Origin of the sequence: Streptomyces sp. NPDC127097 (genome assembly GCF_042724075.1) — a bacterium.
Classification (GTDB): Bacteria; Actinomycetota; Actinomycetes; order Streptomycetales; family Streptomycetaceae; genus Streptomyces.
Genome location: NZ_JBHXFI010000030.1, coordinates 1 through 55,507 on the forward strand (window position 1 = coordinate 1; position 55,507 = coordinate 55,507).

54 protein-coding genes and 1 tRNA gene (1 of these 55 cut by a window edge) are annotated in these 55,507 nt (G+C 70.5%); 18 read left to right on the forward strand and 37 right to left on the reverse strand.

Annotation, left to right across the window (positions count from 1 at the left end):
* The first annotated feature begins 206 nt into the window (after positions 1–206).
* Both ACFWJW_RS22365 and ACFWJW_RS22370 read left to right on the forward strand, forming a co-directional pair.
* Positions 207–1,448: an ABC transporter ATP-binding protein gene (locus ACFWJW_RS22365; protein WP_387244067.1), complete on the forward strand. Its 1,242-nt coding sequence runs from the start codon at positions 207–209 to the stop codon at positions 1,446–1,448.
* Between the two features lie 506 nt (positions 1,449–1,954).
* Positions 1,955–2,854 carry an ABC transporter permease gene (locus ACFWJW_RS22370; protein WP_387244278.1) on the forward strand — a complete coding sequence of 300 codons (900 nt, stop codon included), beginning with the start codon at positions 1,955–1,957 and terminating at the stop codon, positions 2,852–2,854.
* 12 nt (positions 2,855–2,866) lie between these two features.
* On the opposite strand, the gene ACFWJW_RS22375 is transcribed toward ACFWJW_RS22370, so the two are convergent.
* Positions 2,867–3,184, reverse strand: a complete 318-nt coding sequence (locus ACFWJW_RS22375; RefSeq protein WP_042148807.1) for a hypothetical protein — start codon at positions 3,182–3,184, stop codon at positions 2,867–2,869.
* Between the two features lie 186 nt (positions 3,185–3,370).
* Between ACFWJW_RS22375 and ACFWJW_RS22380 the strand changes: the two genes are divergently transcribed.
* On the forward strand, positions 3,371–4,414 hold the full coding sequence (locus ACFWJW_RS22380) for an LLM class flavin-dependent oxidoreductase (RefSeq protein ID WP_387244070.1): 1,044 nt from the start codon (positions 3,371–3,373) through the stop codon (positions 4,412–4,414).
* A 153-nt stretch (positions 4,415–4,567) separates the two neighbouring features.
* Here the strand turns inward: ACFWJW_RS22380 and ACFWJW_RS22385 are convergent, their stop codons facing one another.
* Positions 4,568–4,960, reverse strand: a complete 393-nt coding sequence (locus ACFWJW_RS22385) for an SCO5389 family protein (protein ID WP_085922944.1) — start codon at positions 4,958–4,960, stop codon at positions 4,568–4,570.
* Positions 4,961–5,209: 249 nt separating this feature from the next.
* Here ACFWJW_RS22385 and nucS point away from each other — a divergent pair, with 249 nt between their 5' ends.
* Entirely contained in the window at positions 5,210–5,872 is a 663-nt protein-coding gene (gene nucS / locus ACFWJW_RS22390) for an endonuclease NucS (protein ID WP_042148800.1), read from the forward strand.
* Positions 5,873–5,967: 95 nt separating this feature from the next.
* Here the strand turns inward: nucS and ACFWJW_RS22395 are convergent, their stop codons facing one another.
* The 4 genes from ACFWJW_RS22395 to ACFWJW_RS22410 form a co-directional block, all read right to left on the reverse strand.
* Positions 5,968–8,538, reverse strand: a complete 2,571-nt coding sequence (locus tag ACFWJW_RS22395) for an ATP-binding protein (protein WP_387244074.1) — start codon at positions 8,536–8,538, stop codon at positions 5,968–5,970.
* A 380-nt stretch (positions 8,539–8,918) separates the two neighbouring features.
* On the reverse strand, positions 8,919–9,242 hold the full coding sequence (locus ACFWJW_RS22400; protein ID WP_387244077.1) for an STAS domain-containing protein: 324 nt from the start codon (positions 9,240–9,242) through the stop codon (positions 8,919–8,921).
* A 147-nt stretch (positions 9,243–9,389) separates the two neighbouring features.
* Positions 9,390–10,238 (reverse strand): 3-hydroxyacyl-CoA dehydrogenase family protein, encoded by an 849-nt coding sequence (locus ACFWJW_RS22405; RefSeq protein ID WP_387244081.1) that lies wholly within the window; start codon positions 10,236–10,238, stop codon positions 9,390–9,392.
* A gap of 155 nt (positions 10,239–10,393) precedes the next feature.
* Positions 10,394–11,035, reverse strand: coding sequence for a TetR/AcrR family transcriptional regulator (locus tag ACFWJW_RS22410; protein WP_387244084.1), 642 nt, complete (start codon positions 11,033–11,035; stop codon positions 10,394–10,396).
* Between the two features lie 80 nt (positions 11,036–11,115).
* Between ACFWJW_RS22410 and ACFWJW_RS22415 the strand changes: the two genes are divergently transcribed.
* The 3 genes from ACFWJW_RS22415 to ACFWJW_RS22425 are packed head-to-tail and all read left to right on the forward strand — an operon-like array spanning position 11,116 to position 13,246.
* On the forward strand, positions 11,116–11,898 hold the full coding sequence (locus ACFWJW_RS22415; protein WP_387244087.1) for an ABC transporter ATP-binding protein: 783 nt from the start codon (positions 11,116–11,118) through the stop codon (positions 11,896–11,898).
* 9 nt (positions 11,899–11,907) lie between these two features.
* On the forward strand, positions 11,908–12,663 hold the full coding sequence (locus ACFWJW_RS22420) for an ABC transporter permease (protein WP_387244090.1): 756 nt from the start codon (positions 11,908–11,910) through the stop codon (positions 12,661–12,663).
* Between the two features lie 10 nt (positions 12,664–12,673).
* Positions 12,674–13,246 carry a cob(I)yrinic acid a,c-diamide adenosyltransferase gene (locus ACFWJW_RS22425; RefSeq protein WP_387244093.1) on the forward strand — a complete coding sequence of 191 codons (573 nt, stop codon included), beginning with the start codon at positions 12,674–12,676 and terminating at the stop codon, positions 13,244–13,246.
* Between the two features lie 89 nt (positions 13,247–13,335).
* On the opposite strand, the gene ACFWJW_RS22430 is transcribed toward ACFWJW_RS22425, so the two are convergent.
* The gene (locus tag ACFWJW_RS22430; RefSeq protein ID WP_387244096.1) at positions 13,336–13,926 is read right to left on the reverse strand and encodes a hypothetical protein; all 591 of its coding nucleotides are present in this window, start codon (positions 13,924–13,926) and stop codon (positions 13,336–13,338) included.
* A 282-nt stretch (positions 13,927–14,208) separates the two neighbouring features.
* Between ACFWJW_RS22430 and ACFWJW_RS22435 the strand changes: the two genes are divergently transcribed.
* Positions 14,209–14,901, forward strand: a complete 693-nt coding sequence (locus tag ACFWJW_RS22435; protein WP_387244099.1) for a response regulator — start codon at positions 14,209–14,211, stop codon at positions 14,899–14,901.
* 216 nt (positions 14,902–15,117) lie between these two features.
* On the opposite strand, the gene ACFWJW_RS22440 is transcribed toward ACFWJW_RS22435, so the two are convergent.
* The 25 genes from ACFWJW_RS22440 to ACFWJW_RS22560 form a co-directional block, all read right to left on the reverse strand.
* On the reverse strand, positions 15,118–15,561 hold the full coding sequence (locus tag ACFWJW_RS22440; protein ID WP_387244102.1) for a DUF2550 domain-containing protein: 444 nt from the start codon (positions 15,559–15,561) through the stop codon (positions 15,118–15,120).
* A 148-nt stretch (positions 15,562–15,709) separates the two neighbouring features.
* Positions 15,710–16,093, reverse strand: a complete 384-nt coding sequence (locus ACFWJW_RS22445) for a F0F1 ATP synthase subunit epsilon (RefSeq protein ID WP_018087383.1) — start codon at positions 16,091–16,093, stop codon at positions 15,710–15,712.
* A 108-nt stretch (positions 16,094–16,201) separates the two neighbouring features.
* Positions 16,202–17,644, reverse strand: a complete 1,443-nt coding sequence (gene atpD / locus ACFWJW_RS22450; RefSeq protein WP_387244105.1) for a F0F1 ATP synthase subunit beta — start codon at positions 17,642–17,644, stop codon at positions 16,202–16,204.
* Positions 17,645–17,649: 5 nt separating this feature from the next.
* Entirely contained in the window at positions 17,650–18,570 is a 921-nt protein-coding gene (locus ACFWJW_RS22455; RefSeq protein WP_387244108.1) for a F0F1 ATP synthase subunit gamma, read from the reverse strand.
* A gap of 20 nt (positions 18,571–18,590) precedes the next feature.
* Entirely contained in the window at positions 18,591–20,183 is a 1,593-nt protein-coding gene (gene atpA, locus ACFWJW_RS22460) for a F0F1 ATP synthase subunit alpha (protein WP_387244111.1), read from the reverse strand.
* Positions 20,184–20,397: 214 nt separating this feature from the next.
* Entirely contained in the window at positions 20,398–21,213 is an 816-nt protein-coding gene (locus ACFWJW_RS22465) for a F0F1 ATP synthase subunit delta (protein WP_387244113.1), read from the reverse strand.
* Positions 21,210–21,776 carry a F0F1 ATP synthase subunit B gene (locus ACFWJW_RS22470; RefSeq protein WP_387244116.1) on the reverse strand — a complete coding sequence of 189 codons (567 nt, stop codon included), beginning with the start codon at positions 21,774–21,776 and terminating at the stop codon, positions 21,210–21,212. Before ACFWJW_RS22470 ends, ACFWJW_RS22465 begins: the two co-directional genes overlap by 4 nt.
* A 38-nt stretch (positions 21,777–21,814) precedes the next feature.
* Positions 21,815–22,063 (reverse strand): ATP synthase F0 subunit C, encoded by a 249-nt coding sequence (gene atpE, locus ACFWJW_RS22475; RefSeq protein ID WP_018087389.1) that lies wholly within the window; start codon positions 22,061–22,063, stop codon positions 21,815–21,817.
* Between the two features lie 76 nt (positions 22,064–22,139).
* Positions 22,140–22,934, reverse strand: a complete 795-nt coding sequence (gene atpB / locus ACFWJW_RS22480; protein ID WP_042148749.1) for a F0F1 ATP synthase subunit A — start codon at positions 22,932–22,934, stop codon at positions 22,140–22,142.
* 279 nt (positions 22,935–23,213) lie between these two features.
* Positions 23,214–23,651, reverse strand: coding sequence for a hypothetical protein (locus ACFWJW_RS22485; protein WP_387244120.1), 438 nt, complete (start codon positions 23,649–23,651; stop codon positions 23,214–23,216).
* A 289-nt stretch (positions 23,652–23,940) separates the two neighbouring features.
* Positions 23,941–25,296: an MraY family glycosyltransferase gene (locus tag ACFWJW_RS22490; RefSeq protein ID WP_387244123.1), complete on the reverse strand. Its 1,356-nt coding sequence runs from the start codon at positions 25,294–25,296 to the stop codon at positions 23,941–23,943.
* A gap of 99 nt (positions 25,297–25,395) precedes the next feature.
* The gene (glyA, locus tag ACFWJW_RS22495) at positions 25,396–26,784 is read right to left on the reverse strand and encodes a serine hydroxymethyltransferase (protein WP_387244126.1); all 1,389 of its coding nucleotides are present in this window, start codon (positions 26,782–26,784) and stop codon (positions 25,396–25,398) included.
* A gap of 172 nt (positions 26,785–26,956) precedes the next feature.
* The gene (locus tag ACFWJW_RS22500; RefSeq protein WP_387244129.1) at positions 26,957–27,631 is read right to left on the reverse strand and encodes a protein-tyrosine-phosphatase; all 675 of its coding nucleotides are present in this window, start codon (positions 27,629–27,631) and stop codon (positions 26,957–26,959) included.
* Positions 27,628–28,275 carry an L-threonylcarbamoyladenylate synthase gene (locus tag ACFWJW_RS22505; protein ID WP_387244132.1) on the reverse strand — a complete coding sequence of 216 codons (648 nt, stop codon included), beginning with the start codon at positions 28,273–28,275 and terminating at the stop codon, positions 27,628–27,630. The genes ACFWJW_RS22500 and ACFWJW_RS22505 overlap by 4 nt, the downstream gene beginning before the upstream one ends.
* A gap of 70 nt (positions 28,276–28,345) precedes the next feature.
* Entirely contained in the window at positions 28,346–29,191 is an 846-nt protein-coding gene (gene prmC, locus ACFWJW_RS22510) for a peptide chain release factor N(5)-glutamine methyltransferase (protein ID WP_042148741.1), read from the reverse strand.
* A gap of 86 nt (positions 29,192–29,277) precedes the next feature.
* The gene (gene prfA / locus ACFWJW_RS22515) at positions 29,278–30,357 is read right to left on the reverse strand and encodes a peptide chain release factor 1 (protein WP_387244135.1); all 1,080 of its coding nucleotides are present in this window, start codon (positions 30,355–30,357) and stop codon (positions 29,278–29,280) included.
* Between the two features lie 175 nt (positions 30,358–30,532).
* Positions 30,533–30,754 carry a 50S ribosomal protein L31 gene (gene rpmE, locus ACFWJW_RS22520; protein ID WP_042148733.1) on the reverse strand — a complete coding sequence of 74 codons (222 nt, stop codon included), beginning with the start codon at positions 30,752–30,754 and terminating at the stop codon, positions 30,533–30,535.
* Between the two features lie 175 nt (positions 30,755–30,929).
* Positions 30,930–32,054, reverse strand: coding sequence for an LCP family protein (locus ACFWJW_RS22525; protein ID WP_387244139.1), 1,125 nt, complete (start codon positions 32,052–32,054; stop codon positions 30,930–30,932).
* A 405-nt stretch (positions 32,055–32,459) separates the two neighbouring features.
* The gene (rho, locus tag ACFWJW_RS22530; protein ID WP_387244142.1) at positions 32,460–34,502 is read right to left on the reverse strand and encodes a transcription termination factor Rho; all 2,043 of its coding nucleotides are present in this window, start codon (positions 34,500–34,502) and stop codon (positions 32,460–32,462) included.
* A 373-nt stretch (positions 34,503–34,875) separates the two neighbouring features.
* On the reverse strand, positions 34,876–35,793 hold the full coding sequence (thrB, locus tag ACFWJW_RS22535) for a homoserine kinase (protein WP_387244144.1): 918 nt from the start codon (positions 35,791–35,793) through the stop codon (positions 34,876–34,878).
* A gap of 341 nt (positions 35,794–36,134) precedes the next feature.
* Positions 36,135–37,211 (reverse strand): threonine synthase, encoded by a 1,077-nt coding sequence (thrC, locus tag ACFWJW_RS22540; RefSeq protein ID WP_042148722.1) that lies wholly within the window; start codon positions 37,209–37,211, stop codon positions 36,135–36,137.
* Positions 37,212–37,219: 8 nt separating this feature from the next.
* Positions 37,220–38,512, reverse strand: coding sequence for a homoserine dehydrogenase (locus ACFWJW_RS22545; protein WP_387244147.1), 1,293 nt, complete (start codon positions 38,510–38,512; stop codon positions 37,220–37,222).
* Positions 38,513–38,649: 137 nt separating this feature from the next.
* Complete coding sequence (lysA, locus tag ACFWJW_RS22550; RefSeq protein WP_387244150.1) at positions 38,650–40,041, reverse strand: diaminopimelate decarboxylase; 1,392 nt, start codon at positions 40,039–40,041, stop codon at positions 38,650–38,652.
* A gap of 26 nt (positions 40,042–40,067) precedes the next feature.
* Positions 40,068–41,114: an ArgS-related anticodon-binding protein NrtL gene (nrtL, locus tag ACFWJW_RS22555; RefSeq protein ID WP_387244153.1), complete on the reverse strand. Its 1,047-nt coding sequence runs from the start codon at positions 41,112–41,114 to the stop codon at positions 40,068–40,070.
* A gap of 99 nt (positions 41,115–41,213) precedes the next feature.
* Complete coding sequence (locus ACFWJW_RS22560; protein WP_387244281.1) at positions 41,214–41,726, reverse strand: PleD family two-component system response regulator; 513 nt, start codon at positions 41,724–41,726, stop codon at positions 41,214–41,216.
* A 234-nt stretch (positions 41,727–41,960) separates the two neighbouring features.
* Between ACFWJW_RS22560 and ACFWJW_RS22565 the strand changes: the two genes are divergently transcribed.
* Positions 41,961–42,032, forward strand: a tRNA-Arg gene (locus ACFWJW_RS22565).
* 423 nt (positions 42,033–42,455) lie between these two features.
* Here ACFWJW_RS22565 and ACFWJW_RS22570 read toward each other — a convergent pair.
* The gene (locus tag ACFWJW_RS22570; protein ID WP_387244156.1) at positions 42,456–43,742 is read right to left on the reverse strand and encodes a cytochrome P450; all 1,287 of its coding nucleotides are present in this window, start codon (positions 43,740–43,742) and stop codon (positions 42,456–42,458) included.
* Between the two features lie 408 nt (positions 43,743–44,150).
* Here ACFWJW_RS22570 and ACFWJW_RS22575 point away from each other — a divergent pair, with 408 nt between their 5' ends.
* The 5 genes from ACFWJW_RS22575 to ACFWJW_RS22595 all read left to right on the forward strand — a co-directional run bounded on the left by ACFWJW_RS22575 (position 44,151) and on the right by ACFWJW_RS22595 (position 48,755).
* Positions 44,151–44,348 (forward strand): hypothetical protein, encoded by a 198-nt coding sequence (locus ACFWJW_RS22575; RefSeq protein WP_387244159.1) that lies wholly within the window; start codon positions 44,151–44,153, stop codon positions 44,346–44,348.
* A 239-nt stretch (positions 44,349–44,587) separates the two neighbouring features.
* The gene (locus ACFWJW_RS22580) at positions 44,588–44,950 is read left to right on the forward strand and encodes a hypothetical protein (RefSeq protein ID WP_387244162.1); all 363 of its coding nucleotides are present in this window, start codon (positions 44,588–44,590) and stop codon (positions 44,948–44,950) included.
* 115 nt (positions 44,951–45,065) lie between these two features.
* Positions 45,066–46,760, forward strand: coding sequence for an FtsW/RodA/SpoVE family cell cycle protein (locus ACFWJW_RS22585; RefSeq protein ID WP_387244284.1), 1,695 nt, complete (start codon positions 45,066–45,068; stop codon positions 46,758–46,760).
* Complete coding sequence (locus tag ACFWJW_RS22590; RefSeq protein ID WP_387244165.1) at positions 46,757–48,211, forward strand: penicillin-binding transpeptidase domain-containing protein; 1,455 nt, start codon at positions 46,757–46,759, stop codon at positions 48,209–48,211. Before ACFWJW_RS22585 ends, ACFWJW_RS22590 begins: the two co-directional genes overlap by 4 nt.
* A gap of 58 nt (positions 48,212–48,269) precedes the next feature.
* Positions 48,270–48,755 (forward strand): HD domain-containing protein, encoded by a 486-nt coding sequence (locus ACFWJW_RS22595; protein ID WP_387244167.1) that lies wholly within the window; start codon positions 48,270–48,272, stop codon positions 48,753–48,755.
* A 144-nt stretch (positions 48,756–48,899) separates the two neighbouring features.
* On the opposite strand, the gene ACFWJW_RS22600 is transcribed toward ACFWJW_RS22595, so the two are convergent.
* Positions 48,900–49,367 carry a MarR family transcriptional regulator gene (locus tag ACFWJW_RS22600; protein WP_387244170.1) on the reverse strand — a complete coding sequence of 156 codons (468 nt, stop codon included), beginning with the start codon at positions 49,365–49,367 and terminating at the stop codon, positions 48,900–48,902.
* A 117-nt stretch (positions 49,368–49,484) separates the two neighbouring features.
* Between ACFWJW_RS22600 and ACFWJW_RS22605 the strand changes: the two genes are divergently transcribed.
* Positions 49,485–50,360, forward strand: coding sequence for an alpha/beta fold hydrolase (locus ACFWJW_RS22605; RefSeq protein ID WP_387244173.1), 876 nt, complete (start codon positions 49,485–49,487; stop codon positions 50,358–50,360).
* A 31-nt stretch (positions 50,361–50,391) separates the two neighbouring features.
* Here the strand turns inward: ACFWJW_RS22605 and ACFWJW_RS22610 are convergent, their stop codons facing one another.
* Positions 50,392–51,498 carry a ferritin-like domain-containing protein gene (locus tag ACFWJW_RS22610; RefSeq protein WP_387244176.1) on the reverse strand — a complete coding sequence of 369 codons (1,107 nt, stop codon included), beginning with the start codon at positions 51,496–51,498 and terminating at the stop codon, positions 50,392–50,394.
* Between the two features lie 180 nt (positions 51,499–51,678).
* Here ACFWJW_RS22610 and ACFWJW_RS22615 point away from each other — a divergent pair, with 180 nt between their 5' ends.
* The 3 genes from ACFWJW_RS22615 to ACFWJW_RS22625 all read left to right on the forward strand — a co-directional run bounded on the left by ACFWJW_RS22615 (position 51,679) and on the right by ACFWJW_RS22625 (position 53,740).
* Positions 51,679–52,626 (forward strand): diiron oxygenase, encoded by a 948-nt coding sequence (locus ACFWJW_RS22615; RefSeq protein WP_387244179.1) that lies wholly within the window; start codon positions 51,679–51,681, stop codon positions 52,624–52,626.
* A 73-nt stretch (positions 52,627–52,699) separates the two neighbouring features.
* Positions 52,700–53,440 carry a helix-turn-helix domain-containing protein gene (locus tag ACFWJW_RS22620; protein WP_327159067.1) on the forward strand — a complete coding sequence of 247 codons (741 nt, stop codon included), beginning with the start codon at positions 52,700–52,702 and terminating at the stop codon, positions 53,438–53,440.
* 36 nt (positions 53,441–53,476) lie between these two features.
* Entirely contained in the window at positions 53,477–53,740 is a 264-nt protein-coding gene (locus tag ACFWJW_RS22625; RefSeq protein WP_042148688.1) for a hypothetical protein, read from the forward strand.
* 91 nt (positions 53,741–53,831) lie between these two features.
* On the opposite strand, the gene ACFWJW_RS22630 is transcribed toward ACFWJW_RS22625, so the two are convergent.
* Both ACFWJW_RS22630 and ACFWJW_RS22635 read right to left on the reverse strand, forming a co-directional pair.
* The gene (locus ACFWJW_RS22630; RefSeq protein WP_387244183.1) at positions 53,832–55,085 is read right to left on the reverse strand and encodes a styrene monooxygenase/indole monooxygenase family protein; all 1,254 of its coding nucleotides are present in this window, start codon (positions 55,083–55,085) and stop codon (positions 53,832–53,834) included.
* Positions 55,086–55,155: 70 nt separating this feature from the next.
* On the reverse strand, positions 55,156–55,507 hold the 3' portion of the coding sequence (locus tag ACFWJW_RS22635; RefSeq protein ID WP_387244186.1) for an ATP/GTP-binding protein. It continues 263 nt past the right edge of the window; 352 of the gene's 615 nt are visible here — the last part of the coding sequence; its start codon lies off the right edge, out of view; it ends in the stop codon at positions 55,156–55,158.

A 55,507-nucleotide genomic window follows, 5' to 3' on the forward strand; every position in this document is an offset into this window, starting at 1 on the left:
GGGCAGGGGTGTGGGACTGCTTCGCTTTACGTCCCACACCCCTGCCCCTCCGGCCCGTCCCCTCCCGTTGTGGGTGGGGAAAAGAAGGGGGGTGGGGGTGCTTGTATGTCCTCGATTGACGGGAACCGTCAATGGCCGGATAGCCTCCTAATGCTCACGGGGGTACGAGAGCGCCTCTGCCCCGACCATCTCGCGAGGGGCGGAGAATGATCGAGGCAGTCGGCCTGACGAAGCGCTATGGCGCCAAGACGGCCGTGTACAACCTGTCGTTCCAGGTGCGGCCGGGTACGGTGACCGGCTTCCTGGGGCCCAACGGCTCCGGCAAGTCCACGACGATGCGCATGATTCTGGGCCTGGACGCACCGACCTCGGGGCGGGCCACCATCGCCGGCCGTCCCTTCCGCAGCCTCCCCAACGCGCCGCGCCAGGTGGGCGCGCTGCTCGATGCCAAGGCCGTGCACGGCGGGCGCAGTGCGCGGCAGCATCTGCTGTCGCTCGCCCAGGTGTCCGGCATCCCGGCCCGCCGGGTCGACGAGGTGCTCGGTGTGGTCGGTCTCCAGGAGGTCGCCGGGCGGCGTTCCAAGGGCTTCTCCCTCGGTATGGGCCAGCGGCTCGGTATCGCCGCGGCGCTGCTCGGTGACCCCCAGGTGCTGCTCTTCGACGAGCCGGTCAACGGGCTCGACCCCGAAGGCATCCTGTGGGTGCGCAATCTGATGAAGCAGCTGGCGAGCGAGGGCCGTACGGTCTTCGTCTCCTCGCATCTGATGAGCGAAATGGCGCTGACCGCCGAGCACTTGATCGTGATCGGCCGGGGGCAGCTGCTGGCGGATATGTCCGTGAAGGACTTCATCTCGGCCAACTCCGCCGATTTCGCCCGGGTCCGTACCCCGGACACCGAGCCGGAGCAGCGCGAGAAGCTGACCGCCGCGATCGGTGAGGCGGGCGGGCAGAGCGTGCCCGAGCCGGACGGTGCGCTGCGGGTGACCGGGCTGCCGCTCCCCCGCATCAGCGAGCTCGCGCATCAGGCCGACGTCCGGCTGTGGGAGCTGTCGCCGCACCAGGCGTCCCTGGAAGAGGCGTATATGCAGATGACGCAGGGCGTCGTGGACTACCGCTCGACGGCGGACGCGCGGGCCGGTCTTCAGGAGGCCCCCGCCGGGTACGCCCCGCAGGGATACGCGGGCGGTCCGGGGTTCCCGCCGGGTCAGCCGGTTCCCGGTCAGGTTCCGGCCGGTGTTCCCGGTCAGGGGCAGCCGAATCCGTACGCCCAGCAGGCACCGGCTCCCGGGCCGGGCTGTCCGCCGCCCGCTCAAGGTCACCCGTACGGGGGTCCCGAGCAATACGGTGCGCCTCACCCGTACGGGCAACAGCCCGCCGCGCCGATGCCGCCCGCGGCTCCCGCCGCCCCCGCCGACCTGCCCACGCCCCACCACGAGGACGCCCGATGACCAGCCCTCAGCAGCCGCAGCCCCAGCCGCAGCCTGAGCGCGGACCCCACGACACCGGCGCACACGAGCAGCCGGTGCCGGCCGCGCCGCCGATGCCGCCCGCGGCGCCGCCGGCCGCACCGCACCAGCCGCAGGGCGGGCCGCCGCAGACGCCGCCCGGCCAGCAGCAGCCGCCTGCCCAACAGCCGGCGGAGCAGCCCGCGCCCGCCAAAGAGGCCGGCACGATGATGCTCCAGGCCCAGCCCGCGCCCGGGCAGCCCGCGCCCGCCAAGGAAGCGGGCACGATGATGCTCCAGGCCCAGAGCCCGGCACCCGCTCAGGACCCGGCACCCGCGCAGGCCCAGGCTCCGGCGCCGCCGCAGCACGGGCAGGCGCCCGCCCAGGGTCCGGCACCCGCGCAGCCCGCCCCGGCCAAGGAGGCCGGGACGATGATGCTCCAGGCGCAGCAGTACCCCGAGCCGCGGCCGCTCGCGGCGCACGGGCCGGGCAAGGACGCGGGCACGATGATGCTCCAGGCGCCGGTCCAGGCCCCCGCGCCCGCCCAGGCCCACGGCCAGCCCCAGCAGCCCCAGGCCCAGCAGCCGCCGGCCCCGCAGCACCCCCAGCCGGCCTACGCCGGCGCGGGCGGCTATGTCTCGCCCATCCCGGTGCGCCCCACCCACCTCGGTCATGCGCTGCTCTCCGAGTGGACGAAGATCCGGTCGCTGCGCTCGACGATCTGGACACTGGGCGTGATGCTGCTGCTGTGCGTCGGCATCGGCCTGCTGGCCGCCCTCGCGGCGGGCTCGGACCGCGAGCTGGACCCGGTGCTCGGCCTCGGCTTCGTCGGTGTCCTGCTCGGCAGCCTGTGCGTGATCACCCTGGGGGTGCTGTCGATCTCGTCCGAGTACGGCACCGGCATGGTCCGTACGACGCTGACCGCCTGCCCCAGCCGGGTACGGATGCTGACCGCGAAGGCGATCGTCTTCTTCACGCTCGCCCTGGTGATCACGACGGTCGCGACCGGCCTGGTCGCGCTGCTCGACAGCGCGATGCTCAACGGCCCCGCGCCCACCGCCGACCAGTGGCTGCGCGCCACCGTCGGCGCCGGTCTCTATGTCGCGCTGCTCGGTCTGCTGGCGCTGTCCGTCGGCACGCTGCTGCGGCACTCGGCGGGCGCCATCAGCACGATGATGGGCGTGGTGCTGCTGCCGATGCTGCTGGCGCTGTTCCTTCAGGGCGAGAGCCTCAAGGACGTCCAGCAGGCGCTGATCGAGTACTCGGTGCCCAGCGCGCTCGCGACGCTGTACGACATCCCGTTCCTCAGCACCGGTCCGACCGGCTGGACTCCCGTGTGGATCCTCGCCGGGGTGACCGCGGTGACGCTGGGCGGCGCCTACGCCGCCCTCCTTCAGCGCGACGTCTGACGCCGCCCGCCCTCAGTAGCGGGGCGCATTCCGGGACCGCTGGAGCCGCGCGCTCCGGCGGTCCCGTGCGTTCCAGCACGCCTTGTGCCAGTGCCGGCGGTCGTCGACATCGCCGTGCTGCGGCCAGGCGACGACATGCGGCACCCCGGGCGGGATCTCCTGGTCGCAGCCGGGGCAGCGGTAGTGCTTGGCCGCGCCGCCGCCCCCGACCAGCCGGACGACCCAGTCCTCGCCGCGCCATTCCTCGGTACGTTCCAGGCCGTAGCGGTCACCGCCCGTGCGGTCGACGGGCTTCGCGCCGCCGTGCTGGCGGTTTCGACGCGGGGACACAGAGCACCTCGGAGAGTCACGGGGTCACGGGATGTCACCAGCGTACGCGGCGCGGTCACGGGCGAACCCCCCTCGGCTGGATTCTGCGATCATCGGGAAATTTGTCGTCAGGCCGTGCCCTTGGCACGTGTCACACGTTGTTGCCTGTATGGGGGAGTCGCGTCGGCTGCGAGGAGGCAGAGAGCGATGCGCGTTGGGGCTTTCATCCTGGCCGCTCAATTCCCCGGTCAGGGACAGGGGGAAGCACTGCACCGCGCGGTGCGCTCCGCGGAGGTCGCGGAGGAGGCCGGACTCGACGATGTCTGGCTCGCGGAACACCACTTCGTACCGTACGGCGTCTGCCCGAATGCGGTGACGCTGGCCGCGCTGCTGCTGGGGCGGACCCGCCGGATCGGCGTCGGGACGGCGGTGAGCGTGCTGCCGACCCAGCATCCGGTGGCGCTCGGTGAGCAGGCGGCGCTGCTGCATCTCACCTCCGACGGCCGGTTCACGCTCGGTGTCGGCCGAGGCGGGCCGTGGGTCGATCTGGAGGTGTTCGGCTCCGGGCTCGCCGCGTACGACCACGGCTTCCCGGAGTCACTCGATCTGCTGATGCGCTGGCTGCGGGAGCCCCGGGTCGGCGCGCAGGGCGAGCGTTATGCGTTCCGGGAGGTGGCGGTGGTGCCCCGGCCGGCCGAGGCACTGACCGATCCGGACGGGTCGGGTCCCCCGGGCCCGCCGGTGGTGGTGGCCTGCACCTCCGCCTCGTCGGTCCGTACGGCCGCGGAGCGCGGGCTGCCGATGCTGCTGGGCATGCACTGCGGTGACGAGGAGAAGGCGGAGATGGTCGCGCTGTGGCGGTCGGCCGCCCTGGAGGCCGGGCGGGACGGCGACGAGGTCGCCGCGGCCGGGCATGTCTCGGCGGGCGTGGTGCAGATCGCCGACGTCCGCAAGGCGGCGGCGGAGACCCTCACGAAGGCGATGCCCGGCTGGCTCCAGCAGGGCCTGGGCGCGCATGTGACGGTCGACGGCCGCTATCGCGCGATGCGTGATCCGCTGGCCTATACGGAGCTGCTGTGCGGGCTGCATCCCGTCGGCCCGCCGCAGCTGTGCGCCGACCGGCTGGCGGCGACCTCGGAGCGTACGGGCATCACGCGGTTCGCGCTGCTCGTCGAGGGCTCCGGCGACCTCGCGGCGACGGAGGAGAACGTGCGCCGGCTGGGCGCGGAGGTCCTGCCCCAGCTGGGGTGACCGGTCCGGGTGCGCGGCCGGTGTGCGGGTGACCAATGTCGTGCGGTGGTGCGGTGGCGCCGTACTCGAAGGCCGGCGTGCTGTGGGTGGTGCTGCCGCTGGCGCACGGCACGGTGCGTGTCACAACCGTGTGCGCAGCGGCAGCAACTCCGTTCAGCAGTCGCGGAGTTCGGGCGACTGGTTCAGCAGCTGACCGCGGATGGACGTGAAGCGGGTCAGACGGTCGTCCACCGCCGGGTCGAGCGGGAAGACCGCGACCCGGTGGCAGTTCTGAAAAGCGAGCCGCACACCGAAGTGCCGCTCCAGCGAACCACGGATGGCGTCACTCGCCAGCGCGCGCAGCAGTTGGCCGCGCGCCTGCTCGTCCGGCGGCGGCGTCTGATTGTCGGCGAACTCTCCGCCGTCCACCTTCAGCTGGGCCACCAGAGAGCTGATCATCCCCCATGCGAAGGGCAGGGAGGTCCGGACGCAGTCGACAAATGCGGCTTCGTCGACCTCGCCTCGCTCGGCCTGTTCGAGGAGGGCCGGTGAGACGTCGAGCGACATGAGGTTCTCCTCTCGCGGCCCCGCCGGGACGGACGGGGCCTAGGGACGGGACAAGGGGCTTTGCGACGGAGCGTGTTCGCCTCACAACCCCCCGCTTCAACGGTATGCCGCGCAAGAGGCCCGCACCAGGAGATTGCACATACAACCGGCCATCGGCGGACGCCGGGGGTGCGGGGATTTCCCCCGTAAAGACACCGTGATCCAGGGCGAATCGCGTAGGTGGCCCCTGGTCGAGTAGCGTGACGCCCCATGCGTCTCGTCATCGCCCGCTGCTCCGTGGACTACGCGGGCCGGCTCACCGCCCATCTTCCTTCCGCCCCTCGCCTCATCCTGGTGAAGGCGGACGGCTCCGTCTCCATTCACGCGGACGACCGGGCCTACAAACCCCTCAACTGGATGTCGCCGCCCTGCACTCTCAAGGAGGGCGACGGTGAGGTGTGGACGGTGGAGAACAAGGGCGGCGAGAAGCTCATCATCACCCTTGAGGAGGTCATGCACGACTCCTCGCACGAGCTCGGCGTCGACCCGGGCCTCATCAAGGACGGTGTGGAGGCCCACCTCCAGGAGCTCCTCGCGGACCGGATCGAAACCCTTGGTGAGGGATACTCCCTGATTCGGCGTGAATACCCCACTGCCATCGGTCCGGTGGATATCTTGTGCCGGGACGCCGATAACCAGACCGTCGCCGTCGAGATCAAGCGACGTGGCGAGATCGACGGTGTCGAGCAGCTGACCCGCTACCTCGAACTCCTCAACCGCGACCCGCACTTGGCGCCGGTGAAGGGCATCTTCGCAGCTCAGGAGATCAAGCCGCAGGCGCGGGTGTTGGCCACCGACCGCGGTATCGGCTGCGTGGTGCTGGACTACGACGCCCTGCGCGGCATCGAGGACGACAAGCTCCGCCTGTTCTGACCCCGCCCGTCCTCCAGGAGGGCGGCACAGCGCAACGGCCCGGCGGTTGACCGGGCCGTTGCGCTGTTGTGTGCCGGGTGGATTCCTGCGGGCCGTCAGGCGGTCGGGGCGCTCGCCGTGCCGGAGGAGGTGGCCGTGCCGTCCGACGGGGTGCCGCCGGAGGGGGCGGTGCCGGAGGTGCCGCTCGCGGAGGGGCCGGAGGCGGACTGCGAGGGGCTCCCGGAGGTCGGCTTCCCGGTCGGCTCGGTGGGCGTCGTATCCGACGGCGAGGGGTCGGTCGGCTCGTCCGACGGTGTCGGGCCGCTCGGCTCGTCCGTCGGCGGGTGCGTGGGGCGGGTCGGCCGGCCGGTGGGCGTGGTGGGCCGCTCGGTCGGCCGCGTCGGGTCGGCCGTCGGGTCCGACGACCCGGTGGCGGGGTCGCTGGGCGAGCCGCTGGCGGAGGGGCTGCCGGAGGAGAGGGACGGGCTGCCCGACTGGCCGGCCGTGCCGGGCCGGGACGTGCCCGGGCCGGTGGGCGGCCGGCCGGTGTCCGTGGCGGTCTGCTCGGCCGGCAGGTCGCTGCTCTCCCCGTCGTCCGTGGTCTGTTCCGTGTTGACCTTGTCGTGGTGCGGGTCGTCGCCGCCCGTCGCCCCGATGGTGACGACGGTGCCGAGGACGGCCGCCAGCAGGGCACCGGCGCCCGCGGCGACCACGTTGCGCCGCGCCCCGCCGAAGATCCGCCGGACGCCCTTGGCGGTGCCGTCGGCGCTGCCGGTCCCGGCCGCCGGGACGCCGGTGGTGGTCCCGGTCGTCGCGGCGCCCCGGGCCGCGAGCGTGGCCGCGGCCCGCTCGGCACGCGGCTTGTGCAGCTTCGCGGTCGAGGCGGTGTCGAACGGCGTGGCGGGGGCCTTCGAGGTGCCCTTCCGCGCCGCGGAGGCCGCGGCCGTCGGCAGGGCCGTGGTGGCCGCCGCCGCGGAGTCGGCCCGCGTACGGTCGGTGACCAGCGCCAGGGCGCGCCGGCCGGCCACCGCGCCATTGCGGTCGGAGAGCACCCCGCGCAGCCCGATGGACGCCTCCAGCTCGGCGCGCGCCCGGTCGAGGCTGCCGGTGCACAGGGCCAGCACACCCAGCTCGTGGTGGAAGTACGCCTCCTCGGCGACCTCACCGGCGAGCCGGGCGGCCTCCTGGCCGTGCCGCAGGGTGCGCTCCCAGGCGCTCCAGTGCAGTGCCGCGGCGAAGGCCGGGGCGGCCGTACGGGCCAGCAGCACGGCCGCGCTGGCGTGTCCGCTCTCCCGGCTGCCGGTCAGGACGCCCATCGCGGCCAGCGCCACATCGGACTCGGCGGCGGCCCGCTCGGGGCTCACCGAGGGGTGGCCGGCCCACCAGGCGTAGTGCTGGGCGACGGTGTGCGCCCGGGCGGCGGCGCCGTCCGCGTAGCCGGCCGCCGTCAGCTGGTCCTGGACGGTGGCGGCGAGCCGGTAGTGGCCGCCGGCCGGGGTGATCAGACCGCAGGCCAGCAGCTCGCCGAGGGCGGCGTCGGCGTGGGTGTCCTGGGTGAGGGCCGGCAGATGCGCCTGGTGCGGCAGCTCGCCGCCGAGCGCGACGGCGAGGCGCAGGGTCTCCCGGGCGGCTTCGGTCAGCCGCGAGGCGAGCAGCGGGGCGGGTGCGGCGGCCTCGCCGAGCGACGGCAGCGCCGTCTCCGGGCTCTCCTCGGGCTCGGCGGCCGGCTCGTCGGTGCCGCCCTCGGGGAAGAGGCCGTAGCCGTCGTCGAGGGCGCCCGGCCCGGCCTGCGTCCGGTCGTGCTGCCGCAGCAGGGCGGCGGCCTGGACGAACCGCAGGGGCAGGCCCTCGGACTCGAACCAGAGGTCGGCGGCCCAGGCTTCCTCGTCGTCGGTGAGCGGCCGGTCCACGGCGCGCTCCAGCAGCCGGCCGCAGCCGCCGCGGCCGATGCCGCCGAGGAAGACCTCTTCGAGGTGCGAGCCGGCGCTGGGGGCGGCGACGTCGGGCGTGGCGGCGATCAGGAAGGCGCACTCGGGGGTGGCGTCGAGCAGCTCGTCGAGCGCGGCGCCGCCGAATTCCAGGTCGTCCAGGACGACGATCGCGCCGATCTCGGCGACCATGCGCAGCATCTCGGGCCGGTCGGGGCGGTGCTGCGGGGCCCGGTAGACGGCGGCGAACAGCGCGTACAGCAGGTCGGTGGAGGTGCGGTGGTAGCCGGAGAGCCGGATGACGCCATCGGGGGCGAGGTCGCCGCAGGCGGTGGCGACGGCGTCCAGCAGCCGGGTGCGGCCGGAGCCCGAGGGGCCGGTGACGCGGACGGAACGGCCGCGGGAGAGCAGCCGGACCAGGCGTTCGATGTCCTCGGTGCGCTCTTCCAGTGCGGTCTCGGGCCCGGCGGTTCCGGGCGGGCCCGGCGGCAGCGGGGGCGCGGCGGCGAGGGCGGCCGCGGCGCGTTCCTCCGCGTCGAGTCTGCCGGGGGCCTCGGGGCGCTCCCCGGGCGGGCAGGGCTCTATCTCGCTGCCGTCGACGGGGTTGACGGTGACGAGGTAGCGGCCCGAGACGAGCCGGACGACGCGGGCGAGCCCGGTGGAGCCGTTCTGCGCGCCGCCGAACGCGGGGGCCGGCGGCACGGCAGGGCTGCCCTGCTCGCCGTACTCCTCAGGTCCCCGGTGAGTGTTCGGGTCCATGCTGCAAGCTCCCAGATGCTTCGTTCCGCTCCGCCTCCGCCTCCGCCCAGCGTCCTCGGTCCAGGAGGCGGAGCGGCGTGCCGACCGCGCTTCCGGCTGTCCGCACTCCCCCGGCGCCGGCAGCTCGTCCTCAGGCGTCGCGGCCGGTCCGGTACCCGCCGCGGATGATGACATACGGGCGGGAACCGAACCTTAGACCTGGACGGCGGCCCGGTGCACCGCCGGGGGCGGGTCCTGACCGGAACTTCCGCGATTGCGCGGTATGGCGCTGTTTACGACATTTCCGTCGCACAGTTCTGCATTCTTCGGACTCTTTGCCCTGCGAGTCCGATCGCTCCCCGGGTGCCCGTGAAGCCGTCGGGCGGCGCACCGCCCTTGCCTCACACCCGGGGAACCGATTCCGCTTCGATGCCGCCCTCGATCGCGAGGATGCGGTGCAGCCTGGTGGCGATCAGCAGGCGCTGCATCTGGGGCGGCACGCCGCGCAGCACCAGCCTGCGGTTGACCCGGCCGGCGCGACGGTGCGCGCCCATGATCACGCCGAGGCCGGTGGCGTCCCAGGAATCCAGCTCGGTCAGGTCCAGCACGAGATCGCCCCGACCGGAGTCGACGGCGGCGTGCAGGGCCGTACGGGCGTCCGCCGCGCTGCGGACGTCAAGGCGGCCCCCGACGACCAGCTCGGCGTGGTCGCCCCTGATGTGCATATGCGCTCCCCGATGTCATGGGTGATGAAGCCTGGACGTCTACAGATCTGACTGCCTCTCGTGCGGCGAAGTTGCCGCCTGTAAGCGAACCGATACCGAATTCACCCCACGGGGTGACGCCATCAGGCCGATGGGCCTGATGCGGCATCAGTGCTCGTAGAAGCCCTGCCCACTCTTGCGTCCGATATCGCCCGCATCGACCATCCGACGCATGATCTCCGGCGGGGCGAACTTCTCGTCCTGGGACTCGGTGTAGATGTTGTCGGTGGCGTGCAGCAGGATGTCGATGCCCGTCAGGTCGGCGGTGGCCAGCGGTCCCATCGCATGGCCGAAGCCCAACTTGCAGGCGGTGTCGATGTCCTCGGCGCTGGCCACGCCGGATTCGTAGAGCTTGGCGGCCTCGACGACCAGCGCCGAGATCAGGCGGGTGGTGACGAAGCCGGCCACATCGCGGTTGACGACGACACAGGTCTTGCCGACCGACTCGGCGAACTGCCGGGCGGTGGCGAGGGTTTCGTCGCTGGTCTTGTAACCGCGGACCAGCTCGCACAGCTGCATCAGCGGCACCGGCGAGAAGAAGTGCGTGCCGACGACCCGCTCGGGGCGGGTGGTGGCCGCGGCGATCTTGGTGATCGGGATGGCGGAGGTGTTGGAGGCCAGCACCGCCTCGTCCTTGACCAGCTTGTCCAGCGTCTGGAAGATCTCCCGCTTGATCTCGATCCGCTCGAAGACGGCCTCGACGACGATGTCCGCGTCGGCGGCGGCCTCCAGGTCGGTCGAGGTGGTGATGCGGGCCAGCGCCTGCTCGGCGTCGGACGCCGCCAGCTTGCCCTTGGCGACGAACTTCTCGTACGAGGCTTCGATGCCACCCTTGCCCCGGGCCAGCGCCTCGTCCGTCACATCGCGAAGAACCACGTCCCAGCCCGCCTGGGCGGAGACCTGCGCGATACCGGACCCCATGAGTCCGGCGCCGATGACGGCGAGCTTCTTTGCCACTGCTGTCCCCTCACACCCTGTGCATTTGACGGTCCTGGGTGACGTTAGCGGTCGTGAGCGATCCTTTGGAGGGTAAGAGATGCGCGTCACGTCTCAGATGACGGACATCACACCCCCGGGTCGCTTCCGCGGGGCACGAACCGGACAGTCCGCCGTCAGCCGACCGTCCGTACGGCATAGTTGAGGACCTTTTCGCCCAAGAGATCCTCCATCTCGTCGAGCAGGACCAGGGCCTCCCGGGAGACCTCGGCGGGCTTGCGGCCGGCCAGCATCTCCTGCGCGATCCACCCCATCAGACTCTGGTGCACCCAGCCGATCTGGCCCGCCATCAGGCCCGGCAGCGGATCGCCGGCCGGGGCCCCGGTCTCCTCCCGGAGGGTTTCCTCCAGGTTGGTGTGGACCTCCTGCTGGAGGTACCAGAGCCGCGCCTTGAGGGTGGGCGCCTCGTGCACCACCCGCATGAACTGGTCGTACCCCTCGATCAGTCCGACCCGCGGCGAGACCGCCTCGACCTCTTCGCGCAGTTCGCGCAGTACGGCGGCGGCCGCGGACTCCCCCGCCGCCCGGCCCCGTACGAAGCGGCAGAGCCGGTCCACGATGCCCTTGCTCCGGTCGAGGAAGAGGTCCTCCTTGGCCGGGAAGTAGTTGTAGACCGTGTTGACGGAGACCTCGGCGGCCTCGGCGATCTCCGCGATGGTCACCGCGTCGAAGCCGCGCGCCAGGAAGAGGCCGGTGGCCACGTCCGAGATGTACTGGCGGGTCTGCCGCTTCTTCCGCTCCCTGAGCCCCTCTGCCATGCCCTCACCCTACCCCTCACTGGGCGGACTGCATTTTTGGGGACGTTGCAATTTTTCAGTCCCTCTGTTTTTCTAAGGGCATGCCAGTCCTCAGCGCGTCCGGACTCGCCCGGACCTTCACCACCAAACGCGGCGCCGTCGAGGCCGTACGCGGTATCGATCTCACCGCCGAGCGCGGCGAGATCCTCGGCTTCCTCGGCCCCAACGGCGCCGGCAAGACCACCACCCTGCGGATGCTCACCACCCTGCTCGCGCCGACCGGCGGCACCGCGACCGTCGCCGGCTGCGACCTCGTCCGCGACCCGGCGGGCGTCCGCCGCGCCGCCGGCTACGTCGCCCAGTCCGGCGGCGTCGACCCCAACATCTCGGTACGGGAGGAGCTGGTCACCCAGGCCCGCCTCTACCGTCTCGGCAAGGCCGAAGCCCTGGCCCGTACCGAGGAGTTGGCCGCCGACCTGGGGCTGGACGGGCTGCTCGACCGCAAGACCGCGACGCTCTCCGGCGGTCAGCGGCGCCGGCTGGACATCGCGATGGGCCTCACCCACCGCCCCCAGGTGCTGTTCCTCGACGAGCCCACCACCGGACTCGATCCGGGCAGCCGCGCCGATCTGTGGGATCTGGTCCGCCGGATCCGCGCCGAGCACGGCACCACCGTCTTCCTGACCACGCACTATCTCGACGAGGCCGATGCACTGGCCGACCGACTGGTGATCGTCGACAAGGGCGTGGTGGTCGCGGAGGGCACCCCGGAGGCCCTCAAACGCACCCATGCCGGCTCCCCCGACGCCTCCCTCCAGGACACCTTCCTCGCCATCACCGGCACCGCGCCCGCACCCCGGGACCAGACCCCCGTCGCCCTCTAGGAGCTCGCCTTGTCCGCCCTGCTTTCCGACACCGCGCTGGTCTTCGGGCGGTACGCCCGCCAGACCCTGCGCTCCAGGCTCCAGATGCTCTTCGGGGTGCTGATGCCGCTGCTGTATCTGCTCTTCTTCGGGCCGCTGCTCACCGAGCTGCCACTGTCCTCGTCGGGCAGCTCCTGGCAGGTGCTGGTGCCCGGCCTGCTGCTCCAACTCGCCCTGTTCGGCGCCTCGTTCTGCGGTTTCGGCATCATCGTCGAGAAGCAGTACGGGGTCGTGGAGCGGATGCGGGTGACCCCGGTGAGCCGGCTGGCGCTGCTGCTGGGGCGGGTGCTGCGGGACGCCCTGCTGTTCGTCTTCCAGGCGGTGCTGCTGGTGCTGGCCGCGCTGGCCATGGGGCTGCGCGCGCCGCTGCCCGGCATCCTCATCGGCTTCGCCTTCGTCGCCGTGCTGACCGTGGCGCTGGCCTCGCTGTCGTACACGCTGGCGCTGAAGGTGAATACCCCGCAGGAGTTCGGGCCGGTCATCAACTCCCTCACCATGCCCTCGATGCTGCTGTCCGGGCTGATGCTGCCGATGGCCCTGGGGCCCACGTGGCTCGATGTGCTCTCGCACTTCATGCCGTTCCGCTATCTCGTGGACGCGGTGCGCGCCGCCTTCGTCGGCGACTACGCCTCCTCGGCCGTGCTCTACGGCGTACTGGTGGCGGTCGCGTTCGCCGCGCTGTCCGTGACCTATGGCACCCGGGCCTTCCGCAGGTCCGCGGCGTAGGCTCGCCCATATGGTGAATCTGACGCGCATCTACACCCGCACCGGCGACAAGGGCACCACCGCCCTCGGCGACATGAGCCGTACCGCCAAGACCGATTCGCGGATCGCGGCGTACGCGGACGCCAATGAGGCCAATGCGGCGATCGGCGTGGCCCTGGCGCTCGGCTCGCTCCCCGAGGACGTCGCCGCGGTGCTGCTGCGGGTGCAGAACGACCTGTTCGACGTCGGCGCGGACCTCTCGACGCCGGTGGTGGAGAGCCCCGAATTCCCGCCGCTGCGCGTCGAGCAGAGCTATATCGACAAGCTGGAGGCCGACTGCGACCGCTTCCTGGCGGAGCTGGAGAAGCTGCGCAGCTTCATCCTCCCGGGCGGCACGGCCGGCGCCGCGCTGCTGCACCAGGCGTGCACGGTCGTCCGCCGCGCCGAGCGCGCCACCTGGGCGGCCTTCGAGGAGCACGGCGAGACGATGAACCCGCTCACCGCCACCTACCTCAACCGCCTCTCCGACCTCCTGTTCATCCTGGCCCGTACGGCCAACAAGGAGGTCGGGGACGTGCTGTGGGTACCGGGCGGGGAGCGCTGACCGGGCTCGTGCCCGATCCGCCGGAGCCCTCGGTCCGCCGACGGCCCCGGTCCGGACCGCCGAAGGCCCCGGTCCGCCGGGGAAGCCGCCTAGCGGAGGGTCTTCTGCGGGGGCCGTGCCGCTTCCTCGTGGGTGGCGGCGGCCGGGCCCGGGTCCTTCTTCCGCCAGATGAGGTAGGTCAGCGCGATCACACCGTGGACGGCGACGATCCGCAGGGCGGTGAGCTGCCACTCGTGCAGCGACCGGGTGTCACCGCCGTCGCCGACGTACCAGGCCGCGAGCTGGAGCAGCGCCGCGGCGACCACGGCCATCACCACCGTGCGCACCCACAGCTTCCCCTCGTGCCGGGCGCGGGCGAGTCCGTAGCGCGGCGGCTTCACCGGCGGCGGACCGCCCGCGAAGCGGTGCGCGAAGTGTCCGTCGACCCACTTGATCGTGTAGTGGCCGTAGGCGACCGTGAAGCCGATGTAGACCGCGGCCAGCCCGTGTTTCCCGTCCGCCGTCGCCCCGTTCTTCAGGTCGATCGCCGTGACGATCAGCAGGACCAGCTCCAGCAGCGGCTCCATCAGCAGCACCGCCGCTCCGGTACGCGGCATCCGCGCCAGGTAGCGCAGCGCCAGACCGAGCGCCAGCAGTACCCAGAAGCCGACCTCGCAGGCCACGATCAGCACGACGATCACGGCGGTCTCCTTTCCGAACCTCCACCGAACGTCTCCAGCCTCCCAACGGCCCCCGGCCGCCACCTCGTCGCCGGCGATGATCCGGGGCTGCAACTTTCGATGTAGCGCGCTCCGTACGGGGATGACCCGGACGTGGCGGCAGCGGGCCCCGGCGCCGTGTTGGATGGTGGGTGACCGCCCCCTCGGCGACCCGGGAGAAAGCGTGCAAGGTCTGGCCGAAAGACGCCGTCCGACCGGGCTCATGGGGGCGGCGTGGCCCGACCTGGGGGAGGAAGCACGACGATGACAGGCACCGCCGACACACCGCCGATCCGGGTTCTCGTCGCCGAGGACCAGTCCTCCGTACGAGCCGGACTGGTCCTCATCCTGCGTTCCGCCCCCGACATCGATGTCATCGGCGAGGCGGAGGACGGCGTCGAGGCGGTACGGCTCGCCCGCGAGCTGCGCCCCGACCTCGTCCTCATGGACATCCAGATGCCCCGCCTCGACGGGGTCTCCGCCACCCGGCAGGTGGTCTCCGAGCGGCTGGCGGACGTGCTCGTGCTGACCACCTTCGACCTGGACGAATATGTCTTCGGGGCGCTGCGGGCGGGGGCCGCGGGGTTTCTGCTCAAGGACAGCGACGCGGCCGCGCTGCTGACCGCGGTGCGCACCGTGGCGTCCGGCGAGGGGCTGATCGCACCCGCGGTGACCCGACGGCTGATCGCGGAGTTCGCGAGCCCCCGGACGGCGGGGCGGCCGCCGCGCGAGGGCACGGCGCCGGACCCGGCGGTCCTGGACGCACTGACCCCGCGCGAGCTGGAGGTGCTGGGCTGTCTGGGCCGGGGGCTGTCGAACGCCGATATCGCGCTACGGCTGGCGATGGCGGAGGCCACCGTGAAGACGCATGTCAGCCGGCTGCTGGCGAAGCTGGATCTGCGCAGCCGGGTCCAAGCGGCCGTACTGGCCCAGGAGTTGGGAGTGGACGGGCCCTAGGGGGCGGGCGGACCCAGCGGGCGGGCGGGCCCCAACGGGCGCACGGACCCCAGCGGGGGGCGGACCCCAAGGGGCGCACAGACCCCCGACGGGCGCACGGGCCGTAAGGGGCGGTCGAACACTTCCCGTAGGGGGCACACGCCCCCCTTCGGGGCCACAACGCGACGGGGCGCGGGTATTCCCGTGGCCCGTCGGATCAAGCCACGTTCAGTCGGATCAGGCCACGTTGACCCTCTGGCCGGGCGGGGCCGCCTCCAGCCAGGCGAGGAAGCCGGTGAGCGCGTCCTCGCTCATCGCCAGTTCCAGGCGGGTGCCACGGTGCCGGCAGGCCAGCACGAGGGAGTCGGAGAGCAGCGCCAGCTCCTCCTCACCCTGGGGCGTACGGCGCTCCAGGACCTCGATGGCGGAGCGCTCCAGGAGGTGGCGGGGCCGGGGCGCGTACGAGAACACCCGGAACCACTCGATCCGGTCTCCGTTGTAACGCGCCACACCGTAGATCCAGCCCTTGCCGCCGGCCTCGTTCTCCGGGACGTTCCAGCGCAGGCTGCAATCGAAGGTGCCACCGGAGCGCTGGATGAGCCGGCGCCGCAGTCCGAAGACGAACAGCCCCAGCAGCACCAGCACCACGACGATGCCGCTCACAAGCAGAGCGAGGAACATCTCGACCGACCTCCTCGCCTCGAAGGGTGTCCCCCCGCGCCGTGAGGGCGCGAGGGAGGGAAACGCACCTGCATTGCCTCAGCCGCGGGCCGCTCCGGAGGTTTCCGGGCAGCCCGCGGCTGAGGATCGATCTCTTCGGTGGCGGGGCTCAGTGAACGCCCGTCACCGCACGCAGCCGGACATCGGCGCGACGCTCGGCGGCCGCGTCAGCGTCCGACTTCGCTCGCTCCAGGGCCCGCTCCGCGCGCTGGACATCGATCTCGTCCGACAGTTCCGCGATCTCCGCGAGCAGAGACAGCTTGTTGTCGGCGAAGGAGATGAAGCCGCCGTGCACCGCGGCGACGACGGTGCCGTCCCCGCTCTCGCCGGTCGTACGAATCGTCACCGGGCCCGACTGCAGCACGCCGAGCAGCGGCTGGTGTCCGGGCATGACGCCGATGTCGCCCGACGAGGTGCGCGCGACGACCAGGCTGGCCTCGCCGGACCAGACCTGACGGTCCGCGGCGACCAACTCGACGTGCAGCTCAGCCACGATGGCTCCTCGGGTCTCCACCTGCCTGGCTCGGCAGATGTTGGGTCAAATACTAGTGGTCGTACGGGCCGGGGGCGGCCAGGGCCGCCCCCGGGACCGGTGCCGGGGTCAGGAGACGCCCAGCTCCTTGGCATTGGCCTTCAGGTCCTCGATGCCACCGCACATGAAGAACGCCTGCTCGGGGAAGTGGTCGTAGTCGCCGTCCGCGATCGCGTTGAACGCGGTGATCGACTCGTCGAGCGAGACGTCCGAGCCGTCGACACCGGTGAACTGCTTCGCCACGTGGGTGTTCTGCGACAGGAACCGCTCGATACGACGGGCACGGTGGACGGTGAGCTTGTCCTCCTCGCCGAGCTCGTCGATACCCAGAATCGCGATGATGTCCTGGAGATCCTTGTACTTCTGGAGGATCGTCTTGACCCGCGAGGCGCAGTCGTAGTGCTCCTGCGTGATGTAGCGGGGGTCCAGGATCCGGGACGTCGAGTCCAGCGGGTCGACCGCCGGGTAGATGCCCTTCTCCGAGATCGGACGCGACAGAACGGTCGTCGCGTCCAGGTGGGCGAAGGTGGTGGCCGGCGCCGGGTCGGTCAGGTCGTCCGCGGGGACGTAGATCGCCTGCATCGAGGTGATCGAGTGACCACGGGTCGAGGTGATGCGCTCCTGGAGGAGACCCATCTCGTCGGCCAGGTTCGGCTGGTAACCCACCGCGGAGGGCATCCGGCCGAGCAGGGTCGACACCTCGGAACCCGCCTGGGTGTACCGGAAGATGTTGTCGATGAAGAACAGCACGTCCTGCTTCTGCACATCGCGGAAGTACTCCGCCATGGTCAGACCGGCCAGGGCGACGCGGAGACGGGTGCCCGGGGGCTCGTCCATCTGACCGAAGACCAGCGCGGTCTTGTCGATGACGCCGGAGTCCGTCATTTCCTCGATGAGGTCGTTGCCCTCACGGGTGCGCTCGCCGACACCGGCGAACACCGACACACCGTCGTGGTTGTTGGCCACGCGGTAGATCATTTCCTGGATCAGCACGGTCTTGCCGACACCGGCACCACCGAACAGACCGATCTTTCCACCCTTGACGTACGGGGTGAGCAGGTCGATGACCTTGACGCCGGTCTCGAACATCTCGGTCTTGGACTCGAGCTGGTCGAAGGACGGAGCCTTGCGGTGGATGGCCCAGCGCTCGGTGACCTCGGAGGCCGCCTCCGGCTTGTTGAGGATCTCACCGAGGGTGTTGAACACCTTGCCCTTGGTGATGTCACCGACGGGGACGGTGATCCCGGTGCCGGTGTTGGTCACCGCGGCCTGGCGGACCAGACCGTCGGTGGGCTGCATGGAGATGGCACGGACCAGGCCCTCGCCCAGGTGCTGGGCGACCTCGAGGGTCAGCGTCTTGAGCTTGCCCTCCTCGGCCGGGTCGGCGACCTCGACGGTCAGCGCGTTGTAGATGTCCGGCATCGCGTCGACGGGGAACTCCACGTCGACGACCGGGCCGATGACCCGCGCGACGCGGCCCGTAGCCGTGGCCGTTTCAACAGTGGTGGTCATAGTGGTCAGTCACTCCCCGCGGTCGCGTCGGCCAGAGCACTGGCGCCACCGACGATCTCGCTGATTTCCTGGGTGATTTCGGCCTGTCGGGCCGCGTTGGCAAGCCGCGAGAGCGACTTGATGAGCTCTTCTGCGTTGTCGGTCGCCGACTTCATCGCACGACGCGTGGCGGCGTGCTTGGAGGCGGCGGCCTGCAGGAGGGCGTTGTAGATCCGCGACTCGACATAGCGCGGAAGCAGGGCGTCGAGGACGTCCTCGGCCGACGGCTCGAACTCGAACAGCGGAAGGATCTCGCCGGCCTTCGCCGTCTCGTCCGACTCCACCGCCTTGTCGAGGCTCAGCGGCAGCAGCCGGTCGTCGAGCGCCGTCTGCGTCATCATCGAGATGAACTCGGTGAAGACGATGTGGAGTTCGTCCACGCCGCCCTCGGCCGTGTCCCGCTGAACGGCCTCGATCAGCGGCGCGGCGATCGCCTTGGCGTCCGCGTACGTCGGGCTGTCGGTGAAACCGGTCCACGACTCCACGACCTTGCGCTCGCGGAAGCTGTAGTACGACACACCCTTGCGCCCGACGATGTAGGCGTCGACCTCCTTGCCCTCGGCCTTGAGCCGCTCGGTGAGCTGCTCGCCGGCCTTGAGGACGTTGGAGGAGTAGCCGCCGGCCAGACCGCGGTCGCTCGTGATGAGCAGCAGGGCGGCCCGCGAGGGCTGCTCCGCCTCCGTCGTCAGCGGGTGCTGGGTGTTCGAGCCCGTGGCAACCGCTGTCACCGCGCGGGTCAGTTCACTCGCGTACGGCGTCGACGCCGCCACCTGGCGCTGCGCCTTGACGACGCGCGAGGCGGCGATCATCTCCATCGCCTTGGTGATCTTCTTGGTCGCGGTGACGGAGCGGATGCGACGCTTGTAGACCCGGAGCTTGGCTCCCATGGATCAGGTCCCTTCCGTCGTCACTTGCTGGTGCCGGCCGGGGCGTCCTCGCCGAGCAGCTTGCCGTCCGAGGTCTCGAACTGCCGCTTGAAGCCGTCGACGGCCTCGGCGATCGCGCCGATGGTGTCGTCGGACATCTTGGCGCCCTCGCGGATGCTGGTCAGCAGGTCCTTCTTCTCCCGGTGCAGGTGGTCGAGGAGCTCCCGCTCGAAGCGGCGGATGTCCGCCACCGGCACGTCGTCCATCTTGCCGTTGGTGCCGGCCCAGATGGAGACGACCTGGTCCTCGGTCGGGTACGGGTTGTACTGAGACTGCTTGAGCAGCTCGGTCATCCGCTTACCGCGCTCCAGCTGCTGCTTGGAGGCCGCGTCCAGGTCGGAACCGAAGGCGGCGAACGCCTCCAGCTCGCGGTACTGGGCCAGGTCCACGCGGAGCCGGCCGGACACCTGGCGCATGGCCTTGTGCTGGGCGGAGCCACCGACTCGGGAGACGGAGATACCCACGTTCAGCGCCGGACGCTGGTTGGCGTTGAAGAGGTCCGACTCCAGGAAGCACTGGCCGTCGGTGATGGAGATGACGTTGGTCGGAATGAACGCCGACACGTCGTTCGCCTTGGTCTCGACGATCGGGAGGCCGGTCATCGAGCCGGCGCCCATCTCGTCGGAGAGCTTGGCGCAGCGCTCCAGCAGACGCGAGTGCAGGTAGAAGACGTCGCCCGGGTAAGCCTCACGGCCCGGCGGACGGCGCAGCAGCAGGGACACGGCGCGGTAGGCGTCGGCCTGCTTCGAGAGGTCGTCGAAGATGATCAGGACGTGCTTGCCCTGGTACATCCAGTGCTGGCCGATGGCCGAGCCGGTGTAGGGCGCGAGGTACTTGAAGCCCGCCGGGTCGGACGCCGGGGCGGCGACGATGGTGGTGTACTCCAGGGCGCCGGCCTCCTCCAGCGCACCGCGCACGGACGCGATGGTGGAGCCCTTCTGGCCGATGGCGACGTAGATGCAGCGGACCTGCTTCTTCGGGTCGCCCGAGCGCCAGTTGTCGCGCTGGTTGATGATCGTGTCGACGGCCAGGGCGGTCTTGCCGGTCTGGCGGTCACCAATGATCAGCTGACGCTGGCCACGGCCGATCGGCACCATGGAGTCGACGGCCTTGTAGCCGGTCTCCATGGGCTCGTGGACCGACTTACGGACCATGACGCCCGGGGCCTGAAGCTCCAGGGCGCGGCGGCCCTCGGACTCGATCTCGCCGAGGCCGTCGATCGGGTTGCCCAGCGGGTCGACGACGCGGCCGAGGTAGCCCTCGCCCACGGCGACCGAGAGCACCTCACCGGTGCGCTGCACCGGCTGGCCCTCCTCGATGCCGCTGAACTCACCGAGGACCACCGCACCGATCTCGCGCTCTTCCAGGTTCAGCGCAAGACCGAGCGTGCCGTCCTCGAACTTCAGCAGCTCGTTCGCCATTGCCGAGGGAAGGCCCTCGACCTTCGCGATGCCGTCTCCGGCCTCGCTTACCGTGCCGACCTCCTCGCGCGAGGCCGCGTCCGGCTTGTACGCCTGGACGAAGTTCTCCAGCGCGTCCCGGATCTCCTCCGGCCGGATCGTGAGCTCCGCCATCTGGGTTCCCTGCTCTCCTTGTTGGGCCCGAAGTTACTTGCGGGTGTCTGGGGGGCTGTCCCCCAGGGGGTTTCCGCTTACGGCCCAACTCGGGCCGCCGTCATGCTTGTGCTGGTCCCCGGGGCTTCTTCCGGACCGCAACCGGACCTCGTGGTCCGGCCGGCTGGTCCGGCGCCTGGCCGCCGGTTGTGCAGCTCTTGAGTTGGTGGCTGGGTCAGCCGGCCATCCGCCGGCCCGCCTCGTCGAGGCGCTCCGCGATGGTCCCGTTGATGACCTCGTCGCCGATCCGGACCTGGACTCCGCCGAGGACCTCGGGGTCCACGTCGAGGTTCAGGTGGACCTGCCGTCCGTACAGCTGCGCCAGGGAGGCGCCCAGGCGCTGCCGCTGCCCTTCACTGAGGGGCACCGCGGAGGTGACCACCGCGACCATCCGGTCCCGGCGGCTCGCCGCCAGCTTGGAGAGGGCGTCGAGCCCCGCTTCCAGGCTACGGCCCCGCGGCTGTACGACAAGACGGATCACGATGCGCTCGGTGACCGGGTTGGCCCGGCCGCCCAGCAGCGCATTCAGCAGCTCCGTCTTGGCCGCGACCGTCGCGTTCCGGTCGGTCAGCGCACCGCGCAGCTCGCTGTTGGAGCTGACGATCCGGCCGAACCGGAAGAGCTCGTCCTCGACGTCGTCGAGCTGGCCGGCCCGCTGCGCGGCGACCAGGTCGGCGCTGTAGGACAGCTCCTCGAGCGCGTCGGTCAGGTCACGCGAGCCCGACCAGCGGGCGCGGACCATACCGGACACCAGGTCGACGGTCGGGCCGCCCACCTGGGTGCCCAGCAGTCGTCCGGCCAGTTCGGCGCGCGCCTCGGCGGCCTGCGCCGGGTCGGTCAGGACCCGACGCAGCGACACCTCGCGGTCGAGCAGAGCGGTGACGGCAGCCAGCTCCTCGGCGAGCTTCGCGGCGTCGACGGAGGTGTTGTCCGCCAGCGCGTTGAACTGCTCACGTGCGGAGGCGAGTGCCTCGCGGCTCGCTCCGTTCATCGTCCGGCCTCAGCCTTCGTCGCGTCCGACGCCGCCTTGGCCTCGACGTCGTCGAGGAAGCGGTCGATGGTCCGGCTCTGCCGGGCGTGGTCCTCGAGGGACTCCCCGACGAGCTTGCCGGCCAGGTCGACGGCGAGCTTGCCCACGTCCTGGCGCAGCGCCTGCGCGGCCTGCTTCCGGTCCGCCTCGATCTGGGCGTGACCGGCAGCGATGATCTCCTCACGCTGCCGCTGGCCCTCGGCGCGCATCTCAGCGATGAGCGTCGCGCCCTGCTCCTGCGCCTCCTGGCGCAGACGCGCGGCCTCGTGGCGGGCGTCGGCCAGCTGTGCGCGGTAGTCCGAGAGCACCTGCTGGGCCTCGGCCTGAGCCGCCTCGGCGTCGTCCATGCGGCCTTCGATGAGCGACCGACGCTCGTCCAGAACCTTGTTGATGTTCGGGAGGAGCTTCTTGGCCAGGAAGCCGAAGACGATGAAGAAAGCGACCAGGCCGATGACCAGCTCTGGAATCGGCGGGATCAGGGGGTTCTCGGGAACCTCCGCCGCCATGTTCACCAGGGCGTTCACATCAGTGCCTTCCGTCTGTCGGTGATTGCAGCAGTCCGTCAGGCCTTGAAGAGGAAGCCCATGACGATGCCGATCAGGGCGAGCGCCTCACAGAAGGCGAAACCCATGATCTGGTTGGTGCGGATCAGGCCGGCAGCCTCGGGCTGGCGGGCCAGGGCCTGGGTGCCGTTACCGAAGATGATGCCGACGCCGACGCCGGGGCCGATCGCGGCGAGGCCGTAACCGATCGAGCCGAGGTTGCCGGTGACGCCGGCGGCGAGGTTGACAGTCTCGAGAGCAGCGGACATGCCGTTACTTCCTTCTCTTTCACGGACCGGTGGGGGTTGGCCACCGGGCGTCTATCGGGGTTGGGAAAGCGGGGGCTCAGTGGTGCTCGGCGAGCGCGCCCTGGAGGTAGTTCGCGGTCAGGAGCACGAAGACGTACGCCTGCACGGCCTGGATGAACAGCTCGAACGCGGTCAGCAGGATGGTCATGATGAACGAGGCGCCGGCGTAGACCACACCGAAGCCGTTCAGCAGGTACCAGGTGGCGATCGTGAACATCAGCAGCAGGAGGTGACCGGCGAACATGTTCGCGAAGAGCCGGACCGCGTGCGTGAACGGCCGGATGATCAGGTTCGAGAGGAGCTCGATGACGATCAGCATCGGCAGGACCGCACCGAGCGACTTGTCGTAGCCGCTGAAGTTCTTCAGCGCGCCGACGAACCCGTGCCTCTTGAAGGTCAGGGTGACCCACGTGATGTAGACGATCGCGGCGAGACCGGCCGGGAAGGCGATGATCGACGTCACCGGGAACTGGGCGATCGGGATGATCGACCAGAGGTTCATGATCCAGACGAAGAAGAACAGCGAGACCATGAAGGGGACGTACTTCTCGCCCTCCTTCTTCCCGAGGGCGTCATAGACGATCCCGCGGCGGACGAAGTCATAGCCCGCTTCGCCGATCATCTGCAGCTTGCCCGGGACCACCTTGGCTTTGCCGAACGCCGCCCAGAAGAACCACACGACCACGACGGTGCTGAGCAGTGCCAGCAGCATGACCTTGTTGAACTCGAAGCCGTTGATGGTGAACAGCGGCTGGAAGACGAACGAATGAAGCCCGGGAGCAGGGAAGCCGCACCCGGAAAAGATGTGGCAGTCGGTCTCGAAGGCGAGCATCGTTTCAGCACTCACCGCGAGCTCCTTCAGCGTGGCGCATGGGTACGGCAACCTCGTTGTGTCGGCGCGGCGTTGAGCCACGGAGCGGCACTGGACTGGTCTTACGGATTTGGGGGCGGCTGGCGGGCGCTGGGCCCGGCCACATCACAGGCATCGGCCGCGAGAACTGCCCGTTCCATCGAGTGGAACCCGGGAGCTCAGCCGCCTGCGCCAACTGTGCCGCAGTTGGAACCGGACGATAGCAGGCCCGCAAGAGGGCATTTATCTCGGCCCTACGTGTCACGTCGGCGACCCCGCCGTCTCCGCCTTCTTCGTCCCGGCGGAGTCGGGTTCCACGTACAGAATCTTCGCCTTCATATGACCGCGGGTCTGTGCCGCGATCCACACGAGGGTGGCGCCGAGCAAGGTGAACGCAAAAGCCTTGGTGTCGAAGAGCGTGGTGTCCTTGAACGCGATCAGGAAGACCGCCACGAACAGGATCTGCACGGTGTACAGCAGCAGGCCCATCATCTGGAACAGCTGCGGGTGATTCTTCGCGGTCTTTTGCAGGACGACGAGGCCGGCCCCCATCACGAGCAGCACCAGCACGGTGCCGATGACGGCGCCGAGCGCTCCCGTCACGCCTGCGACCGCGCCGCTCACGGCAACGGCGACAGCGCCGATGGCGAGGGTGGGCACAACGGCGTGAAGGAGTAGTCGGGCGTCATTCGACTGCATGGCGGCGCTCCGGCAAAAGATGTGGGGTGTGTCGTCATGGACGAGCGTAGACCCGGCCTGAGGCGGAACCTGCGGCCCAAGGGCAGTCGCACTACGGCCCTTCGGCTCTGTCGCCGGGTTTCGTGAACGGTATCACAAACTATTTGATGAGGTCTTTACCTGGTTCGTGTGGACCCTGTCACACCTGAGCGTGAACGTGCGCGTTGGTGCACTGACGGGCCGACTTTTGTCTGGTATGGAGTCAACCGTCCCGATTCTTGAGGCACGTTCGGGCGATCGAACCTCTGGATCAGCGGTGACTGTCCGCCTTCCGGCGGCCCACGAAGCGTGAGCGGTCCCCGATCGCGGTGGCACCGTGGAGGCCCGCCGGGACCGGCTCCCGCTCCTCCTCCGGCCCGGCGGCGCTGTCCTCGTCCATGGCCACGCCGGTCGCGTCCATCGAAGCGGCCGGCGCCGTGGCGGGGGCGAGCCGGCGGTAGCGCGGCGGCACCATCCACTCCGCCCAGAGCGGCGCCCGCGGCGTGAAGCGCGGCAGCAGAAGCAGCACCAGACCCACCGCGCTCAGCAGCACGATGCCCAGCACGATCCACATGCTGGCGTTGTTCGCGGAGTAGGCGACCGCGCCGAAGGCGATCAGCGCCGACCAGAAGTACATGATCAGCACGGCCCGGCTGTGCGAGTGCCCGATCTCCAGCAGCCGGTGGTGCAGATGGCCGCGGTCGGCGGCGAACGGCGACTGGCCCTTCCACGTACGCCGCACGATCGCCAGGATCAGGTCGGCGACCGGCACCGCGATGATCGTCAGCGGCAGCAGCAGCGGGATGTAGACCGGCACCATCGCGTGGGTCGCCTCACGCAGACCGCCCGCCTTGACGTTGAGCAGGTCCGGGTCGACCTGGCCGGTCACCGAGACCGCGCCCGCGGCCATGACCAGGCCGATCAGCATCGATCCCGAGTCGCCCATGAAGATCCGCGCCGGATGCATGTTGTGCGGCAGGAAGCCCAGGCACATGCCCATGAGAACGACCGAGAACAGCGTTGCGGGCGCGGCCGCCTCGATGCCGTAGCCGAACCACATCCGGTACGCGTACATGAAGAACGCCGCGGCGGCGATGCACACCATGCCGGAGGCGAGACCGTCCAGGCCGTCCACGAAGTTCACCGCGTTGATGGTGATCACCACGAGGGCGACGGTCAGCAGCGTGCCCTGCATCGGGGTGAGGGAGACCGTGCCGACACCGGGGATCGGGATCCAGAGGATCGTCAGGCCCTGGAGGACCATCACGCCCGCGGCGATCATCTGGCCGCCGAGCTTGACCAGCGCGTCCACGCCCCACTTGTCGTCCAGGACGCCGAGGATCCAGATCAGCGCGGCACCGGAGAGCAGCGCCCGGGGCTCGTTGGAGTTCTCGAAGACGGTCTTGAGGTTGGTCAGGTGCGAGGCGACCAGCAGACCGGCGCAGAGCCCGCCGAACATCGCGATGCCGCCGAGTCGTGGCGTCGGCTCGCGGTGCACATCACGCGCGCGGATCTCCGGCATCGCACCGGCCGCGATGGCGAATTTCCGCACCGGGCCGGTCAGCAGGTAGGTCACCGCGGCCGTGACGCACAGCGTCAGCAGGTATTCACGCACGGGCTGCCCCATTGGTATAGCTGGCCATCACAGCCACACACCCTATGCGTGTCCGCCCCCTGGCCGTGAATACAGGAATAGACGCCGGGCGTCAGCGGCTGGTTCCCGCCGTCATCCGCGATCGGGATAAGGCGGAAAGCCGCGGACCAAAGCGACGGTGCGGGAGCGGACCGCGCCGTCCTCCTCCAGCGCCGCCACGATCAGCTCGGCGACCGCCTTCATCTCGGCCTCGCCCATGCCCTGGGTCGTCACCGCGGCGGTGCCCAGCCGGATGCCGGTCCGGCGCGCCGCGAGAACGTCGGGGGACTCGGCGCACGGCAGCGCGCAGGTGTCCAGCACGATACCCGCGGCCGCCAGCCGGCCCCGGGCGGTGCGCGCGTCCAGGCCCAGCGGGGCGGTGTCGGCGGTGATCAGATGGGTGTCGGTACCGCCGGTGGTGATCGTCAGGCCGTGTCCGGCGAGCGCCTCGGCGAGCGCGCGGGCATTGGCCGTGACCTGACGGGCGTACGCGCCGAAGGCGGGCGTGGCGGCCTCCGCGAAGGCCACGGCCTTGGCGGCGACGGCGTTCATCTGCGCGCCCCCTTGGGTGAAGGGGAACACCGCGCGGTCGATCCGTTCGGCCAGCTTCGTGCCGCACAGGATCAGCCCGCCGCGCGGCCCGCGCAGCACCTTGTGTGTGGTTCCGCACACCACATGGGCGTACGGGACGGGGCTGGGTGCCACTCCCCCGGCGATCAGCCCCAGGGGGTGCGCGACATCCGCGATCAGGTAGGCGCCGGTCTCGTCGGCGATGTCACGGAAGGCGGCGTAGTCGAGGTGCCGGGGATAGGAGATCGAGCCACAGACGATGGCCTTGGGCCGGTGGGCGCGGGCCAGCTCGCGGATCGCGTCGTAGTCGAGCAGGCCGGTCTCCTCGTCGACGCCGTAACCGACGAAGTCGAACCAGCGGCCGGAGAAGTTGGCCGGTGATCCGTGGGTGAGGTGTCCGCCGTGCGGGAGGGACATGGCAAGGACGGTGTCTCCGGGGCGCAGCAGGGCGGCGTAGGCGGCCAGAACGGCCGAAGACCCGGAGTGGGCCTGGACGTTGGCGTGTTCGGCGCCGAACAGGGCCTTGGCGCGCTCCACCGCGATCCGCTCCGCGAGGTCGACGATCTCGCAGCCGCCGTGGTGCCGGGCCCCTGGATAGCCCTCGGCGTATTTGTTGCCCAGTGGGGACCCGAGGGCGGCGAGGACGGCCGGCGAGGTGAAGTTCTCCGCGGCGATCAGCTGAAGTCCCTCGCTCTGCCGGGCGCTCTCCCCGAGCAGTACACCGGCGATCTCCGGGTCCTGGCGCAGCAGGGCGGCGAAGTCCGGGGAGCCGGCCGGCCGGGTCCCGGCCTCACGGGCGGCCCGCGCCCGGTCCTCGACGGTCTCGGCCGGACCGGCGCCGGCAGCGGGCGCGGTGGCCTGGGAACGGGTGTCCGGGGTCTCGCTACGGGGTGACGCGGTGGTGGCAGGCATCGCTTGCTCCGGGCCTCGTACGGGGACGTAGTCCCAATGTAGGCGCGGCAGGGCGATCGGGCGCGGTGTGCGGGCCGCTCGGGGGCCCGGACGCCACCACGGGGCCCGGACCGCTCGGCACGGGCTCCGGGGGCCTGTCCGGCGGGACAGCGCGCGCCGGGGCCCGCGGGGGCTAGGCGCGCGCCGGGAGCCCCGTGAGGGCGGTGACGACCGGGTCGAGCGCCTGGTTGATCTCGTCGCCGATGGAGCGGAAGAAGGTGATGGGGGCGCCGTAGGGGTCGTAGACCTCGTCGGACTCCGGGTTGGGCGCCAGCAGCCAGCCGCGCAGCGCCGCGGCGGCGCCGACCAGCGCACGGGCGCGCTCGACCAGCCCGCCGTCCGGCAGGTCCGGATCGGGCTCGGGCAGCGTGGCCGGGTCTATGGCCCGCACCAGCCGGTTGAACTCCTTCAGGGTGAAGGTGCGCAGCCCCGCCGAATGGCCCATCGAGATGACCTGGGCGCGGTGGTCGCGGGTGGCGGTGAGCACGAGGTCGGCGCGGATGACGTGCTCGTCGAGCAGTTCACGGCCGAGGAAGCCGGCCGGGTCGGCGCCGTAGTCGGTGAGCACCGTGGCGGCGTGCGTCTCCATCGGGGCGCCTTCGTGGCCCCAGGTGCCGGCGCTCTCCACGAGCAGCCCACCACTGCGGTCCGCACCGAGCCGCAGTTCCAGGGCATGGCGGTGCAGCCGCTCGGTGATCGGCGAGCGGCAGACGTTGCCGGTGCTGACGTGGAGAATCCGAAAAGGGGAAGGGGGTACAGGGGTGTCGCCGCCCGGTCCCGCTATGCCACGCCCCAGGGGCGCCATCAATTGGCCACCTCGAGCTCGGGTACCACCTTGCGCAGCTCTTCCGCGCTGATCGCGCCCTCGCGCAGCAGCACCGGGGTCTTGCCGGTGACATCGACGATCGAGGACGGTACGGCGGCGGGCGTCGGGCCGCCGTCCAGGTAGACGGAGACCGAGTCGCCCAGCATTTCCTGTGCGGCGTCGCAGTCCTGCGGGGACGGGTGGCCGGTGAGGTTGGCGCTGGAGACGGCCATCGGGCCGAAGTCGGTGAGCAGCTCGATCGCGACGGGGTGCAGCGGCATCCGTACGGCGACCGTGCCGCGGGTCTCGCCCAGGTCCCAGGTCAGCGACGGCTGGTGCTTGGCGACGAGGGTGAGCGCACCGGGCCAGAAGGCGTCGACCAGCTCCCATGCCTGCTCGGAGAAGTCGGTGACCAGGCCGTGCAGGGTGTTGGGGGACCCGACGAGGACCGGGGAGGGCATACCGCGGCCGCGGCCCTTGGCCTCCAGCAGGTCGCCGACGGCCTCGGCGCTGAAGGCGTCCGCGCCGATGCCGTAGACGGTGTCGGTCGGCAGCACGACCAGCTCACCGCGGCGGACGGCCGAGGCGGCCTCGCGCAGACCGGTGGTGCGGTCGGTCGCGTCGCTACAGTCGTATCGCCGTGCCATTACGGGACCTCCTCGTGCGAAACGAATACTTCGGATGCATCGGCTGCATCAGGCGCCGAAGCGGGCCACGTCATGGCGTCGCCCGGCGGGCGGTGGCGAAACGGGGCCTGTTGTTGAGGTCCGGGTGATCGGCCGCGTCGGCCCAGCCCCGCTCCTCGGTGAAGATCCACGGCACCTGTCCGCCCTGGGTGTCGGCATGCTCGATGACGACCACGCCGCCGGGGCGCAGCAGGCGGTGTGCGGTCCGCTCGATGCCCCGGATGGTGTCCAGGCCGTCCTGGCCCGAGAACAGCGCGAGCTCGGGGTCATGGTCGCGGGCCTCGGGTGCGACGTACTCCCACTCGGTCAGCGGGATGTACGGCGGGTTGGAGACGACCAGGTCGACCTGCCCGTCCAGTTCGGGAAGCGCGGTCAGCGCGTCGCCGTGATGGAGAACGACGCGGGACCCCTCGACGTTCTTACGGGCGTAGTCAAGGGCTTCCTCGGACAGCTCGACGGCGTGCACCCGCGAGCGGGGCACCTCCTGCGCCAGGGCGAGGGCGATCGCCCCCGAGCCGGTGCACAGGTCGACGATCAGCGGTTCGACGACGTCCATGGCCCGGACCGCGTCTATCGCCCAGCCGACCACCGATTCGGTCTCCGGGCGGGGCACGAACACCCCCGGCCCGACGGCGAGTTCGAGGTAGCGGAAGAACGCCCGTCCGGTGATGTGCTGGAGCGGCTCACGGGCCTCGCGGCGGGCGACGGCCTCCCAGTAGCGGGCGTCGAAGTCCGCGTCCTTGACGTGGTGCAGCTCCCCCCGTTTGACGCCGTGCACGAACGCGGCGAGTTCCTCGGCGTCGAAGCGCGGCGAGGGCACACCGGCGTCGGCCAGCCGCTGGGTGGCCTGGGCCACCTCGGCGAGCAGAAGGTTCACGGGGCCTTCCTCCTAGTGCGCTGCGTCTTCATGGTGCGGGTTCGCCGTCGAGCGGCCGGGGCCGGCGGGGGCCGGGTTGTACGGGCTTACTGGGCGGCGGCGAGCTTGGCGGCCGAGTCGGCGTCGACACACGCCTGGATGACCGGGTCGAGCTCGCCGTCGAGGACCTGGTCCAAGTTGTACGCCTTGAAGCCGACCCGGTGGTCCGAGATGCGGTTTTCCGGGAAGTTGTACGTCCGGATGCGCTCGGAGCGGTCGACCGTGCGGACCTGGCTGCGCCGGGCGTCCGACGCCTCCCGCTCGGCCTCTTCCTGGGCGGCGGCCAGCAGCCGGGAGCGCAGGATGCGCAGGGCCTGCTCCTTGTTCTGGAGCTGGCTCTTCTCGTTCTGGCAGGAGACGACGATGCCGGTGGGCAGGTGCGTGATGCGCACCGCGGAGTCGGTGGTGTTGACCGACTGGCCGCCGGGGCCGGAGGAGCGGTAGACGTCGATCCGCAGGTCGTTGGGGCCGATCTCGACCTCGACCTCCTCGGCCTCGGGCGTGACCAGCACGCCGGCGGCGGAGGTGTGGATGCGGCCCTGCGACTCGGTGGCGGGCACCCGCTGGACGCGGTGCACCCCGCCCTCGTACTTCAGCCGCGCCCAGACGCCCTGACCGGGCTCGGTGGCACCGTTCCCGCCCTTGGTCTTCACGGCGACCTGGACGTCCTTGTAGCCGCCGAGGTCGGACTCGTTGGCCTCCAGGATCTCGGTCTTCCAGCCGGCCCGCTCGGCGTAGCGCAGATACATCCGCAGCAGGTCGCCGGCGAACAGCGCGGACTCCTCGCCGCCCTCACCGGCCTTGACCTCGAGGATGACGTCCTTGTCGTCGCTGGGGTCGCGCGGGACGAGCAGCAGCCGCAGCTTCTCGGTCAGCTCCTCGCGCCGGACGTCGAGCTCCTTGACCTCGTCGGCGAAGTCCGGGTCGTCCTGGCTGAGTTCGCGCGCGGTCTCCATGTCCTCGCCGGTCTGCTTCCAGTCGCGGTACGTCGCGATGATCGGGGTCAGCTCGGCATAGCGCTTGTTGAGCCGCATGGCCTCGCGCTGGTCGGCGTGGACCGCGGGGTCGGCCAGCCGCTTTTCGAGATCGGCGTGCTCGCCGACCAGTTCTTCGACCGCCTCGAACATCGTGGAGTTCCTCTACTGGCTGCTGTGATGACCGGAGTACCGGGGCGCCGGCCCGTCGGGGGTGCTGCGCCGCGGGCCCCGGGACCCCCGTACGGGAGCCAAGGGCCAGGACGACAAAACGCCGGTCCGGTCACCCCTGAGCAGGGGCGACCGGAGACCGGCGCCTTGAGGGTCGCTACTTCTTGGCAGCGGCGGCCTTGCCGAAGCGGGCCTCGAAGCGGGCCACGCGGCCGCCCGTGTCCATGATCTTCTGCTTGCCGGTGTAGAACGGGTGGCACTCGGAGCAGATGTCGGCGCGGACCGTGCCGCTGGCGACCGTGCTACGGGTGGTGAAGGACGCGCCACAGGTGCAGCTGACCTGGGTCTCGACGTACTCCGGGTGGATGTCGCGCTTCAAGGGATTCTCCTAGGTTCGGGAGTGCACCGGGTCGTGTCGCGGGTTGCGTCACGTGAACCGGGGCCGACGGTCCAGTCTGCCAGGACTAGCCGTATCTCCCAAAACCGGGGTGCGGCCGCAACTATTCCCCTGCCGGTTCCGGGGCCGTCGGAGCCCGGAACCGGCGGGGCGCCGGCTACTTCACGTAGTTGTCCGTGCCGCCCTTGTCACCGGCCGAGCCCTTGACCGCGGACTTGGGGATCTCCTTGTCCTGCCGGAGCGCGTCCCAGACCTGGCGGCTCTGCTTGGCCAGCGGCAGCACCCGGTCGGGGTCCTGGGGGTCGTAGGCCACCGGCAGCGTCATCATGTCGATGTTCTCGGTACCGATGTTGCCCAGGCTCTTGGCCAGGCCGGTCAGTTCAGTCACCGAGTTGAGGTCGGTGTCGGTGGTGATGGCCTTGGTGGCCGTGTCGGCGATGTCGTAGAGCTTGGTGGGGTTGGTGAGCACCCCGACGTTCTTGACCTGCTTCATCAGGGCCTTGATGAAGGTCTGCTGGAGCTGGATGCGGCCGAGGTCGCTGCCGTCGCCGCCGGGGACGCCGTGCCGGGTCCGTACGAGGCCCAGGGCGTGCTCACCGTCCAGCGTGTGGGTGCCGGGCTTGAGATGCAGATGGCTGCTGTTGTCGTCGATCGCCTTGCTGGTGGTGATCTCCACCCCGCCCAGCGCGTCGATGAGCTTCTTGAAGCCGGTGAAGTCGACTTCGAGGAAGTGGTCCATCCGGATGCCGCTGATCGATTCGACGGTCTTGACGGCGCAGGCCGGGCCGCCGACCTCGAACGCGGTGTTGAACATCGCCCGGTTCGCGCCGGGGACGTCCTTGCCGTCCTTGGAGCAGTCGGGGCGCTTGATCATGGTGTCCCGGGGGACGCTGACCACACTGGCCTTCTTACGGCCCTTGTAGACGTGCACGATCATCGCCGTGTCGGAACGCGCGGCGCCCTCGTCCCTGCCGTACTCGTTGTTCTTGCCGGCCCGGGAGTCGGAGCCCATCACGAGGATGTCCATCGAGCCGTCGTCGACATTCTTCGGCCGGTCGTGTCCGAGGGCGGCGTTGATGTCGACGCCCTTCAGATTGCCGTTGAGCTTGAAGTAGACGTAGCCGAGTCCGGCACCACCGAGCAGCACCACACTGGTCAACGCGCACACAGTGATGGTCACTACTCGGCGGCGCCGGGTCGGCCCCTTGCGCCGACGTCCCGTTGGACGTATGGCGCGGGCACGGCTTTCGGCCGTCTCCACGGTCCCGCTGCTGTCCGCCATCTGCTCCTCAGTCCTCGTTCGCTCGGCTGCCCCTCGCCGCCGCCGTGCGGAGTACTGCCACGGCGTTTTGCTCCTTGTCAGACGGGAGGTCGACGGGAAGGGTTGCACAGCGAGTCATGAGCGATTTCTTAGAAATCCGCGGCGGCCGGGCGGACGGCCCCGGGACCTTCGCCTTCCCCACCTGGGCTTTCGGCCCTTTTTCCGCCATGGCTGAAACTGTGCGGCTTGCACGGATCTGTGCGGAAGGTCTCAAGCGCGCCCGTGCCACGGCCTCCGGGGCGCGGCTCGGGCCACAGCGCACCGGCCGCGGCCCGTGCCGTACGGGCCCCGCCCAGCACAGAGCCCCCCTCACCCGTGAGGGCGAGGAGGGCTCGGTGTACGGCGCCAGGACGCGCCCGGCGGGCGTCAGTCGTTGCCGTTGCCCGCGGTCGGGGTCGTCTTCTGGATCTGGAGCAGGAACTCCGCGTTGGACTTCGTCTGCTTCATCTTGTCCAGCAGCAGCTCGATGGCCTGCTGCTGGTCCAGGGCGTGCAGCACCCGGCGCAGCTTCCACACGATGGCGAGCTCGTCGCTGCCCATGAGGATCTCTTCCTTACGGGTGCTGGACGCGTCCACGTCCACCGCCGGGAAGATGCGCTTGTCCGAGAGCTTGCGGTCGAGCTTGAGCTCCAGGTTGCCGGTGCCCTTGAACTCCTCGAAGATCACCTCGTCCATCCGCGAGCCGGTCTCGACCAGCGCGGTGGCCAGGATGGTCAGCGAGCCGCCGTCCTCGATGTTGCGCGCCGCACCGAAGAAGCGCTTCGGCGGGTAGAGCGCGGTCGAGTCGACACCACCGGACAGGATGCGGCCCGAGGCCGGGGCGGCGAGGTTGTACGCACGGCCCAGACGGGTGATCGAGTCCAGCAGGACGACCACGTCGTGACCCAGCTCGACGAGGCGCTTGGCGCGCTCGATGGCCAGCTCGGCGACGGTGGTGTGGTCCTCGGCCGGGCGGTCGAAGGTCGAGGAGATGACCTCGCCCTTCACCGACCGCTGCATGTCGGTGACCTCTTCCGGACGCTCGTCGACGAGGACGACCATCAGGTGGCACTCGGGGTTGTTGCGGGTGATCGAGTTGGCGATCGCCTGCATGATCATGGTCTTGCCGGTCTTCGGCGGGGCCACGATCAGACCACGCTGGCCCTTGCCGATCGGCGTGACCAGGTCGATGATCCGGGTCGTCAGGCCGCCCGACTCACCCTCCAGGCGCAGTCGCTCCTGCGGGTAAAGGGGCGTCAGCTTCCCGAACTCCGGCCGTCCGCGGCCCTGTTCGGGCGCCACGCTGTTGACCGTGTCGAGGCGGACCAGCGCGTTGAACTTCTCGCGCCGCTCGCCGTCCTTGGGCTGGCGGACCGCGCCGGTGACGTGGTCACCCTTGCGCAGACCGTTCTTACGGACCTGGGCGAGCGAGACGTAGACGTCGTTCGGGCCGGGCAGGTAGCCGGAGGTCCGGATGAACGCGTAGTTGTCGAGGATGTCGAGGATGCCCGCGACCGGGATCAGCACGTCGTCCTCGGAGACCTGCGGCTCGTTGCCGAAGTCCTCACGGCCGCCGCGACGGCCCCGGCGGTCGCGGTAGCGGCCGCGACGGCCCCGGCGGCCGCCCTCGAAGTCGTCGTCGTCATCGGTACGGCGGTCGCCGCGGTCCCGCTGGCGCTGACCGCCCTGACCGCCCTGGCCGCCGCCGTCACCGGCGTCGCCCTTGCGGCGGTCACGCTGGCGCTGGCCACGGTCACCGCGGTCGCCACGGTCACCCTTCTGGCCGCGGTCCTGACGGTCGCCACGGTCCTGGCGCTCGCCCTTGCCGGGCCGGCCCTCGCCGGTCTCCTGCGGGGACACCGCGGTGTCGGTCTTGGCATCCGCCTTGACCTCGGTCTTCGCCTCGACCTTGGTGTCGGTCTTGAGGTCGCCCGAGGCGGCCTCGGGGCTGCCCGCGGCGGAGGTGGCGCGACGCCGGCGGCGCTCGCCGGCCGGCTGCTCGTCGCTGACGGGCTGACCGGGGATGTCGATCTGCTGCTGGGCCTGGTCCGCGGCCTTGTCGCCCTTGGCGGACTTGGCGGCCTTGCCGGCGGCCTGCTCCGCGCCGTCGTCGCCGGTGCGGGCCTTGGAGGTCGTCCGGCGCTTGGGCTTGGTCTCGGTGTCGGCAGGCGCGTCGGCCTTGGCTGCGGAGCCCGAGCCTCCGGCCTGCTTCTCCTTGATGACCTCGATCAGCTGGCTCTTGCGCATCCGCGCGGTGCCCTTGATACCGAGGCCGGAGGCGACCTGCTGAAGCTCCGCCAGGACCATGCCGTCAAGGCCGGTGCCGGAACGGCGGCGCCGCGTGGTAGCAGGCGCGGCGGGAGCGTCCGTGGCGGGCGCGGTGGCACTGCCATCGGTGCGCGCGCCCATCAGATCGGTGGTGTCGCTCACGAAGGGTCCTTCCCTGGAGCGGGCGTCGGCCTGTCTGGCTCGGCGACCGGTTGTGCTGTCCGGCTGGGTCCTTGGTCTTGTGGACCGGTGCCGGGGCGGTGGTCCCGCCGGAAGTGGCGGAGAGATCAGTTCATGGCGCCGGCGTGAAGAGATGCAGAGTGGGCCATGTCGTCACGCCGATTCCGGAGCGTGCTCACTCCTGCTCAGGCCATTGCTCCGAGCAGTTTGGGAGGCTCCCGGAAGAAAGTGGTCCCTATGGGGGACACGAAGCACCGCGCCACTCAGGCGACGAGTACTGACTTGAGGTTAACACTACCGGGTCCAACAAACATTCCCCCTCTCCAAGACCGGCAATCGTTGATCACCCGCGTGATCACCCGGCGAGCGGCAGGACGCAGGCGCCCGCCGCATCGAGGGTCAGCCGGTTGGCCGCCCACCCCTCTCCCGCCAGTGCCGCGACCTTGTCGGCCGCCGCGTCCTCGACCAGTGCGAGGACCGTGGGGCCCGCACCGGACACGACTGCGGGGACGCCGTCCGCACGCAGTCGGTTCACCAGGGCCACGCTCTCCGGCATCGCGGGGGCGCGGTACTCCTGGTGGAGTCGGTCCTCGGTCGCGGCGAGCAGCAGCTCGGGGCGCCTGGTCAGGGCCTCGACGAGCAGTGCGGCGCGGCCGGCGTTGGCCGCGGCGTCCACATGAGGGACGGTACGCGGCAGCAGTCCACGGGCGGTCTCGGTCAGCACCGGCTTCCCGGGGACGAAGACCACCGGAACGATGGAATCAGCGGGATCCATCCGGATCGCGTGCGCGGTTCCGGTGTCCATCCAGGCGAGCGTGAATCCGCCCAGCAGACAGGCGGCGACATTGTCGGGGTGGCCCTCGATCTCGGTGGCGAGCTCCAGCAGCGCGGCGTCGTCGAGCTTCTGTTCACCGCCTATCGTCACGGCGCGGGCGGCGACGATGCCCGCGCAGATCGCGGCCGAGGAAGACCCCAGGCCGCGGCCGTGCGGGATGCGGTTGGCGCAGACGATTTCCAGGCCGCGCGGCTGCCCGCCGAGCAGCTCGAAGGCGGCGCGCATCGACCGTACGAGCAGATGGCTCTCGTCGCGCGGGAGGGTGTCGGCGCCCTCACCTGCGATGTCGATGTGCAGTCCGGAGTCGGCGACGCGCACCACGACATCGTCGTACAGGCCCAGGGAAAGACCCAGGGCATCGAAGCCGGGACCGAGATTGGCGCTGGTAGCGGGGGTGCGCACCCGGACGGCGGCGGCGCGGAACGCGGGACCGGCCATCGCTCGATGACTCTCCTTGATTGATGCTGCGGTACTGCCCCGGAGCGCCGCGGCACCGAAGTGCCCGGCCGGCTCCTGGGGTCTGTTCTGACCTGCCCTGAACACCACTGCGTTATGCCGTGGGGAGGGGAGTTGGCTGCCAGCCTATCGAAGGAAGGTTCTGTCGCGACATAGGGCGCACAGGAGGCGCACGATGCGTGTCGCGCGCCTTCCTGTGCCCCGACGCTGCCTTCGGTGATCTTTGCAGCCTTTGCGCAATTTGCTGCGCGGGGGTGACGGGGCGCGAGCCGCCCCGTCACCGGGTGCCGTACGCGCGCAACCGCCCGTACGGCCGACGGTTCCTAGACGAGGCCCAGGCGCTCGGCCGCGGCGTCCGCGTCGATCGGGACCGTGACCGGCTGCGGCGCTCCGGCCACCGCCCAGTCCGGGTCCTTGAGGCCGTTGCCGGTGACCGTGCAGACGATGCGCTGGCCGGGGTCGACCTTGCCCTCCTCGGCGGCCTTGAGCAGACCGGCCACCGACGCGGCCGAGGCGGGCTCCACGAAGACGCCCTCCCGCGCCGCCAACAGGCGGTAGGCGGCCAGGATTTGACGGTCGGTCACGTCATCGATGAAGCCGCCGGACTCGTCCCGCGCCTGCTGGGCGTACGACCACGAGGCCGGGTTGCCGATGCGGATCGCGGTGGCGATGGTGGTGGGGTCCTTGACGACCTCACCGCGCACGATCGGCGCGCTGCCGGATGCCTGGAAGCCCCACATCCGCGGGGTGTGCGAGGCGATGCCGTCGGCCGCGTACTCCTTGTAGCCCCTCCAGTACGCCGTGATGTTGCCGGCGTTGCCGACGGGCAGCACATGGATGTCGGGGGCGTCGCCGAGCATGTCGACGATTTCGAAGGCCGCGGTCTTCTGGCCCTCGATGCGCACCGGGTTCACGGAGTTCACAAGTGCGACGGGGTAGTTGTCGGAGAGGCTCCGGGCCAGCGTCAGACAGTCATCGAAATTTCCGTCGACCTGGAGGATCTTCGCGCCGTGGACCAGCGCCTGGCCCATCTTGCCGAGCGCGATCTTGCCCTGCGGGACGAGGACGGCGCAGACCATGCCGGCGCGGACCGCGTAGGCCGCGGCCGAGGCGGAGGTGTTGCCGGTGGAGGCGCAGATGACCGCCTTGGCGCCCTCCTCCTTGGCCCGCGTGATGGCCATCGTCATGCCGCGGTCCTTGAAGGAACCGGTGGGGTTGGCACCCTCGACCTTGAGGTGCACCTCGCAGCCGGTGCGCTCGGAGAGCAGCTGCGCCGGGACGAGGGGGGTGCCGCCCTCCCGGAGGGTGACGACCTCGGTCGTGTCGCTGACCGGCAGCCGGTCACGGTATTCCTCGATGATTCCGCGCCACTGACGGCTCGCGGTGGAATTGGCAGACATGGGTTCCTTTACTCCCCTTCGACCCGCATGATGCTGGCGACACCGCGCACGGTGTCCAGCTCGCGCAGTGCCCCGACGGTCGACGACAGGGCCGCGTCCGCCGCTCGGTGGGTGACGATGACGAGGGATGCCTCGCCGTCCTTGCCCTGCTGACGGACCGTATCGATCGATACGCCGTGTTCGGCGAAGATGTTCGCGACCTGCGCGAGCACGCCGGGCTTGTCGGCCACATCGAGGCTGATGTGGTAGCGCGTGATGACCGCGCCCATGGGGCTGACGGGCAGCCGGGTGTAGGCGGACTCGCCCGGTCCGGTGGCCCCGGCGAGCTTGTTGCGGCAGACCGCGACGAGGTCGCCGAGGACCGCGGAGGCGGTGGGTGCGCCGCCCGCCCCGGGCCCGTAGAACATCAGCTGGCCGGCGGCCTCGGCCTCGACGAAGACGGCGTTGTACGCCTCACGGACGGAGGCCAGCGGATGCGTCAGCGGAATCATCGCGGGGTGCACCCGCGCGGTCACCGACGCACCGTCCGCGGCCCGCTCGCAGATGGCCAGCAGCTTGACCGTGCAGCCCATCCGCTTGGCGGAGGCGATATCGGCCGCGGTGACCTCCGTGAGGCCCTCGCGGTGCACATCGTCGATGGTCACCCGGGTGTGGAAGGCGATACCGGCCAGGATCGCGGCCTTGGCGGCGGCGTCGAAGCCCTCGACGTCGGCGGTCGGGTCGGCCTCCGCGTAGCCGAGCGCGGTGGCCTCGTCCAGGGCCTCGCTGTAGCCGGCCCCGGTGGAGTCCATCTTGTCGAGGATGAAGTTGGTGGTGCCGTTGACGATGCCGAGCACCCGATTGACCTTGTCCCCGGCCAGCGACTCGCGCAGCGGCCGCACCAGCGGGATCGCGCCGGCGACGGCGGCCTCGTAATACAGGTCCGCGCCATTGGTCTCGGCCGCCGCGTGCAACGCCGCGCCGTCCGCCGCGACCAGCGCCTTGTTGGCGGAGACCACGCTCGCGCCGTGCTCGAAAGCGGTGGTGATCAGCGTGCGGGCCGGTTCGATCCCGCCGATGACCTCGATCACGACGTCGATGTCGCCGCGTTTGACGAGCGCGGTCGCATCGGTGGTGACCAGCTCGGCCGGGACGCCCTCGCGCACCTTGTCGGGGCGGCGGACGGCGATCCCGGCGAGCTCCACGGGCGCACCGATACGGGCGGCGAGGTCGTCGGCGTGCGTCGTCATGATGCGCGTCACCTCTGAGCCGACCACACCACAGCCCAGGAGCGCCACTTTCAGCGGACGCGTACGCATCATTCGACCTCTGCTTCTCATCGATCAGCGAATTCCAGCTTGCTCATGCACAAGTCTCACGCACCGGACGGCAGTTTCCGCCCGTCGTCCAGATGCCGAGACATTTATTTCACCCGGGGTCGGGATCCGGCGATCCGGCCCTACCCGACATCCAACCGCAGGAGATCTTCCTCCGTCTCCCGCCGGACGATCACCCTGGCCGCACCGTCCTTCACCGCTACGACCGGCGGCCGCAGCGAGTGGTTGTAGTTGCTCGCCATGGAACGGCAGTACGCACCGGTCGCCGGCACCGCGAGCAGATCCCCGGGCGCCACATCCGCCGGCAGGAAGGCATCGCGTACGACGATGTCGCCACTCTCACAGTGCTTGCCGACCACGCGCGAGAGCATCGGCTGGGCGTCGGAGGTGCGCGACACCAGCGCGACGCTGTACTCCGCGTCGTAGAGCGCCGTGCGGATGTTGTCCGACATCCCGCCGTCCACGGACACATACGTCCGCAGCCCTTCCAGCTCCTTGACCGTGCCGACCTCGTAGAGCGTGAAGGCCGTCGGGCCCACGATCGCGCGCCCCGGCTCGACCGACAGCCGCGGCATCCGCAGCCCCGCCGACTCGCACTCCCGGCGCACGATGTCGCCCAGCGCCGTCGCGATCTCGTGCGGCTCGCGCGGATCGTCGTCCGAGGTGTACGCGATACCGAGGCCGCCGCCCAGGTCGATCTCGGGCAGCTCGATGCCGTGCTCGTCCCGTACCTCGGTCAGCAGCTGCACCACCCGGCGGGCCGAGACCTCGAATCCCGCCATATCGAAAATCTGCGACCCGATATGGCTGTGAATTCCGATGAGCTCCAGGCCGTCCAGCTTGAGCGCCCGGCGCACGGCCTCCGCCGCCTGCCCGCCGGCCAGCGCGATACCGAACTTCTGGTCCTCGTGCGCCGTCGCGATGAATTCATGCGTATGCGCCTCGACACCGACCGTGACCCGGATCTGCACCCGCTGCCGCTTGCCCAGCCGCTCCGCGACATGGGCGACCCGCACCATTTCCTGGAACGAGTCGAGCACGATCCGCCCGACGCCCGCCTCGACGGCCCGGGTGATCTCCTCGGTGCTCTTGTTGTTCCCGTGCAGCGCGATCTGCTCGGCCGGCATTCCGGCCGCCAGCGCCGTCGCCAGCTCGCCCCCGGAACAGACGTCGAGATTCAGACCTTCTTCGTGCAGCCACCGCACGATGGCCCGGGAAAGAAATGCCTTCCCCGCGTAGAACACATCGGCTCCCGGCCCGAAGGCGTCCTTCCAGGCCCGGCAGCGCGCCCGGAAATCGTCCTCGTCCAGGAAATACGCCGGGGTGCCGAATTCCGCGGCGAGCGCGGCGACATCCAGCCCGCCGACGGTGACCACGCCGTCGGCGTCGCGCTGGACCGTACGGGACCAGACCTGTGGGTCGAGGGTGTTCAGATCGGCGGGCGGCCCGGCGTAATGCCCCTCGGGCAGCACATCGGCGTGCCGGGGTCCTGCGGGGTGCGCGGAACGGCTCATGACAGTGGAGATCCCCTCAAAATCGTTCAGAGGTGTTCGGGAGCGGAGATGCCGAGCAGTCGCAGGCCGTTGGCGAGCACCGTCCGGCCGGCCTCGGCAAGGGCCAGCCGGGCGCGATGCACGGCCAAGGGTTTCTGCTCCCCGACGGGCAGCGGCGGATAGTCGTCATGCCACCGGAAGAACGCGTCCGCCGTCGCCTCCAGATGCCGCACCACCCGGTCCGGCGCCCGCAGCCGCGCGGCGCTCTCGACGACGGAGGGGTAGGTGGCGAGGAGGGTGTGAAAGCTCTTCAGGGCCTGCGCGGCGGACCCGGCCCCGTCCGACGAGCCGTCGTCCGCGGCCTGCCCCCGAACCGGAGCGCCCACGTCCCCCGGCTCACTCCCGAACCCCAGCTCCCGCGCGTGACGCCCGAGCGCCCGCGCCCGCGCATACGCGTACTGCACCCGGAACCGCGGATTGCTCTCCCGCTGCACGGGCCGCTCGGGCACCCGCACCGGATCCTGCGCGGCCGGCCGCAGCAACACCCAGCGCGCTTCGTCGGCGCCGAGGCGGGCGACGAGGGTGGCGAGGTCGTCCCGAGCGGGCGCGAGCACGGGCTGTTCACCGGCCCGACGGCCACCGAGCCCGGCCGCCGCATCGATCCGCGCCAGCGCCTCGGCGACAACGGCGGCACGGGCGTCACCTGCCGCGCCGGCCACCGGGCCGGCCGCCACCGGACCCTGCCCCGCAGCCGCTCCCCCATAGCTTTCCCCTCGCGCCAGTACCTCCCGCACCAGCGCGGCCTGCGCCCCGTCCCCCAACGTGAAGTTCAAGAACCCCGGCCCGGCGATCTCGACCCGGGCGATCCCGGCGCTTCCGCTGAGCCGCTTCCGCAGAATCTCGGCGACCTCCCGGGCCGGCCGCCCCGCCTGCCGGGCGAGCTGGAGCGCGACATTGGAGGCGTAATCCCCACACCCGGGCCGCGGCGGCGGCTGCACCACGATCCGCGCCGGCACGGACACGGAGAGCTCCTGCTCCTCCACCGCACCACGCACGGAGCGCAGAACGGTACGGGAGAGCTCAGCCGGGGTCACAGGACAAGCGTATGGGAGACCCGGGGTACCCATGCGACCCGGTTTCGCCCTGTGGACACTCCACGTCACGCTCCGGGGCGCCCGGTCACCTCTTCCCGGCTATTCCCCGCCCGCATCCACCATGCCGACCCCGCCGGAAGCCGCGACCCCATCGGACGTGGCACCACGCCCCGCCCCTCCCCCGCCCCCGTCGCTCTCCTCGTCATCGGCCCCACCCTCGGGCCCACGCTCCCGTTGCCGCTGCCGCCCGTCCCGCACCAGCATCCCCACGATCCGCACCAGCTCGGCCGGCTCGAAAGGCTTCGCGAGAAACGCGTCCACGCCCACCGATTCGCCGTTGTCCACCTCACCCTGGGTGCACGCACTGACGATGGCGATCGGGATGTCCCACGTCCGCGGATCGGAGCGCAATCGCGCCGCGGTGTGGAGACCGTTGAGCCGCGGCATCACGACATCAAGGGTCACGACATCAGGTCTCACGTGGTGCACGACATCCAGACATTCGGCACCATCAGCCGCGGTCACGACCTCGAAGCCCTCCAGCTCGAGATTGACCCTGATCAACTGGCGGATCACCTTGTTGTCGTCGACAACAAGGATCCGACCGGACAAGCCAGGCACACCATGAGACTAGGACCCCACCTGCGACTGCGTCCCGGTTTTCCCCACTTCCGCCCCCGTGCGAGGGACCTTTCCCCGAGCGTCACGCACCGGGGCCTTCACATGCGCTAGGAGCCCCGGCCACCCCGCGGCACCCCCGTACATGCCCCCGACGAAACCTGTTCATGAACACCCCATCAGAGCTGGTAGTGTTCTACCCGTCGCCACGAGAACACAGGCGGCAACGCCCCCGTAGCTCAGGGGATAGAGCAACGGCCTCCGGAGCCGTGTGCGCAGGTTCGAATCCTGCCGGGGGCACCTTGAATGAGGTGCCTGAAGACCCCGCCAGCGCAGAGATGCTGGGCGGGGTCTTTTCATGTCTGCGCGCCTCATGTCTGCGCGCCCTCGATGGTGAAGCGCGCGTAGCCGTGGTGAGGCGGTCGGATACGCACCGTGTCCGGCGCACTCGGGGGCGACGGGGACGGCGGGGACGACGGCTGGTGGATTCCGCACAGCGCGCGTACCGGACCACGCCTCTGTCGCGTTCGAGGGTTTCCCCTGGAGTTCCTGGGCCGCGGCCGGAACCGCTGGGCGGTTTACGTCAGTTGGGTCCTGCGTGGAATGACGGTGCGCCACATTCGGGCGGGACGACGGCTTGACACGGTCCGGACACCGCAAAACCGGGCACCCGGCGTCTCGGCCAAGTGCCCGGTCAGTGGGGGGCGCGGGGATGGGGTGGGGTCAGGGGTTCAGGTGGACCGGGAGGGATTCGATTCCGTAGACGATGGAGAGTTTGCGGAATTCGAGGTCCTCGGGTGTGGCGGCGAGGCGCATGTTCGGGAAGCGGCGTACCAGGGCGGGGTAGGCGGCGCGGAGTTCCATGCGGGCCAGTTCCGCGCCTACGCAGCGGTGAATTCCGTAGCCGAAGGCGAGATGGGAGGGAACGTTGCGGGTGGGGTCGAACTGTTCCATTTCCGGGCCCAGTTTGCCGTCCCGGTCCGCACCGCTCAGTGAGCACAGCACCACATCTCCGGAGGCGATCTGGACGCCGCCGATTTCCAGGTCCTCGCGGGCGAAGCGCGGGAAGGCGACCTGTACGACGGTCAAGTAGCGGAGGAGTTCTTCGACGTAGCCGTCCACGACGTCATCGCCGTCATGGAGGGCGGCGAAGTGCTTGGGGTCCTGGAGGAGGACCAGGGCGCCGAGGGCCAGCATGCTGGCGGTGGTTTCGAATCCGCCGGTGAGGACGCCGTCGGCGAGGCCGGCCAGTTCTTCGTCGCTGACCGTGTCGCCGTGTTCCTTCACGATCATGCCGAGCAGGCCGTCGCCCGGGTTTTCGCGCTGCTTCTTGACGATGTCCCGGAAATAGGAAAGGGATTCAGATATGGCGCCGAAGGACGCGTTCGCTCCGCTGAAAAGGTCGAAACGGGCGGCGCTGAGGCGTTCGAAGTCGGCGCGGTCCTCGTAAGGAACTCCGAGGAGTTCGCAAATGACGAGGGAGGGGATGGGAAGGGCGAATGAGTGGACGATGTCGACCGGGTCGCCGTTCTTTCCCGCCTTTTCCATCGCGTCGAGGCGCTCCTCGACGATCTCATGGATACGGGGCGTGAGCCGCCCGAGGCGCCGCATGGTGAATTCGGGGGTCAGCAGCCGGCGGAGACGGGTGTGCACGGGCGGGTCGGCGAATCCGAGTCCACCGGGGTTCTGTTCGGCGCCGGCGCCGGCCTTGCCGACGAGGTTGGTGAAGTCGGAGCTGAAGGCATTGGCCTTTCCCAGCACCGCCTTGACCTCGTCGTAGCCGGTCACCAGCCAGACGTTGGCGGCTATCGGCACGGGAAGCTTGCTGACGGGCTCCCGCTCCCGGACGGCCGCCAAATCGCCCACCGGGTTGAGGCCGTCGCGCCGCAATGGCATCAGGACGGACTCGGGCAAGAAAGACATTCGAGACAGGTCGAAGCCTTTCTTCCGCGTTCTCGCCAGATACATGCGGCCGGCCCAGGCGATGATCCGGGAACGGAGAGTCGTCATGACGCTAATACTGCCTTTCGTCGAGGGGGACGGTCACCCGCGCTCGGCGGCCCAAGACGGCCGGGACGGCACGGAACCCCCACTCGGCGTCTACGGGTGTGACGTACGCCATAGCCCCTCGCTTGCGGTGGTCATGGCACAGGTCCATGCCATCGACCGGAGTCTTCGGTCGTCCGCATCAGCGTGACGAGCTCGGCCTCGGCCTTCTTCTTCAATTCGGTCTGGACGAGTTTACAAAGTGCCATTGGCGGCGTTCACGGAACAACCCGGGATGCCCCTGGGGGACCCCTGGTTCGTCCCTGACTCTTCCCTGACCGCTCCCTTAGACCCGCGCCGGCCGCCACACGTTGCCTCCGCCCTCGCACACTTCCCTGTGGACCGCCTCACCTTCGGCCGGCCGATGTCCGGATGGAAGGCGGTTCGGGTGGAGTTGTCGATGTGCTGGGTGGCGATGCGCTGAGGGGCGATGTGCTGGGTGGCGGTGCGCTGAGTGCCGATGCGCTGAGTGCCGATGCGCTGAGTGCCGATGTGCCGAGTGTCGACGTGCTGAGCATTGAGGGCCGGTCCGCCTCGGCCCGCCCGCACCACGTCCGTCACGGAGTGTGATGAGTTGCGGACTCTCCGCGCCCTCCTTAGCGTGAAAGGAGAGCGAGGCAGGCGGCACGGCGCGGTGCGAGAGGGCGGCGCGTGGCGGGGAGGCCGCACTCGTAGCCGGGGAAGGGTGCGACAGGCACCGCACCGGCGGGGCGTCCGCCCCGGCCCGTCCGTTCAGTGACGCCCGGCGACTCCGCTCGATTCACCCCACAGGGATTCCCCTGAGACTCTCCCTTCGCAGGAGGAAGCGCATGTTTCCGAAGTCGAAGTCCGGCAAGTTCGGCACGTTCGCCCTTTGCTTTCTGTCCGGCGCGCTGGCCGGGATCCTCGCGGCCGGCCCCGCCCCGGCGGCCCACGGCAGTGCGGGCAACGACCTCGCGGAGTACGAGGGGCGGGTCGTCGCCAAGGGGGGCCTGGTGCTGCGTACCGGGCCGAGTACCGAGTTCCGTGCGATCGGCCTGAAGGAGTACGGGTCCGTCGTCGGGATCTCCTGCCGGCTCAACGGGCAGCTCGTCGAGGACAACCCGGTCTGGTACAGGCTCAGCGATGCCTCGTACGTCTGGTCCTCGACGCGGCACATCGTGAACGAGGGGGCGGAGCCGCGGTGGTGCTGAGGAGGCGTTGAGGCGGTGTGCCCAGGTGGTGCGTCCGCTGCGTACACCCCGAACGTCGCATCGGACATAACGGAAATAGCGGCTGCCGCTTGCTACGTTGCCAGACATGACGGCAATGGCGAGGGCGGCGGCCGCGCGCCCGGCGGACACTCCTCCCCCGTTGCCGCTGCTGCCCAAGCGGCGGGGCATCGAACTGGCCCTCCTCGTAGGCGCGGTCCTGATCAGCGTCTGCGGGTATCTCGTCGTGGGGCTGGCCCGGGGGCATGCGCTGCCGGGCGGTGCGGTCCGGTACGGGGCGGGGCTCGCCGGGCTGGCGCTGCTCGCGCATCTCGCCGTCCGCTTCCGCGCCCCGTATGCCGATCCGCTGCTGTTGCCCACCGCCGTACTGCTCAACGGGATCGGGCTGGTGCTGATCTTCCGGCTCGATCTGGACACCCCGGGCGACCATGCCGCGCCCACCCAGCTGATGTGGTCGACGGTGGGCGTCGGGCTCTTCATCGCGGTGGTGGTGCTGTTGCGCGACCACCGGGTGCTCCAGCGGTACGCCTATGTCTGTGCGGCGCTCGCGCTGGTGCTCATGGCTGCGCCGATTCTCTTCCCGGCGATCAACGGGGCGAAGATCTGGATCCGTGTCGGCGGATTTTCCATTCAGCCGGGCGAGTTCGCCAAGGTGTTGATCACGGTCTTCTTCGCGGCCTATCTGGCCGCCAACCGCAGCGCGCTGGCCCACACGGGACGCCGGATGGGCCGTCTGCGGCTCCCCACCGGCCGGGTGCTCGGACCGATCGTCGCGATCTGGCTGATCAGCGTCGCGGTGCTGGTGCTGGAGCGGGATCTGGGCACCTCGCTCCTGTTCTTCGGGATCTTCGTCGTCCTGTTGTACGTGGCCACCGGGCGGACCGGATGGATCGCGGTCGGGCTGATCCTGGCCGGCGTCGGGGCGGCCGCCGTGGGCACGCTGGAGCCGCATGTGCACAGCCGGGTCGAGGACTGGCAGCATCCGTTCGCCGGTATCGCGGCGGGCCGGGGGCCCGGTCAGCTCGCGCAGTCGCTGTTCGCGTTCGCGGCCGGCGGGATGCTCGGCACCGGCCTCGGCCAGGGCCACTCGTATCTGATCGGCTTCGCCATGAAGTCGGACTTCATTCTGGCGACCTTCGGCGAGGAACTCGGGCTGGCCGGGCTGACCGCGCTGTTCCTGCTGTACGCGCTGCTGGTGGCCCGCGGCTACCGCGCCGCGCTCGGGCTGCGGGACCCGTTCGGCAGCCTGCTGGCCGTGGGGCTGGCGGCGCTGCCCGCCCTTCAGGTCTTCGTCATCGCGGGCGGGGTGACGGGGCTGATCCCGCTGACGGGGATGGCGATGCCGTTTCTGGCGCAGGGCGGGTCGTCCGTCGTCACGAACTGGATCATCATCGCGCTGCTGTTGCGGATCAGCGACCGGGCGCGGACGCCTCGGCCGGATGGGGGCGGTTCGGGGAGCGGTACGGCGAGCACGACGGGGAGCCGTAGTGGGGCAGGGGCCGGGAGCCGTAGTGGGGCGGGGGCGGGCGGCTCGGCGGGGGGCTCTTCGCGGAGTCCGGCGAGGAGCCTGGTGGCGCAGGACGGGGGAAATGACGCGGGGTTCGGGGCGCGGAGCTGGGTGGTGGGGTTTCTGAAGCCGACGCGATCCCAGACGCCGACCCGGTCCCAGACGCCGACCCGGTCCCAGACGCCGACCCGGTCCGAGGCCCGGGCCCGGCCCCAGGAACGGCGACCGGCCGGCCCGGCGCCCGACTCCGCCGATGACGCCGCGTCACCGGAGGCGGGCCGTTGATCCGCTGTATTCGGCACACCGCCGCGTTCTCCTTCCTGCTCCTTGTCGCGCTCCTGGTCAACGCGGCGCGGGTGCAGGTCTTCGAGACGGAGCGCTACGGCGCCAATACGGCCAACCGCCGGGGGGTGATCGCCCGTTACGAGCAGCCGCGCGGTGCCGTGCTCGTCGCGGGCCGGCCGGTCACCGGCTCCCGGGACAGCGGCGGGCGGCTGCGCTATGAGCGCACCTACACCGACGGACCGCTGTACGCACCGGTCACCGGCTACTCCTCGCAGATCTACGGGACCTCGCTGCTGGAGAGCGCCGAGGACGGCATCCTCTCCGGCTTCGACGACCGGCTCGCCACCTTCCCCTGGTGGGACCAGCTGACCCGCACCCACCGGCCGGGCGGCAGCGTGCACACCACCATCGACCCCCGGATGCAGCGCGCCGCGTTCGACGGGCTGGGCGGCAAGAAGGGCGCGGTGGCCGCGGTCGAGCCGCGTACGGGGAAGGTCCTGGCGCTGGTGAGCACGCCCTCGTACGACCCCGGTGAGCTGTCCGGCAACGACGGCGCGGTCGGCGCGGCCTGGCACCGGCTGAACACCGCCGGGCCGCGGCCGATGCTCAACCGGGCGCTCCAGGAGACCTATCCACCCGGTTCCACCTTCAAGGTCGTCACCGCGGCGGCCGCGCTGGAGAACGGTGAGGTCACCGATATCGAGGCCCCGACGGACTCGCCCGATCCCTACCCGCTGCCCGGCACCGCCACCCTGCTCGGCAATGCCGCGGAGGGCTGTGAGGACGCCCCGCTGAAGGATGCCTTCCGGGCCTCCTGCAACACCGTCTTCGCGCGGCTGGGTGCCCGGATCGGGCTGCGGGACATGGTCGGCATGGCCCGGCGGTTCGGCTTCAACGACCCCCGGCTGCGCATCCCCTCCCCGGTCGCCCCGAGCAATTTCGATACCCGGATGGATGCCTCGCAGGTCGCGCTGTCCGCCATCGGGCAGTACGACACCGCCGCCACGCCGCTCCAGATGGCGATGGTCTCGGCGACGGTCGCCAACGGGGGCCGGCTGGCGCCGCCGACGCTCGTCGACAAGGTGACCGATGCCAGGGGAGTCATGATCGCGGCCGGTCCGCACCGCCCCACCCGCCAGGTGATCGGCCCGGTCGCCGCGCAGCAGATCCAGGAGATGATGATCGACGTCGTCGCGCACGGCAGCGGCAAGCATGCCGCCATCAAGGGCGTCACGGTCGGCGGCAAGACCGGTACCGCGCAGCACGGGGTGCGCAACGAGGGGACGCCGTACGCCTGGTTCATCTCCTGGGCGCGGGCGAAGGACAGCTACGAGCCGGCCGTGGCGGTGGCCGTAGTGGTCGAGGACGCGGCCGCCGACCGCGCGGACATCAGCGGCGGGGGCAGCGCGGCGCCGATCGCGCGGGCGGTGATGGCGGCGGCGGTGCGCTGAGACGCCTCGGCCGCCGGGGCCTTGCCGCGTACCCGGCCGTCCGCGTCACAATGGCCGTATGGCTGACGCGATCCCGCCCATGGAACCCGCCCCGCCCCCGTCGCTGTCCCTGGCCGAAGTGGAGGCGCTGGCGCGGCGCGTGCACTCGGGGCAGACGGACAAGGCGGGCCGCCCGTATGCCGGACATCTGGCGGCGGTCGCGGCGGGCGTACGCGAACGGGGCGGCAGTGACGAGCAGATCGCCGCGGCCTGGCTGCACGACGCGGTCGAGGACGGGGCGCTGAGTGCGGAGTGGCTGGCCGGTGCGGCGCTGAGCGAGGCGGTCAAGGCGATGATCCTCGCCGTCACCAAGCGGGCGGGCGAGCCGGTCGAGGCGTACACCGCACGCATTCTGGCCACGCCGGGGGCGCTGCTGGTCAAGGAGGCCGACCTGGCGCACAACGCCGATCCGGACCGGCTGGCCGTATTGGACGCGCCGACGCGCGAGCGGCTGACGGCGAAGTACGCGCGGGTGCGGGGGCTGTTGGGGCTGTCCGCGCCATAGCCGCCACGGGGTACGGACGCGGCGGGGAATGTCCGAGCCGTAGCGGCCGCCCCCGGAGGCCCATCGCCGCTCTCCGCCAAGGGTCCGTACCCCGGACGCCCGCACAGAAGGATGCCCTACGAAGCTAATTCGCGGCGAAGAGCCCTACGCCCCCTCCTCCCCCACCGCCTCCCCCACCCCGCTCAGGAACCGCCGGATCGCCGCCTGTTCGCCGGCCTCGAAGGTGGTGAGCAGGGCGAGGGTGCGGTCGATCAGCGGGCCGAAGAAGGACTGGCCCAGGGCGAGGGCGCGGTCGTCGACCTCCAGCAGGACGCGGCGCCGGTCGCGGGTGTCGCGGACCCGGCGGAGCAGGCCGAGCCGTTCCAGGCGGTCGATGAGCGCCGTGGTGCCGGCGGAGTTCAGGCCCATCCGGTCGCCGAGCCGGCCGGGGGTCGACTGCTCGCCGGCCCGTGCCGCGTCCAGCAGGCTGATCAGGGCCCGGAGGTCGGTGGGGTGCAGACCGTTGCGGCCGGCGAACCGGGCTCCGGCGAGGTCGAGTCGCACGGTCACCTCCCGCAGCAGATGGACCAGGTCCATCCCCGCCGGTTCGTCCGCCGCTTGCTGCTTCGCCATGCACCGCCGCCTTTCTTTCCGGACTTCCGCATTATTACCTCGCCGAGCGAGATACTTGCCGAGCGAGGCAGCAGTGACGGCCTCGTGCGTCGCTTCGTCTCGTCCCGGAGGTGCACCATGACAGCAGACACCCCTGCGCACACCCCCACCGCGGCCTTTCGCACGGCCTACGAGCAGGCCATGGCGCTGTGGCCGGTGCCGGTGGAACGGCTCGATCTGCCCTCGGAGTTCGGCAGTACCCGGGTCACCGTCTGCGGCCCGGCCGGCGGTCCGCCGCTGGTGCTGCTGCACGGCGGCGGCACCACCTCGGCCGTCTGGTACGCCCTCGCCGCCCCGCTCGCCCGTACGCACCGGGTGTACGCCGTGGACCAGATGGGCGGGCCGGGGCTCAGCGTGCACAGCGGGCGGGCGCTGCGGCGGCCGGCGGATCTGCTCGACTGGCTGGACGGGGTGTTCCGCGGGCTGGGGCTGACCTCGGCCGCGCTGCTCGGGCACTCGTACGGCGGGTGGCTCGCGCTGAGCTATGCCGGGCACGCGCCGGAGCGGGTGAACCGGTTGGTGCTGCTCGATCCGACCCAGTGCTTCGCGGGTTTCCGGCCGTCGTATCTGCTGCGGGCGCTGCCGCTGTTCGTACGGCCCGGAGAGCGGAGCACCCGGCGGTTCCTGGAGTGGGAGACCGGAGGTGCGCCGCCGGCGCCCGAACTGGTGCGGCTGATGGGGCTGGGCGCCGTCGAGTTCCGCGCCGCGAAGGTGGTCACCGGGCCGCGGCCGGACGTCACCCGGGCCGTGCCGACCCTGTTGGTGCCGGCCGGGCGGAGCCGGACGCACGATCCCCGCCGGGTCGCGGCACAGGCCGAACGAACCCTGGCGGGCGTACGGGTCGCGACCCTGGCGGGGGCCACGCACCACTCCCTGCCGTACGCCGACCCCGACGAGCTCGGCCGTCAGGTGCTCGGCTTCCTGCCTGCGGGACTTCCCGGCGGGACCCCCTGACGGCCGGGCGGAGGTCGGGCCGGCCCGGCGGTCAGCCCTCCGCGCCCTGCTCGACGGCCGCCGCGACCTCCGCCGTACGGGCCTCCTCCTCGGCCGCGAAGCGCTCCGCGTCCAGCTTCTCGGCGAGCTCCTCGTCCTGGGCCATCAGCAGATCGAGGTTGGAGTCGCCCATCTCGAAGACGCCCATGTCGACATAGGCGCGCTGGAGGCGTTCGCCCCACAGGCCGATGTCCTTGACGCAGGGCACGATGCGGCTGAAGAGCAGCTTGCGGAAGAGATGCAGGAATTCGGAGTTCTCGGTGAATTCGGCGGCTTCGTCGTGCGGAATGCCGAAGTTCTCCAGGACCTCCAGACCGCGCAGCCGGTCGCGCATCAAATAGCAGCCCTCGATGACGAATTCCTCGCGTTCGCGCAGTTCGGCATCGGTGAGCTGCTTGTAGTAGTCGCGCAGCGCCATGCGCCCGAAGGCGACATGGCGCGCCTCGTCCTGCATGACGTACGCCAGGATCTGCTTCGGCAGCGGCTTGGTGGTGGTGTCGCGGATCATGCCGAAGGCGGCCAGCGCCAGGCCCTCGATCAGCACCTGCATACCGAGGTACGGCATGTCCCAGCGCGAATCCCTGAGGGTGTCGGAAAGCAGCGCCTGGAGGTTGTCGTTGACCGGGTAGAGCATCCCGATCTTTTCCTGGAGGAAACGGCTGTATATCTCGGCGTGCCGCGCCTCGTCCATGGTCTGGGTGGCCGAGTAGAACTTCGCGTCGAGGTCCGGCACGGATTCGACGATCCGCGCCGCGCACACCATCGCGCCCTGCTCGCCGTGCAGGAACTGGCTGAACTGCCAGGAGGTGTAGTGCCGGCGCAGATCGCCCCGGTCCTTCTCGGTCATCTTGTCCCAGTACTTGGTGCCGTACAGGGACATGGACTCATCCGGGGTGCCGAGCGGGTCCTGGGGGTCCACCTCCAGATCCCAGTCGATCCGCAGATTGGCGTCCCACTGCTTGTCCTTGCCCTTCTGGTAGAGCGCGAGCAGCCGTTCGCGTCCGTCGTCGTAGTCCCAGCTGAAGCGGGCCGCACCGGTGGCGGGCACCTTCCACACGGGGTCGCCTGGGTCCTGTACGTAGAGCTCTCGGGTCGACACGGACGCCTCCTACGGTCGCCAAACGCCTTGTCATGGGCGGTCGTTGGCAGGCTCACACGCTTCTTACCGACGGGTCAATAAGTCGTGCACGGGGGATTGACGGGCTTGCTGACGAGCAGTCTCATAAGAGATGACCCCGGGCAGGACAGGCCCCGACCGCAGAGCGAGGTAGCCACCACCATGACGAGCGCGCCCACCGCCATGACCGAGACGGACACCGAGGTGCTGCGGGACGCCCTCGGTCTGCTCAAGGACCGGGAACAGGTCGCCGAGCGGCTGCTGGACTCCTCCGCCAAGCACTCCTTCGACCCCGATACCGAACTCGACTGGGACGCGCCCCTGGAGGACGGCAAGTGGTTCTGGCCGCCGGAGCTGGTCTCGCTCTACGACACCCCGCTGTGGCGGAAGATGTCCCTGGAGCAGCAGCAGGACCTGTCCCGGCACGAGGCCGCCTCGCTCGCCTCGCTGGGCATCTGGTTCGAGATCATCCTGATGCAGCTGCTCGTCCGGCACATCTACGACAAGCCGGCGACCAGCGCCCATGTCCGCTACGCGCTCACCGAGATCGCCGATGAGTGCCGGCACTCCAAGATGTTTGCGCGCATGATCCAGAAGGGCGGCGCGCCGGCGTATCCGGTCTCCCGGCTCAACCACAACCTCGCCCGCGTGCTCAAGACGGTCTCCACCACACCGGGGTCGTTCGCCTGCACCCTGCTCGGCGAGGAGATCCTGGACTGGATGCAGCGGCTGACCTTCCCGGACGAGCGGGTGCAGAGCATCGTGCGCGGGGTGACCCGCATCCATGTCGTCGAGGAGGCCCGGCATGTGCGCTACGCCCGCGAGGAGCTGCGCCGCCAGATGGTCACCGCGCCGCGCTGGGAGCGGGAGTTGACCCGGATCAGCTCCGGCGAGGCGGCCCGGGTGTTCTCCGTCGCCTTCGTCAATCCGGACGTCTACTCCCATGTCGGGCTGGACAAGCGGGAGGCCGTCGCCCAGGTCAAGGCCAGCGGCCACCGCCGTGAGGTGATGCGGTCCGGCGCCCGGCGGCTCACCGACTTCCTCGACGAGATCGGCGTACTGCGCGGTATGGGCCGCCGGTTGTGGCGCAGCTCGGGCCTGCTGGCCTGAAGCGGGCGGCATGGACCCCGTAGACCCCGAGCACCTGTACGAGCCGACATCCGGGCCGGTTACGCTGCTGTTCATGAACGGCAGCGGCACCGCCCCAGCAGTACCCCGACCCGCGTATCGCAGGCTGAGCGTGGAGCAGCGCCGCAGCCAATTGCTCACCGCGGCGCTGGACCTGTTCGCCCAGCGCGCCCCCGAGGACGTCTCCCTGGACGATGTCGCCCTGGCCGCCGGGGTCTCCCGGCCGCTCGTCTACCGCTACTTCCCCGGCGGCAAGCAGCAGTTGTACGAGGCCGCGCTGCGCAGCGCGGCCGACATCCTGGAGCGCTGCTTCGCCGAGCCGGACACCGGACCGCTCACCCAGCGGCTGTCCCGTGCGCTGGACCGCTACTTGGCGTTCGTCGACGAGCACGACGCCGGGTTCAGCGCGCTGCTCCAGGGCGGCAGCGTCGTGGAGACCACCCGTACGACCGCGATCGTCGACGAGGTGCGGCGGGCCGCGGCCGATCAGATCCTGCGGCACCTGGGCGAACCGGAGCCGGGCCTGCGGCTGCGGATGACCGTCCGGATGTGGATCACCGCGGTCGAGGCCGCCTCGCTGATCTGGCTCGACGAGGACAAGCAGCCGGCCCTCGACGAGCTGCGGAACTGGCTGGTCGACCACTTCATCGCGCTGCTCACCGCGACCGCGGCCGGGGACCCGCAGACCGCCCGGGTCACCCGCGCGGCGCTGAAGCTGGAGACCTCCGACGGCCCGGCCGGCGATCTGGCCCGCCGCGCCCTGCCCGTCGTGAGCGACGCCGCGCATCTGCTGTGAGCGGCCGCCGGGCCGGGCCGGTGTGACACTGAGGACGTGAGAAGCGAGAACACCCTCTTCGTCGGCGGCCCGCTGGACGGCCGGGTCCTGCCCGTACTGGTCGGCATGACGGGCCAGCCGCCCAAGACGTACGAGGTGCCCGAACCGCACGATGACGGCCGCCCCCCGACCGTCCACTTCTACCGGCGCGTCCCGGCCCGGGTGGGCCGCCTCGGCCTGCCCAGCGGCTGGAAGTACGAGTACGACCCCGCCGGAAAACCCTCCACCGGCCCCAAGTGGCCCTGGCGCAAGCCCCACTGATCCGGCAGGCCGCAGCAGCACAGAGCCCCTCCCCGCCGACAGCGGGGAGGGGCACACACGGCTGCCGCACCCGAAAGCGTGGGCGGGCCCGTCACTTCGTCAACGACGCCAGATACGCATTCGTCTTCTCCGGGTCGTAGAAGAAGTTCTCGAAGTCCGACGGATCATTGAAGCCGTTGGCGAACCGGTCGGCGGCGGGCTGAAGCTGCCCGGCCGCGCCGATGAGGTTCAGGATGTGCTCCGGCGGCGGCGCCAGCATCGCGTTCGTCCACTTGGTGACGTGCTGGGCGGTGGTCCAGTACCGCTCGAAGGCGGTCCGCATCCAGTCCCCGTCGAACGGCTGGTCCCCGCGCTCCACGATGGAGGCGAGGTAGGAGGCGGCGCACTTGGAGGCCGAGTTGGAGCCCTGGCCGGTGATCGGGTCGTTGGCGACCACGACGTCCGCGACGCCGAGCACCAGACCGCCGGAGGGAAGTTGGCCGACGGGGTGGCGCACGGTGGGGGCGTAGCGGCCGGCCAGCGTGCCGTTGGCGTCGGTCAGTTCGACCTTGGTGGCGCGGGCGTACTCCCAGGGCAGGAACTTCTCCATCAGTTCCAGCGTGACGGCGAGGTGCTCGTCGGGGTCCTTGACGCCCTGGAAGACATCCAGCGGACCGCCGGGTATGCCCTCCCAGAAGAGGATGTCGGCGCGGCCGGAGGTGGTGTACGTCGGCATCACGAACAGCTCGCCGACGCCGGGCACCAGGTTGCAGCGCACCGCGTCGATGTCGGGGTGCTCGGGGCGCGGGCCCAGACCGTGCACGTAGGCGACGGCCAGCGCGCGCTGCGGGGCGTCGTACGGGGAGCGCTCGGCGTTGCGGCCGAACATGGACACCAGCTCGCCCTTGCCGGCCGAGACCAGCGTCAGGTCGTAGCGGCTCGCGAAGAAGTCGAGGTCGGAGACGGCCGCGCCATGGATGACGAGCTGGCCGCCGCGCTGCGCGAAGGTCTCCATCCAGCCGGCCATCTTCACCCGCTGGTCGACGGACTGGGCGTAGCCGTCCAGCTTGCCGAGCCAGTCGATGGCGCGCTGCGAGCCCTCGGGCGCCTCGTGGCTGCCGGGTGCGGCGACCGAGACGCCGAGGCCCTCGATGCGCGGGGCCTGGCTCTCCCAGAAGTTGATCTGGAGGTCACGCTCGTGCTGGAGCGCGGTGTCGAACATGCACTGCGTCGACATGACCCGGCCGGCGCGGATCTCGTCGGCGGTGCGGTTGGACATGAGGGTGACCTCATAGCCCTGCGACTGGAGCCCCAGGGCGAGCTGGAGACCGGCCTGGCCGGCTCCGACGATGAGTATTTTCCGCATGGCGGGCTCTTCTCTATTACTGCTGGTGGTTCGGGGAGAGTGGGGGGAGCGGCGAGACCTTACCCATCGGTCACTCCGGTGCGGTCTCCAGGGCGTGGCCGACCAGCGCGAGCAGCGACTGGATCACCGTGGGCCGCTCCCGGGCGTCCATGATCACTACGGGTACCTGCGGCGGCACGGTCAGCGCGTCGCGGACGTGCTCGACGGCGTACGCCTCGGTCCCCTCGAAGTGGTTGACCGCGACGACATACGGCAGTCCGCAGCTCTCGAAGTAGTCGAGCGCCGGAAAGCAGTCCTCCAGCCGCCGGGTGTCGGCCATCACGATCGCGCCGATCGCGCCGCGCACCAGGTCGTCCCACATGAACCAGAAGCGCTGCTGGCCGGGCGTGCCGAACAGGTACAGCACCAGTTCCTGGTCGAGG

What these genes read in the sequence shown, in the direction of transcription:
- ACFWJW_RS22365 (WP_387244067.1), top strand. Translation starts at nt 207, where the DNA reads ATGATCGAGGCAGTCGGCCTGACGAAGCGCTATGGCGCCAAGACGGCC.
- ACFWJW_RS22370 (WP_387244278.1), top strand. Translation starts at nt 1,955, where the DNA reads ATGCTCCAGGCGCCGGTCCAGGCCCCCGCGCCCGCCCAGGCCCACGGC.
- ACFWJW_RS22380 (WP_387244070.1), top strand. Translation starts at nt 3,371, where the DNA reads ATGCGCGTTGGGGCTTTCATCCTGGCCGCTCAATTCCCCGGTCAGGGA.
- ACFWJW_RS22385 (WP_085922944.1), bottom strand. Translation starts at nt 4,960, where the DNA reads ATGTCGCTCGACGTCTCACCGGCCCTCCTCGAACAGGCCGAGCGAGGC.
- nucS (WP_042148800.1), top strand. Translation starts at nt 5,210, where the DNA reads ATGCGTCTCGTCATCGCCCGCTGCTCCGTGGACTACGCGGGCCGGCTC.
- ACFWJW_RS22395 (WP_387244074.1), bottom strand. Translation starts at nt 8,538, where the DNA reads ATGGACCCGAACACTCACCGGGGACCTGAGGAGTACGGCGAGCAGGGC.
- ACFWJW_RS22400 (WP_387244077.1), bottom strand. Translation starts at nt 9,242, where the DNA reads ATGCACATCAGGGGCGACCACGCCGAGCTGGTCGTCGGGGGCCGCCTT.
- ACFWJW_RS22410 (WP_387244084.1), bottom strand. Translation starts at nt 11,035, where the DNA reads ATGGCAGAGGGGCTCAGGGAGCGGAAGAAGCGGCAGACCCGCCAGTAC.
- ACFWJW_RS22415 (WP_387244087.1), top strand. Translation starts at nt 11,116, where the DNA reads ATGCCAGTCCTCAGCGCGTCCGGACTCGCCCGGACCTTCACCACCAAA.
- ACFWJW_RS22425 (WP_387244093.1), top strand. Translation starts at nt 12,674, where the DNA reads ATGGTGAATCTGACGCGCATCTACACCCGCACCGGCGACAAGGGCACC.
- ACFWJW_RS22435 (WP_387244099.1), top strand. Translation starts at nt 14,209, where the DNA reads ATGACAGGCACCGCCGACACACCGCCGATCCGGGTTCTCGTCGCCGAG.
- ACFWJW_RS22440 (WP_387244102.1), bottom strand. Translation starts at nt 15,561, where the DNA reads ATGTTCCTCGCTCTGCTTGTGAGCGGCATCGTCGTGGTGCTGGTGCTG.
- atpD (WP_387244105.1), bottom strand. Translation starts at nt 17,644, where the DNA reads ATGACCACCACTGTTGAAACGGCCACGGCTACGGGCCGCGTCGCGCGG.
- ACFWJW_RS22455 (WP_387244108.1), bottom strand. Translation starts at nt 18,570, where the DNA reads ATGGGAGCCAAGCTCCGGGTCTACAAGCGTCGCATCCGCTCCGTCACC.
- atpA (WP_387244111.1), bottom strand. Translation starts at nt 20,183, where the DNA reads ATGGCGGAGCTCACGATCCGGCCGGAGGAGATCCGGGACGCGCTGGAG.
- ACFWJW_RS22465 (WP_387244113.1), bottom strand. Translation starts at nt 21,213, where the DNA reads ATGAACGGAGCGAGCCGCGAGGCACTCGCCTCCGCACGTGAGCAGTTC.
- atpE (WP_018087389.1), bottom strand. Translation starts at nt 22,063, where the DNA reads ATGTCCGCTGCTCTCGAGACTGTCAACCTCGCCGCCGGCGTCACCGGC.
- atpB (WP_042148749.1), bottom strand. Translation starts at nt 22,934, where the DNA reads ATGCTCGCCTTCGAGACCGACTGCCACATCTTTTCCGGGTGCGGCTTC.
- ACFWJW_RS22485 (WP_387244120.1), bottom strand. Translation starts at nt 23,651, where the DNA reads ATGCAGTCGAATGACGCCCGACTACTCCTTCACGCCGTTGTGCCCACC.
- ACFWJW_RS22490 (WP_387244123.1), bottom strand. Translation starts at nt 25,296, where the DNA reads ATGGGGCAGCCCGTGCGTGAATACCTGCTGACGCTGTGCGTCACGGCC.
- glyA (WP_387244126.1), bottom strand. Translation starts at nt 26,784, where the DNA reads ATGCCTGCCACCACCGCGTCACCCCGTAGCGAGACCCCGGACACCCGT.
- ACFWJW_RS22505 (WP_387244132.1), bottom strand. Translation starts at nt 28,275, where the DNA reads ATGGCACGGCGATACGACTGTAGCGACGCGACCGACCGCACCACCGGT.
- prfA (WP_387244135.1), bottom strand. Translation starts at nt 30,357, where the DNA reads ATGTTCGAGGCGGTCGAAGAACTGGTCGGCGAGCACGCCGATCTCGAA.
- ACFWJW_RS22525 (WP_387244139.1), bottom strand. Translation starts at nt 32,054, where the DNA reads ATGGCGGACAGCAGCGGGACCGTGGAGACGGCCGAAAGCCGTGCCCGC.
- thrB (WP_387244144.1), bottom strand. Translation starts at nt 35,793, where the DNA reads ATGGCCGGTCCCGCGTTCCGCGCCGCCGCCGTCCGGGTGCGCACCCCC.
- thrC (WP_042148722.1), bottom strand. Translation starts at nt 37,211, where the DNA reads ATGTCTGCCAATTCCACCGCGAGCCGTCAGTGGCGCGGAATCATCGAG.
- ACFWJW_RS22545 (WP_387244147.1), bottom strand. Translation starts at nt 38,512, where the DNA reads ATGATGCGTACGCGTCCGCTGAAAGTGGCGCTCCTGGGCTGTGGTGTG.
- lysA (WP_387244150.1), bottom strand. Translation starts at nt 40,041, where the DNA reads ATGAGCCGTTCCGCGCACCCCGCAGGACCCCGGCACGCCGATGTGCTG.
- ACFWJW_RS22570 (WP_387244156.1), bottom strand. Translation starts at nt 43,742, where the DNA reads ATGACGACTCTCCGTTCCCGGATCATCGCCTGGGCCGGCCGCATGTAT.
- ACFWJW_RS22575 (WP_387244159.1), top strand. Translation starts at nt 44,151, where the DNA reads ATGGAAGGCGGTTCGGGTGGAGTTGTCGATGTGCTGGGTGGCGATGCG.
- ACFWJW_RS22580 (WP_387244162.1), top strand. Translation starts at nt 44,588, where the DNA reads ATGTTTCCGAAGTCGAAGTCCGGCAAGTTCGGCACGTTCGCCCTTTGC.
- ACFWJW_RS22585 (WP_387244284.1), top strand. Translation starts at nt 45,066, where the DNA reads ATGGCGAGGGCGGCGGCCGCGCGCCCGGCGGACACTCCTCCCCCGTTG.
- ACFWJW_RS22595 (WP_387244167.1), top strand. Translation starts at nt 48,270, where the DNA reads ATGGCTGACGCGATCCCGCCCATGGAACCCGCCCCGCCCCCGTCGCTG.
- ACFWJW_RS22600 (WP_387244170.1), bottom strand. Translation starts at nt 49,367, where the DNA reads ATGGCGAAGCAGCAAGCGGCGGACGAACCGGCGGGGATGGACCTGGTC.
- ACFWJW_RS22605 (WP_387244173.1), top strand. Translation starts at nt 49,485, where the DNA reads ATGACAGCAGACACCCCTGCGCACACCCCCACCGCGGCCTTTCGCACG.
- ACFWJW_RS22615 (WP_387244179.1), top strand. Translation starts at nt 51,679, where the DNA reads ATGACGAGCGCGCCCACCGCCATGACCGAGACGGACACCGAGGTGCTG.
- ACFWJW_RS22620 (WP_327159067.1), top strand. Translation starts at nt 52,700, where the DNA reads ATGAACGGCAGCGGCACCGCCCCAGCAGTACCCCGACCCGCGTATCGC.
- ACFWJW_RS22630 (WP_387244183.1), bottom strand. Translation starts at nt 55,085, where the DNA reads ATGCGGAAAATACTCATCGTCGGAGCCGGCCAGGCCGGTCTCCAGCTC.